Source organism: Alloprevotella tannerae ATCC 51259, assembly GCF_000159995.1.
GTDB lineage: Bacteria > Bacteroidota > Bacteroidia > Bacteroidales > Bacteroidaceae > Alloprevotella > Alloprevotella tannerae.
Genome location: NZ_GG700642.1, coordinates 1351413 through 1409083, shown reverse-complemented (window position 1 = coordinate 1409083; position 57671 = coordinate 1351413). Strand labels below are relative to the sequence as shown.

The 57671-nt window shown below is 50.5% G+C and carries 43 protein-coding genes (2 of these 43 cut by a window edge); 15 read left to right on the top strand and 28 right to left on the bottom strand.

The window, feature by feature from the left end:
* The 9 genes from GCWU000325_RS05960 to GCWU000325_RS05920 form a co-directional block, all read right to left on the bottom strand.
* On the bottom strand, nucleotides 1–181 hold the 5' portion of the coding sequence (locus GCWU000325_RS05960) for an acyl carrier protein (RefSeq protein ID WP_006255374.1). Its footprint begins 56 nt before the window's first position; only the first 181 of its 237 coding nucleotides appear in the window; it begins with the start codon at nucleotides 179–181; the stop codon falls past the left edge of the window.
* A 304-nt stretch (nucleotides 182–485) separates the two neighbouring features.
* Nucleotides 486–1739, bottom strand: a complete 1254-nt coding sequence (locus tag GCWU000325_RS05955) for a glycosyl hydrolase 53 family protein (RefSeq protein ID WP_006255373.1) — start codon at nucleotides 1737–1739, stop codon at nucleotides 486–488.
* A gap of 183 nt (nucleotides 1740–1922) precedes the next feature.
* A complete protein-coding gene (locus GCWU000325_RS05950) occupies nucleotides 1923–2240 on the bottom strand; it encodes a hypothetical protein (RefSeq protein WP_006255372.1) in 318 nt (105 codons plus the stop codon).
* 448 nt (nucleotides 2241–2688) lie between these two features.
* Nucleotides 2689–3720: a tRNA dihydrouridine synthase DusB gene (dusB, locus tag GCWU000325_RS05945; RefSeq protein ID WP_006255370.1), complete on the bottom strand. Its 1032-nt coding sequence runs from the start codon at nucleotides 3718–3720 to the stop codon at nucleotides 2689–2691.
* Nucleotides 3717–4529 (bottom strand): CPBP family intramembrane glutamic endopeptidase, encoded by an 813-nt coding sequence (locus GCWU000325_RS05940; RefSeq protein WP_006255369.1) that lies wholly within the window; start codon nucleotides 4527–4529, stop codon nucleotides 3717–3719. Before GCWU000325_RS05940 ends, dusB begins: the two co-directional genes overlap by 4 nt.
* Entirely contained in the window at nucleotides 4516–5478 is a 963-nt protein-coding gene (locus GCWU000325_RS05935) for a bifunctional riboflavin kinase/FAD synthetase (protein ID WP_006255368.1), read from the bottom strand. The genes GCWU000325_RS05940 and GCWU000325_RS05935 overlap by 14 nt, the downstream gene beginning before the upstream one ends.
* Complete coding sequence (locus GCWU000325_RS05930; RefSeq protein ID WP_006255367.1) at nucleotides 5465–6103, bottom strand: HAD-IA family hydrolase; 639 nt, start codon at nucleotides 6101–6103, stop codon at nucleotides 5465–5467. The genes GCWU000325_RS05935 and GCWU000325_RS05930 overlap by 14 nt, the downstream gene beginning before the upstream one ends.
* Before the next feature lie 6 nt (nucleotides 6104–6109).
* Nucleotides 6110–7366, bottom strand: coding sequence for a U32 family peptidase (locus tag GCWU000325_RS05925; protein WP_006255366.1), 1257 nt, complete (start codon nucleotides 7364–7366; stop codon nucleotides 6110–6112).
* A 30-nt stretch (nucleotides 7367–7396) separates the two neighbouring features.
* A complete protein-coding gene (locus GCWU000325_RS05920; RefSeq protein ID WP_040599392.1) occupies nucleotides 7397–7888 on the bottom strand; it encodes an S-ribosylhomocysteine lyase in 492 nt (163 codons plus the stop codon).
* Nucleotides 7889–8041: 153 nt separating this feature from the next.
* On the opposite strand from GCWU000325_RS05920, the gene GCWU000325_RS05915 reads away from it, so the two are divergent.
* The 9 genes from GCWU000325_RS05915 (at nucleotide 8042) to GCWU000325_RS05865 (ending at nucleotide 23726) form a co-directional block, all read left to right on the top strand.
* Complete coding sequence (locus tag GCWU000325_RS05915; RefSeq protein ID WP_040599003.1) at nucleotides 8042–8968, top strand: calcium/sodium antiporter; 927 nt, start codon at nucleotides 8042–8044, stop codon at nucleotides 8966–8968.
* Nucleotides 8969–9697: 729 nt separating this feature from the next.
* Entirely contained in the window at nucleotides 9698–10450 is a 753-nt protein-coding gene (gene dapB / locus GCWU000325_RS05905; RefSeq protein WP_006255361.1) for a 4-hydroxy-tetrahydrodipicolinate reductase, read from the top strand.
* A 21-nt stretch (nucleotides 10451–10471) separates the two neighbouring features.
* Nucleotides 10472–11923: a S26 family signal peptidase gene (locus tag GCWU000325_RS05900; protein WP_006255360.1), complete on the top strand. Its 1452-nt coding sequence runs from the start codon at nucleotides 10472–10474 to the stop codon at nucleotides 11921–11923.
* Nucleotides 11923–12639 (top strand): WbqC family protein, encoded by a 717-nt coding sequence (locus GCWU000325_RS05895; RefSeq protein ID WP_006255359.1) that lies wholly within the window; start codon nucleotides 11923–11925, stop codon nucleotides 12637–12639. Before GCWU000325_RS05900 ends, GCWU000325_RS05895 begins: the two co-directional genes overlap by 1 nt.
* Before the next feature lie 203 nt (nucleotides 12640–12842).
* Nucleotides 12843–14750 (top strand): leucine-rich repeat domain-containing protein, encoded by a 1908-nt coding sequence (locus GCWU000325_RS05890; protein ID WP_006255357.1) that lies wholly within the window; start codon nucleotides 12843–12845, stop codon nucleotides 14748–14750.
* A gap of 254 nt (nucleotides 14751–15004) precedes the next feature.
* Nucleotides 15005–15802 (top strand): tetratricopeptide repeat protein, encoded by a 798-nt coding sequence (locus GCWU000325_RS05880; RefSeq protein ID WP_006255355.1) that lies wholly within the window; start codon nucleotides 15005–15007, stop codon nucleotides 15800–15802.
* A 390-nt stretch (nucleotides 15803–16192) separates the two neighbouring features.
* Nucleotides 16193–19042 (top strand): M16 family metallopeptidase, encoded by a 2850-nt coding sequence (locus tag GCWU000325_RS05875; RefSeq protein WP_006255353.1) that lies wholly within the window; start codon nucleotides 16193–16195, stop codon nucleotides 19040–19042.
* A gap of 1291 nt (nucleotides 19043–20333) precedes the next feature.
* Nucleotides 20334–20744 carry an HU family DNA-binding protein gene (locus GCWU000325_RS05870; RefSeq protein WP_006255349.1) on the top strand — a complete coding sequence of 137 codons (411 nt, stop codon included), beginning with the start codon at nucleotides 20334–20336 and terminating at the stop codon, nucleotides 20742–20744.
* A 2112-nt stretch (nucleotides 20745–22856) separates the two neighbouring features.
* Nucleotides 22857–23726, top strand: a complete 870-nt coding sequence (locus GCWU000325_RS05865) for an IS982 family transposase (RefSeq protein WP_006255343.1) — start codon at nucleotides 22857–22859, stop codon at nucleotides 23724–23726.
* Between the two features lie 29 nt (nucleotides 23727–23755).
* Here GCWU000325_RS05865 and GCWU000325_RS05860 read toward each other — a convergent pair whose 3' ends face one another.
* From GCWU000325_RS05860 to GCWU000325_RS05825, 7 genes are all read right to left on the bottom strand, one after another.
* A complete protein-coding gene (locus tag GCWU000325_RS05860; protein ID WP_006255342.1) occupies nucleotides 23756–25216 on the bottom strand; it encodes a leucine-rich repeat domain-containing protein in 1461 nt (486 codons plus the stop codon).
* A gap of 55 nt (nucleotides 25217–25271) precedes the next feature.
* Complete coding sequence (locus tag GCWU000325_RS05855; RefSeq protein ID WP_006255341.1) at nucleotides 25272–25466, bottom strand: hypothetical protein; 195 nt, start codon at nucleotides 25464–25466, stop codon at nucleotides 25272–25274.
* A gap of 230 nt (nucleotides 25467–25696) precedes the next feature.
* Complete coding sequence (locus tag GCWU000325_RS05850) at nucleotides 25697–29455, bottom strand: AAA family ATPase (protein WP_006255340.1); 3759 nt, start codon at nucleotides 29453–29455, stop codon at nucleotides 25697–25699.
* A 36-nt stretch (nucleotides 29456–29491) separates the two neighbouring features.
* The gene (locus GCWU000325_RS05845) at nucleotides 29492–30733 is read right to left on the bottom strand and encodes an exonuclease SbcCD subunit D (RefSeq protein WP_006255339.1); all 1242 of its coding nucleotides are present in this window, start codon (nucleotides 30731–30733) and stop codon (nucleotides 29492–29494) included.
* Between the two features lie 272 nt (nucleotides 30734–31005).
* Nucleotides 31006–32409 carry a hypothetical protein gene (locus GCWU000325_RS05840; protein WP_006255338.1) on the bottom strand — a complete coding sequence of 468 codons (1404 nt, stop codon included), beginning with the start codon at nucleotides 32407–32409 and terminating at the stop codon, nucleotides 31006–31008.
* 148 nt (nucleotides 32410–32557) lie between these two features.
* Nucleotides 32558–32791 carry a hypothetical protein gene (locus tag GCWU000325_RS05835; protein WP_006255337.1) on the bottom strand — a complete coding sequence of 78 codons (234 nt, stop codon included), beginning with the start codon at nucleotides 32789–32791 and terminating at the stop codon, nucleotides 32558–32560.
* Between the two features lie 898 nt (nucleotides 32792–33689).
* Entirely contained in the window at nucleotides 33690–34100 is a 411-nt protein-coding gene (locus tag GCWU000325_RS05825; RefSeq protein WP_006255333.1) for an HU family DNA-binding protein, read from the bottom strand.
* Between the two features lie 1341 nt (nucleotides 34101–35441).
* Between GCWU000325_RS05825 and GCWU000325_RS05820 the strand changes: the two genes are divergently transcribed.
* The 4 genes from GCWU000325_RS05820 to GCWU000325_RS05805 all read left to right on the top strand — a co-directional run bounded on the left by GCWU000325_RS05820 (nucleotide 35442) and on the right by GCWU000325_RS05805 (nucleotide 41052).
* Nucleotides 35442–37010, top strand: coding sequence for a GH3 auxin-responsive promoter family protein (locus GCWU000325_RS05820; RefSeq protein WP_040598997.1), 1569 nt, complete (start codon nucleotides 35442–35444; stop codon nucleotides 37008–37010).
* Between the two features lie 13 nt (nucleotides 37011–37023).
* Complete coding sequence (locus GCWU000325_RS05815; RefSeq protein ID WP_006255326.1) at nucleotides 37024–38946, top strand: Ig-like domain-containing protein; 1923 nt, start codon at nucleotides 37024–37026, stop codon at nucleotides 38944–38946.
* Nucleotides 38943–39767 (top strand): DUF3108 domain-containing protein, encoded by an 825-nt coding sequence (locus GCWU000325_RS05810; RefSeq protein WP_006255324.1) that lies wholly within the window; start codon nucleotides 38943–38945, stop codon nucleotides 39765–39767. Before GCWU000325_RS05815 ends, GCWU000325_RS05810 begins: the two co-directional genes overlap by 4 nt.
* Nucleotides 39768–40041: 274 nt before the next feature.
* Nucleotides 40042–41052 carry a 4-phosphoerythronate dehydrogenase gene (locus GCWU000325_RS05805; protein WP_040599385.1) on the top strand — a complete coding sequence of 337 codons (1011 nt, stop codon included), beginning with the start codon at nucleotides 40042–40044 and terminating at the stop codon, nucleotides 41050–41052.
* Nucleotides 41053–41208: 156 nt separating this feature from the next.
* Here the strand turns inward: GCWU000325_RS05805 and GCWU000325_RS05800 are convergent, their stop codons facing one another.
* The 8 genes from GCWU000325_RS05800 to GCWU000325_RS05765 form a co-directional block, all read right to left on the bottom strand.
* Entirely contained in the window at nucleotides 41209–42297 is a 1089-nt protein-coding gene (locus GCWU000325_RS05800; protein ID WP_006255322.1) for an endonuclease/exonuclease/phosphatase family protein, read from the bottom strand.
* 81 nt (nucleotides 42298–42378) lie between these two features.
* Nucleotides 42379–43740, bottom strand: a complete 1362-nt coding sequence (locus GCWU000325_RS10995) for a DUF5689 domain-containing protein (RefSeq protein WP_006255321.1) — start codon at nucleotides 43738–43740, stop codon at nucleotides 42379–42381.
* Between the two features lie 24 nt (nucleotides 43741–43764).
* Nucleotides 43765–46308: a TonB-dependent receptor gene (locus tag GCWU000325_RS05790; protein WP_006255320.1), complete on the bottom strand. Its 2544-nt coding sequence runs from the start codon at nucleotides 46306–46308 to the stop codon at nucleotides 43765–43767.
* 75 nt (nucleotides 46309–46383) lie between these two features.
* Nucleotides 46384–47811, bottom strand: a complete 1428-nt coding sequence (locus GCWU000325_RS05785; protein WP_050756608.1) for a fimbrillin family protein — start codon at nucleotides 47809–47811, stop codon at nucleotides 46384–46386.
* Between the two features lie 26 nt (nucleotides 47812–47837).
* Nucleotides 47838–49418: a fimbrillin family protein gene (locus tag GCWU000325_RS10990; RefSeq protein ID WP_006255318.1), complete on the bottom strand. Its 1581-nt coding sequence runs from the start codon at nucleotides 49416–49418 to the stop codon at nucleotides 47838–47840.
* A 234-nt stretch (nucleotides 49419–49652) separates the two neighbouring features.
* On the bottom strand, nucleotides 49653–49997 hold the full coding sequence (locus GCWU000325_RS05775; protein ID WP_154646589.1) for a hypothetical protein: 345 nt from the start codon (nucleotides 49995–49997) through the stop codon (nucleotides 49653–49655).
* 124 nt (nucleotides 49998–50121) lie between these two features.
* Complete coding sequence (locus tag GCWU000325_RS05770) at nucleotides 50122–50712, bottom strand: DUF4840 domain-containing protein (RefSeq protein ID WP_006255316.1); 591 nt, start codon at nucleotides 50710–50712, stop codon at nucleotides 50122–50124.
* A gap of 281 nt (nucleotides 50713–50993) precedes the next feature.
* Nucleotides 50994–51950 carry an NAD-dependent epimerase/dehydratase family protein gene (locus GCWU000325_RS05765; RefSeq protein ID WP_006255314.1) on the bottom strand — a complete coding sequence of 319 codons (957 nt, stop codon included), beginning with the start codon at nucleotides 51948–51950 and terminating at the stop codon, nucleotides 50994–50996.
* 240 nt (nucleotides 51951–52190) lie between these two features.
* Between GCWU000325_RS05765 and kbl the strand changes: the two genes are divergently transcribed.
* Nucleotides 52191–53378, top strand: a complete 1188-nt coding sequence (kbl, locus tag GCWU000325_RS05760; protein WP_006255312.1) for a glycine C-acetyltransferase — start codon at nucleotides 52191–52193, stop codon at nucleotides 53376–53378.
* Nucleotides 53379–53740: 362 nt separating this feature from the next.
* Here the strand turns inward: kbl and GCWU000325_RS11980 are convergent, their stop codons facing one another.
* From GCWU000325_RS11980 to GCWU000325_RS05745, 4 genes are all read right to left on the bottom strand, one after another.
* On the bottom strand, nucleotides 53741–53923 hold the full coding sequence (locus GCWU000325_RS11980; protein ID WP_154646588.1) for a hypothetical protein: 183 nt from the start codon (nucleotides 53921–53923) through the stop codon (nucleotides 53741–53743).
* A gap of 17 nt (nucleotides 53924–53940) precedes the next feature.
* Entirely contained in the window at nucleotides 53941–55494 is a 1554-nt protein-coding gene (gene ahpF / locus GCWU000325_RS05755; RefSeq protein ID WP_006255309.1) for an alkyl hydroperoxide reductase subunit F, read from the bottom strand.
* A 102-nt stretch (nucleotides 55495–55596) separates the two neighbouring features.
* Entirely contained in the window at nucleotides 55597–56163 is a 567-nt protein-coding gene (ahpC, locus tag GCWU000325_RS05750; protein WP_006255308.1) for an alkyl hydroperoxide reductase subunit C, read from the bottom strand.
* Between the two features lie 55 nt (nucleotides 56164–56218).
* A complete protein-coding gene (locus GCWU000325_RS05745) occupies nucleotides 56219–56806 on the bottom strand; it encodes a superoxide dismutase (RefSeq protein ID WP_040598995.1) in 588 nt (195 codons plus the stop codon).
* 335 nt (nucleotides 56807–57141) lie between these two features.
* Between GCWU000325_RS05745 and GCWU000325_RS05740 the strand changes: the two genes are divergently transcribed.
* A protein-coding gene (locus tag GCWU000325_RS05740; protein ID WP_006255305.1) for a hydrogen peroxide-inducible genes activator crosses the window boundary here: on the top strand, nucleotides 57142–57671 show its 5' portion. Its footprint extends 400 nt past the window's final position; only the first 530 of its 930 coding nucleotides appear in the window; the start codon lies at nucleotides 57142–57144; the stop codon falls past the right edge of the window.

The following is a 57671-nucleotide window of genomic DNA, read 5'->3' as shown; positions in this document are numbered from 1 at the left end:
CTGCTTGATCATCGGGAATAGAGATCTTAAACTCTTTCTCGAATTCCATGATCAGTTCTACCGTATCCAAAGAGTCTGCACCGAGATCGTTAGCAAAGCTTGCTTCCGGTTTAACTTCAGCTTCGTCTACGCTGAGCTTATCTACGATGATTGCTTTCACTTTATCTGCTATTTCAGCCATAATCGTGTGTTATTTAGTTGTTAATAATAGATTTCGATTCATCTGAATCGGCTGCAAAAGTAGCCTTATCTCTCAAAACGGACAAATCTTTTAGAAGAAAACTACTAAAAAACTGCACATTTTACACTTCAAAGTGCAGATTCAGGCGCGACTTTGCAGTTTTTTCGGCTTTCTGTGCGTCCGCAAAAGAAAGTCCGCAAACAGTTTCGAGCTGTTTGCGGAGGCTGCCGGCTTTATGTCAGGTTCAAACGGTTTGGTTTTTCGCCTGCCCCTCTATATAATATGTCTCTGCTTGCCGCAGTTTTTAGCGGCGAATGTATTTTTGGCCTTGAGCAATGTAAAATCCCTTGTAGGGCATTGAAATGCGCCGCCCCGCAAGGTCATATGCCACATCTTCGTCCACCTTTGTCGGCGCAATGGTCGGTTTTTCGAGTCCCGTGCTCGCCTCGCTGAAAGCTTCCATTATAATGGTGGGCGAGCAAACCTTGTTGCGCTCCGTGAAGGCCCCCATATCGTAGCCGCCGTTATAGCCATTGGGCGCTTCGGGCTCCCAATAGAAGACGCCGCGGCAGTCTGCATTTTCCGCCGCACGCCGTAGGAGCAAACTCAATCCGGCTTTGCCTTCCGCCGCACGCGTCACGTTGAAGCCCGTCTCCACAATCATCGTCGGCACGCCAAAAGTGCGCCGCACGAAGGCTATGTTCTGCATACAATGCTCAATCGCCGCACTGACATTCTGCTCATTATTATATTTGACCGCCGCATCCGGATAGAGCGACATCCCGACCATATCGAAGCGCGCCCCGTATTGCTTCAGCAAGTTGAGGTTCCATTTATATAAGTCTTGGTTAAAGCCATTGTCGAGGTGCACCAAGACGAGCGCATCGGCAAAGACGCTTTTCACGGCCGCGTAGCCGGCGTCGATGATGCCGGCATATTGCGCCGCCTGCTTCGATGCGCGGCCCACTTCCCACAGTAAGCCGTCGCTGGTCTCGTTGCCCACTTGCACCCACTTCGGACTCACGCCCGCCGCTTTCAGCGCTTGCAATACGCCGGTCGTATGCTGCTTCACGTCTGCTAAGATTTGCGCATACGTGTGGCTCTTCCACGCGGCGGGGATGTATTGTTTGCTTGGGTCGGCCCAACTATCGCTGTAATGGAAGTCGATCAGCACGTCCATACCCAGTTTCTGTGCGCGCAGGGCTTTGTTGACCACGTCTTCCGTGCCGCAAAAACCATCTTGGGGGTTCACCCAGACGCGCAGACGAATGGCCTGTAAGCCGAGTTCTTTCATCAGTGCGGTGCACTCCCGCGCTTCGCCGCGCGCATTGGCAAAACTGTAGCCCTTGGCCTCCATTTCTGTTACCCAACTAATGTCTGCACCTTTGTAGAAGGCGGTTCCTTTCGCCCTTGCGTCGTCTTTGGTTTCCTGCCTGTGCGTTTGCGGCGTTGCAGCGTAGAGTGGCGCGGCAAGCAGGAGGGCAATGCTGCCGAGAACGATGCGGCGCAGCGTGCTTTGCGTGCGCTTCGTGTAGTCTTTGATGATAAGTGTTGTCATTTGTTCGTCTTTTTAGTTTAATTTTCTTGTATATATCATCTCCCTATTTCGGGGTTCGAGATCGCATTGTCGCCTGCGCGTCGTCTTTGGAGCGTTGCGGGTGGCGTAGGCTTGTGGCGTGTCGGCTGAGGGTTGGTTTGTGGAGGGCAAAAGTGGCGGTTTCATCGTGTTATATGCCGCTTTTTATCCCCTTCCTTCGGCCTGCTTCAGCTTAGAATGCTTGGGGCGGCGCGCTTGCGCTTTTTGTGAGGAAGTAGACTGCGAAGATACAAAATTACGGGCAAAGTAGTGCGTCGGCAGTTTAATCTCTGCACGCGCCGGTGCCACTTCTTTTCGCTTCCGGTGCAAGCTGTAAACCGAAATTTCAACTTTTTGCACGGATTCATCGCAAGATTTGTTGCTGTCGATTGGCTTTCGTTCGCTGACGTCGCCTTTTTCTTCTCCTACATTTTCCTTCGCGCTTCCCACCGGTGGAGGCGTGAAGGCGGAGGGTTGATTCATTAAACGGAAAATGGCTGTTATGGACGAAAAAGGGTGCATTTATCGTGCACCAAACTCCGTTCGCCCATCGCCAACGTTTGTTTTCGGCGTGTGTCATCACGAGCGCAAACCTTTTTTCTCACGAGCATAAGCCTTTTTTATCGTGAGCGCAAACCTTTTTTCTCGTGATGAAAAAAGGACGAAAGGCGAGGTTGTGCCGGTTTTGCTCCGATTTGAGGGTCGGCTGTTGGTCTTTTTGGGTTATGAAAGTTTGATGAAGTGAAATAGCGGGCCGACTTACGCTGTGGCAAATTGGCTGTGCGCTTGGTCAATGGCCTTTTGCGAAAGAAAAATGGCCCTACAGAGGGCCACAGATTACGTGCGCCTCGCGCAGCAAGGCGGAAGCATCGAAAAAATGAGCGGCGATGCCGGCCGCGTATGAAATAGGGAGGCCGCGAGGGTTGCTCAATCAAGCGTCGGCCGCAGCATATTGCCTGACAAGTGGGCGCACGGCTTCGATTTGCTCAAAGAGCGCGTCGACCGTTTCAGCCCGCAGCAATGAGATGCGCTTCTCGCGGAAGTCGGGAATGCCTTTGAAGAGTGGCGTTGCAGCGATATGGCGGCGCACGTGGAGGATGCCGCGATATTCGTCGATGCGGTTGACGCTCTGCACGACTTGCGCTTTGAGCACATCCAGTTTCCAATCGGCCGAAAGCGGCTCGTAGCTGCTCTCAATGGCGTTGACGGGCGTATGATGTTGGTCGTGGACAGCGTCATACATCTCCTTGAAGATCCAAGGCCGACCAAAGGTGGCGCGGCCGACCATGCAGGCATCCACACCATAGTGCTCGAAAGCGCGGCGCACGTCTTCGCCGGTCGTCAAGTCGCCATTGCCGATGATGGGTATGTGTATGCGCGGATTGCGTTTGACTTCGCCGATCAGGCGCCAATCGGCCTCGCCCTTATACATTTGTGCGCGGGTGCGGCCGTGGATCGTTAGTGCACTGATTCCGCAATCTTGCAACTGCTCCGCCAGTTCGGTTATGATTTCATGCTCACTATCCCAGCCCAATCTGGTCTTGACGGTGACGGGAATCTTGACCGCCTCGACCACGCGCCGGGTAATTTCGAGCATCAGTGGGACGTTTTGCAGCAAACCCGCGCCCGCGCCTTTTCCGGCCACACGCTTCACGGGGCAACCAAAGTTGAGGTCCAATATATCCGGATGCGACGTCTCCTCAACTATCTTCGCCGCCTCCGCCATCGCATCGGGGAAGCGTCCATATATTTGTATGGCGACCGGCCGTTCAGCGTCGCTAACCGCCAATTTGTCCAAAGAGCGGCGCACATTGCGCACGAGGGCGTCGGAAGCAACAAATTCGGAGTAAGCCATCGCAGCTCCCATCTGCCGACAAAGCCTGCGGAAGCCGATGTCGGTCACGTCCTCCATCGGTGCAAGCAGTAGCGGGCTTTCGCCCAGATCAACGTTGCCTATTTTCATACCGTTTGTATCGCAGGAGGCGTCTTTCGCAACCAATATTTAAGTAGTAGAACGCCGATAATCAGCAGTAGGGCACCCCAAACTTCGGGATAAGCGTCAAGAAGGACCTTCTCCGATTTGTTAGTCGGGTCGAGGATGCTTATTACCGTACTCAAACCGTTGTTTAGAATGTGTGCCGCCAGACAAATTCGAATGTCTCCGAAGCGATAATACAAGATAGCCAGCACGATGCCTGAACCGATGGCCGGAATCATTTGTGCAAAATTGAGGTGATATAAGCCAAAGACCACGCCGGATACGATGATGGCAACGAGCGGTGAAGTCATGGTCTGCAAACGGCGCTGAAATACTTCGCGGAAAGCAAGTTCTTCGCCAAGAGGACCAAAGACTACGATGGCTAAAATGCCGGCCGGATTGGTTTTCATCTCATTAAAGACAGCTTCTATCCCACCGTCGTTCAAATCAAAACGCATCAAGATGAAGGCTGCAGAAAAGCTGATACAGAGAAAACTCAATAAAGCCGTGGTCGTCAGCGCCGGCGATAATTTGCGCTTGGCGTCGGTGAGCGGATGGCGAGACAGCTGCGTAAGTCTGTAGAAGAAATACAGCGAAAGATTGGAGCAGATCAAGGCCAAACCTAACATCGTCGGCATGTGTTCAATCGCGTGCGGATCAAAGGGCTTCCCTTGCAGCAAATTGGGGAGTACGCCGATGAAAAGGAAGACGGCGCCGAAAAAAGCTTGAAAGGCGTAGGGCATAATCAGCGCTACGATCAGCAAGCCTATTTGCATGGTTTTACTGGTTTGCATAGTCATTTAATATATGTAGGGTGTTGTCAGCATCTTGTTGTAATTGGTGGCGCAAGGTTTCGAGGGAATCAAAGCGTTGCTCGTCGCGGAGGCGGTGGACAAAGCTTAAGGTGAGTGCTTCGCCGTATGCGTTGCCCTCAAAACCGAACAGATGGGTCTCAATCGTGACCTTATTGCCATCGTTAAGGGTAGGGCGGAAGCCGATATTAAGCATTGCGGGATAGGTTTTGCCTCTGATTTCTGCAAAAACGGCATAAACGCCGCGCCCGGGCAGACATTTCTGGGGGTCATCCGGCTCCAAGTTGGCCGTAGGAAAGCCCAAGTCGCGCCCGATATGATGCCCCTCGACGACGTGCCCTTTCAAATCGTAGCGCCGTCCGAGACTGGAATTGACGCAGGCGATGTTGCCGGCCTCTAAACAGCGACGAATCAGCGACGAACTAAGGGTTAAGTCGTCGTTTTTATAGGCTTCGGCTTTCAAAACTTCGATGCCGAGCGAGGCGCCCAAGGCTTTGTAGGGCGCAAGGCCGACAAGGCGGTCGGAACCAAAGTGATGGTCGTAGCCCATTAGGAGTACGCTGACGCCCAACTTGTCGCGCAAAAAATATTGCATAAAGTCCTTAGCCGGCAACTTGGCCAAGGCGGGTGTAAAGTCTAATATGGTGCAGCAATCCATCCCACTTTCTGCGATGAAACCGAGCTTTTCTTCAGTGGTTGTCAGCATTTGCGGGCGATAACTGACGTCTAAAACGCGGCGCGGGTGAACGGAGAATGTGATAGCCATAGCCCATCCGCCGCGGCGGCGGGCTTCGTCGCGCACTTGTTTGAGCAAGTAGCGGTGGCCCAAGTGCACGCCGTCGAAAAATCCGACTGTGGCGACGATCGGCGTGGCTGAATGAAGCGGCTGCCGAATCGGCTGAGTTTGATCAAAGTCTTTAATAACCAGCATTCGCTTCGTCTTTTAAGCGACCGGCATCGTCGAAAAGTTGCATCCAACTGCCGTCGGTCGGCGTATGGAAAGCGCGCAGTCCTTCTCGACGCGCGGCTTCGCAATTAGCGGCCGCATCATCAAAAAAGAGGACCTCCTCGGGCCGACAATGGAGCGCTTCGACGGCCTTTTGGAAAATCTCCGGCGCAGGCTTCTCCACGCCCATCTCAAACGAGAGAAAAGTTTCGTCGAAGAAGTCTGAGACGGTGTGGCCCTGTTGTTCGATAAATTCCGTCCGAGCTTTCCCCCAAGAAAGCGGGTTCGTGTTGCTCAAAAGGGCGATGCGGTAGTGGCGCCGCGCCTTCAAAATCAGCTCCAGCCGCTCCTGCGGCAAACGTACCAAGAGCCTGCACCACGCCGCGGCGATCTCGTCGTCGGTAAGATCCGACTTGGTTGATAAGGCGCGCATCTTGCTTAGCATCGTTTCCGTGTTGATCTTGCCGCTTTCGTAGTCGGAAAGAAATCCCGCTTGTCGCGCTGAATCCAAATAAGGACGCAAATCTATCCCGATTTGATCAAAGCCGGCGAGCGTAAGGTCCAAATCAAGGTCGACCAAGACCCCGCCCACATCAAAAAGGAGTACCATATTTATTTATGCGTTTTTAGCGTTTTCATCACAATGTTCGATGCGGTAGAGTTTATCTGAAGGGCGCACACGCTCAGATATAGGAATTGAAATATGCTGTCCCTTTTCCGCATGATCAACGGGCTGCAAATCGTATCTGATCTCTGTCGCCTCAAAATAAACAGCGCCCGTTGAAGGGCCGACGACAAGAAGTTTGTCGCCTTTGTTGATGGATCCGGCCTCGAGCTTAAACTCCGCCACGCCCAACTTTGAATAATATTTTACGCCCTTGCCGACATAAACTTTCCGCTCTGTGGCTTCCGAGCCGTACTTCTCGCTCCATTCGCCCAACTTCCGACCTAAATAATAGCCGTCCCAGAATCCGCGATTAAAAACTGTGGCGAGGCGTTCATCCCATTCGGCCGTTTTTTCAGAAGAGAAGGTTCCGTCGACAACAGCTTCGAGCGCCTCTTTATAACAGCTGACGACGGTCGATACGTATTCCGCACTGCGCGCACGCCCTTCGATTTTGAAAACACGAACGCCCGCTGCATACATTTTATCGATGAATCCGATCGTTTTTAAGTCTTTCGGACTCATAATATACTTGTTGTCCACGTCCAGTTCGACGCCGGTTTCGCGGTCGCGCACTGTATAGCCGCGGCGGCAGACTTGCATACATTCGCCCCGGTTCGCACTGCGGCCGAGGTTGTCCAACGACAGATAACATTTGCCGCTAATCGCCATACACAAAGCCCCGTGGCAGAACATTTCGATGCGAATCCGTTCGCCCGAGGGGCCGCAGAGGTTTTCTGCGACAATCCGGTCGTGGATTTCCTTCACCTGCTCTAAATTTAGTTCCCGCGCCAAGACCACAACGTCCGCATAATGCGCATAAAACTTCAAAGCATCGATGTTCGAAATGTTCAATTGCGTCGATAGATGCACCTCTTGCCCGATTTCCCGGCAGTAAGTCAAGACGGCCACGTCCGCCGCAATGACCGCCGAGATCGAAGCCGCCTTTGCCGCATCGCAAATCTCGTGCATCAGCGCCAAATCTTCGCCATATATAATCGTGTTAACCGTCAAGTAAGTCTTGACGCCGCGCGCCTCACACGTCGAAGCAATCTCTTTCAAGTCGTCTATCGTGAAGCGATTGGCCGAATGAGCGCGCATATTCAGCGCCTCTATGCCGAAGTAGATCGAATCTGCGCCGGCTTGCAAGGCGGCCGCCAGACTCTCGCGTGAGCCTACGGGCGCCATTATCTCATAATCTTTCTGCATCGTCTTTCTGCTTAATTTTTTGAGGGCCGATCAGCAGCCTTCACTTACGGGATAGACGAGGTTGCGTGCCGTTATTTCTTCGAGCGTTTCCTCTACATACTTACGTGCTTCAGCGCGAGCGCCGTCTAAGTCGTGCAATTGCCAATTGCCGCAATCTTTCGCGTTAGCCCCCGGTATTTCGTCGTCAAAATCTGCCACGAACGCAAAACCGCGGCGCAGCAAGTCGACCATATCCTTCGAACTCAAATCGCCGCGCACCAACAAATAAAAACCTGTCAGGCAACCCATCGGGCCCCAATAAATGATTCGATCGCGCCATTCCGCATCATTGCGCAAGAAAGTAGCCATCAAGTGTTCGATGGTGTGCGCTGCGGCCGGCGTCATCACCGGTTCAGCGTTGGGGCGCTTGAGGCGGACATCGAAAGTCGTAATTACTTCTACGCCCACACGATCTTTGCGCGAAACGTATATGCCGCGCTCCAAGCGCGTATGATCTATCGTAAAGCTGGGTATCTTCTGCATCTCTTTTTTACAATTTTCGGCAGCACCCGAAGGCGTTGCCGTGCTATTTTTGTGCAAAAATACAATTTGAAGTACAAACAAAAAAGCGCAATAGTCTGTTTTTCATCTCCGCTTGTCGTATCTTTGCAGCCGATACCCCATAATAAAAACCACGTGATTGTAGATATTATTTTCATCGTCCTTGGAATGGTTGCCGTCGTTTGGGGCGCCGACCGCTTTACTGACGGCGCGAGCTCCATCGCCACGCGTCTCAATGTGCCGCAAATCATTATTGGCCTCACGGTCGTAGCCTTTGGCACCTCGCTGCCCGAGTTTTGCGTCAGCTTTGTTTCAGCCCTCAAGGGGACGCCCGGATTAGCCGTTGGCAATGTCGTGGGTAGCAATATCTTCAATTCGCTTTTGATCGTCGGTGCTACGGCTGCCATCTCCCCAATGCTGATGCGGCCCTCATTAGTGAAGCGCGATATGCCCATGTTGTTTGGCATTTCACTCATCTTCCTCCTCCTCGTGTGGGACGGCTTCTTGTCGCGCATCGACAGCTTGCTGCTCTTACTCATCTTTGTGGCCTATATGGGGCAGGCTATTCGCCAAGCCAAAGTCGGAGAGGCCGAAGGCAACGCATCGCCGCGCTATGGCCGTTGGGGAAGTTGGCTTTTTGTCATCATCGGACTGGCTTGCTTGATCGTAGGTAGCAATATCTTCGTCAGTGGCGCTTCCGGCGTAGCCCACAGGTTGCACGTCTCCGAAGCCGTCATTGGTTTGACCGTCGTCGCTGGCGGCACGTCGCTCCCCGAGTTGGCCACCAGCATCATTGCCGCGCGAAAGGGACAAACGGACATTGCCCTTGGCAACGTCATTGGCAGCAATTTGTTTAACATCCTCTTTATTCTCGGTGCGACGGGCGCTGTTTCGCCCATGTACTTAGGCGGTGTGACGATGATCGACTTTGCTGTGCTGATCGGCAGTACGGTATTGTTGTGGTGCTTCTCGGCTACGAAGCTCCGCCTCGACCGTTGGGAGGGCGTTACGCTCTTAATCGTTTTCGTAGGTTACATGAGCTGGCTCATCTATTCGGCCTAAAGTCGCGCAGGCGGCCTTTGCAAGGCCTCGAAGGCTCGCTTCCTTTTTTGCAGCCTCGGCCGGTAAAGGCTTCCGCCTCATTTTTCGATCATAAAATACAGACAATCGGTCCTCTTTGCCGGACAATGCAAGGCAAACGGGCCGATTTTTTCGTCTCCATACACCACGCAAATCTCCCCGCGGCCCACTTGCGCCGTGTACGCTCACGAGCGTACATTCGTTTCATCACGAGCGTAGACCTTTTTCATCACGAGCGTAAACCTTTTTTATCACGAGCGTAAACGGCGTTTTCTTGCTTTTGTTGGTTATAGATTTGATTATGAGGCGTTTTTTGTGTAGATTTAGATGGCGGTAAACGAGACTTTCGGATGCTGAAGCGCCCACTTGTCGACTTGCTTAGCGTTTGTGCGCGGCGTGCGCCCTTTCTTCTCTTTGGCTTGGCTATCTGAAGGGGTGCATCGCGGGATATGTGGGGTGAAAAAGGGTGGGGCAGGGTTGGCAATCAGTCGTTACGCATGCTGATAAAGGGATAGAAAGTAAACTTTCTGCTTGTTTCTACTCGCTACTTGCACTATCTTTGCATAAAGTAGGCGGCGTCTCGGCAATTAAGCAAGCTTATTGCGCTCGACTTGCACTACTTTTGCATAAGATAGGCGGCAAAGCGCACGCGAGCAAGCTTTCCGGCGCTTGACCTGCACTATCCGAATAAAAAGAAATACAATCAGACTTATGAAGTTTGCACTAATAGGCTATGGTAAAATGGGGCGGATGATCGAACAGATCGCGCTCAGCAGAGGACACGAGATCGTTTGCACTATAGATGTAGATAATCGAGAAGATTTCAGTACGGAGGCTTTCCGCTCTGCGGACGTTGCCATCGAATTTACAACGCCGACGGCGGCTTACGACAACTATGTGCGCGCTTTCCAAGAAGGTGTGAAGGTTGTGAGTGGATCTACGGGTTGGCAACGGGAGCATCAGGAAGACGTAATGCGACTGATTGATCAAGGAAATACGCTCTTCTGGGCGTCAAACTTTTCTGTGGGGGTTGCGCTCTTTAGTGCGGTCAACCGCTATCTGGCCGCGCTGATGAATAAGTTTGAGGCCTACGACGTGCGTATGGAGGAAACCCACCACGTGCACAAGTTGGACGCGCCGAGTGGGACGGCCATCACGCTGGCCGAAGACTTGCTCCAACGCCTTGACCGCAAGCACCGTTGGGTGTTGAACGAATTTCATAAAGCTGACGGCAGCGTGGAGCGGCAGCAGCACTTGGCGCCCGATACGCTGGCCGTAGACGCTTACCGGCGCGATGAAGTGCCCGGCACGCATACGATTGTCTACGATTCGCCGGCCGACAGCATCCGCATTACGCACGAAGCCCACAGCCGCGAAGGCTTTGCGCTCGGCGCAGTGATGGCGGCTGAATATACGGCCCGACATACGGGTTTGCTAACGATGAAAGACCTCTTTGATTTTTAACACATATAGTACGAAAATACGATGAAACCGACAAAAAAAGACCTCATTAAGTGTGTCGTTTATACGCTGCTCTACCTGCTCTTCCTGTATTGGGTGGAGAGTTTTTGGGGCTTGCTCGTCCTGCCTTTGATCTTCGACGCTTACATTACGAAGCGCATCAAATGGGGCTGGTGGAAGGAACTGAAAAATACGACGGCGCGCAAAGCTATGGGCTGGGTCGACGCGATCGTCTTTGCCTTGGTGGCCGTTTACTTTCTCAATCAATTTTTCTTTCAAAACTTCGTCATCCCTTCTTCTTCTTTGGAGAAGACGATGCTCACGGGCGATTACCTTTTAGTAAGTAAGCTTTCTTACGGACCGCGCATTCCGCAGACGCCACTCTCGATGCCGCTGGTGCAACATACGCTGCCGGTGCTCAATTGTCAGAGTTACATCAATTATCCCCATTGGGATTATCGGCGCGTGAAGGGCTTCGGACGCCCCGAACTGAACGACATCGTCGTATTCAATTATCCCTCGGGCGATACCGTGGCGGCCAATGCGCAGGATCAGGACTTCTATCGCTTGGTTTACCAGATCGGCGACCAATTGCTGACGCAACAGGGCGCTATGTCGCAACCTTTTTCGGCCACAATCAACGGCGGGCAGACGTATGAGACGCAGCAGGCGGCCTTTCGTCGCATCTATGCGGCCGGACGCGCCTTTATGGAGATGAATCAAGGCGAGACGGGACGCATTTTGTCGAGACCCGTTGACCGCAGAGAGAATTACGTGAAGCGCTGCGTCGGACTTCCGGGGCAAATGTTGCAAATTCGCCAAGGCCGTATCTACCTTGATGGCAAGGAAAATCCGCTTCCCGAAGAAGTGCAATTCTGCTACGAGGTGCAATTTAAGATGTTGCCGGCCGAAGATGAACGCAAGGACTTGGGCATCACGAACGAAGACCTCTCACAACCCGTACCTGAGAAGCAGTTGGCTTATTATATGCCGCTGACAAAAAGAGTGGTCGACTATTTCCGTCAACACAAAGAACTCGTAGCTTCGATTCGCCCCTTCGAACCTAAGGTGGATTGGCTCTATCCGCAAAACATGGTGAAGCGCTGGACGCCCTCCAATTACGGGCCGCTGTGGATTCCGAAAAAAGGCGCAAGCCTCAAGCTCACGCTCTACAACCTGCCGATCTATGAACGCCCCATTCGCGTCTACGAAGGCAATGATTTGCAGGTGAAAAATGGGAAAATCTACATCAACGGTAAGCAGACGGATACCTATCGCTTTAAGATGGACTACTACTGGATGATGGGCGATAACCGCGACAACTCTGCCGATTCGCGCTTCTGGGGCTTCGTGCCCGAAGACCACATCGTCGGGAAGCCGCTCCTCGTTTGGCTCTCGCTCGATAAGGATTATGGGCTCTTCGATGGGAAGATTCGATGGAATAGAATATTGAAGAACGTCTCGAAAATCCATTGATGGAAAATCAAGAGCACGACTTACACCAAAATATAAAAGGGCGGCCGCTTACCCGTGAAGCCGCCCTTTTATCGTCGCTGTACTTGGGGCCGGTGCAGTACTATTCCAAACTCTATGCTTGCGATGCCGTCGTCGAAGATCGCGGCGAACACTTTGAAAAGCAGAGTTTCCGCAATCGTATGTGCATTGCCGCCGCCGACGGACCGCTCGAACTGACCATCCCGATTGTCAGAGACGGCCGTATGCGGCAGCCGATGCGCGAAGTGCGCATCAGCGATCACGGCCGCTGGCAACATCTGCACTGGACGGCCTTGGTATCGGCTTATGAAAACAGTCCTTATTTTGAATATTACGCAGATGATTTTCGCCCCTTCTATGAAAAAACTTTTCATTATTTGGTCGACTTCAACGCGGCTTTGCAGCAGACGGTCTGCGACTTGCTCCAAATCTCTCCGAAGCGCGAGGTGGCGGACCATTATATAGATATTGTCCCGCCCGATTGCGTTGACTATCGCGCCTTGATTCACCCGAAGCGCTCTTGGACTGAAGATCCGCATTTTCGTCCGGCACCTTATTATCAGGTATTCCAAGATAGGTCGGGCTTTCTGCCGAATCTGAGCATCGTAGACCTGCTGTTCACGATGGGGCCTGAGGCTCGTTTGATCTTGCGTGCTTCTTTTTGCGCCGACAAGGCTCTCAACGTACTTAAATCTTGACGCTGCACGGGCGGAATTCTTCTTCGCGGGGCCTTTTTCCTTTCTTTATGTAGCGGTTTTGCAAGCGAAAGATTGCTGATAAGCGGCGAAAACCTTTCGTTATGACGTTGTGAGTAGAAATATTTACAGCTTTCTTTGCACAGATAAGCGTATTTTTCATTTTTAATCTGTAAATTTACACCGTTTCTTTAATCATAACCATTATGAGAGCATACAAAACCTTACTTCTCCTCTCTTTTTGCCTGCCCTTTTTGGCGGCACTTTTTTCCACTGAGGCACTGGCCCAGTCCTCTAACAGCGTAACGCTCACCACACGGCGCGAAATCGGTCACGAAATTGGTCTGCGGCTCAAAGGCGACCGCGAGACGTTTAGCTTTGAAGGCTTAGACGACGTCTGGGAAGACGAAGGCGTGTTTATCGGAAAGATAAGTTCGCAAACCATTACCGTCAAAGGCGAATTTAAAAGTTTCAACTGCACCGAGTGCGATGTGGACAGCTTTGTAATCAACGAGGCGCCAACCTTAGAGACTTTGATTCTCGACAAAAACAACCTGCAAAAAATCGACTTGAAGAAGTGCGATAAATTGACGTGGTTAAGTCTTATTCAAAATTACTTTACAGAACTTGATCTGAGTGAAAACCCGACGCTCAAGCGACTCTATTGTTCGTTCAACCAATTGGAGAAGTTAGACATTTCTCAGAATGGCTTGCTTTACCTATTTGATTGCTCTAACAATAACCTCGATACGCTCGACATTCGTCCGCTGAAGAACCTGTGGTATCTCTATTGTATGCAAAACAACTTGCGCCAATTGTACCTCCCCAGCGACGGACAACTGAAGAGTCTGCATTGCTATAACAACAAAATCAAGTACAGCAATATGACGCAGATGATGAACGACCTGCCTAACCGCAAGGGCACAACTTATTCTTGCCGCGTAGCCGTGTTTGATGACAATGCCGATCAAGTTGAGAAAAACCGCTGCTTGGATAGCGATGTTGCAATTGCCACCGATAAGAATTGGAGCGTAATTACGGCTAAAGGTTCACCCTATGCCGGTATAACTCCGCCCGATCCTACTTTGATTGTGAATCTCACCACCGAGCGTGAAATTGGTGATACTTTGCGTCTGACTTTCGATGCTGACGATGAACCGATACTTGAAGGACTTTCTATGCTCGACTATGTCAACAACCAACAGATCGACTGCCGCGTAACGGCTAATGAGATTAAAGTGAGCGGCGTTATTCGCGACTTGCGTGCCGACAGTTGCAGCTTGAAGACGATCAACTTTGAGCGCGCTGACAAGTTGCAACAACTGCGTTGCAAGGGCAATAAGTTGCAGCAAATGGATCTGACGGCTTGTAAGCACCTCACTTATCTTAATTGTGAGGACAACGCATTAGAGACGCTGACGCTTTATTCCGGCGTGCAGCTCGATACATTGCGCTGTGCCGGCAATCGTTTGAGCGCGTTGAAGACCGAGGCCGATACTGCTTTGCGCTACCTCGATTGCAGCCGCAATCAGCTTGAAACGCTCCAATTGGGCTCGCATCCAAATCTCACTTACCTTAACTTCTCAGAGAATAAGCTCAATGGCTTCACACTGAAGGCTGATAGCTGCGCGGCCTTGACAGACATCATCGCTTATGGCAACCACTTCAGTGCCGAGGCAACGCACAAATTTATGAACAGTTTGCCCGAATATGAGAAGAAAGACGGCCATCAGTTGATTTGGGTCGATTCTGAAGCTTATACACCCGAAGAAATGAATGCTTATGCGCAAGAAGACCTCGATGCAGCACACGCAAAGGGTTGGGAAGTGTATGATAACAAGGGTGGAAAGCCTGAGATTTTAGTTGTTACCGGCTTGCACAATATTGCCGTAGGTACTGCAAGTGCTTGGCAATTGCAAGTTACCGGCGAAGGTATACAAATCAGTGGCGCTCCTGCGCGCGCTACTTACCGCTTGAGCGATGAAGCCGGACGCTTACTGCAAAGCGGCTACACGGATGCTAACGGAAAAGCAAATGTAGCGTTCAAAGCCAACAAAGCGCGCGTTTATATCTTGACTGTAGGCCGCGAAAGTCTTAAGTTTATGATGCCCTGAGTAGACGCTCAGTAACCCTTTATATATTTGTAGCACCACTCCTGTCGTTGAAGATAGGAGTGGCGCTCTTTATCTGTTTACGACCCACGGAGAAAGACGCCCGCGCAGCGCCCACAATCCGCAAGCTTCCGCTATCTTTGCAGTTGTCGGCTACGCTGCCTCGCGGGTTTTTAAGGCGGAGAGGCGCGCGGCGCAGACGTGTCGGCGGCTTCGCCGCACGATCTATACAATATATATAATACGTCCTCAGCAACATGAACGAACAGATCCCTCTAAATAAACTTTGTCAATCCTCTACATCCGACTTGCAAGCGGCGGCCGAAGCCGGTGATGCGCTTGCGCAACGCGTTTTGGGTGAACGCTACGCTACCTTCGACGAGATTATTCCGCCGCAAGACGGCGAAGATCAGTTTTTGCCCACACTGCGAGCGGCTGAGCGCTGGCTGACGCTTGCGGCAGAGCAAGGCGATACTATGGCTATGCGCGAACTGGGCGATTTGCATAGTGGACTCTTAGGCGAGCAGGGTAACATCCAGACGGCGTGGCAATGGTATGAGCGGGCAGCTGCTGCCGGCGATGCCGCCGCACAAAACAGACTCGGCATACTTTGCGAGAATGGAATGGGGCGGCCGCGCGATTATGCAGCCGCGGCTCATTGGTATGAGTTGGCGGCCGCGAGCGGAGAGACCTTGGCGCGCTTTAATCTCGCCTTGTTGCTCAGCACCGGCCGCGGCCTACAGCAAGACGGCGAACGCGCCTTGCAACTCTTGGCTGAAGTGGCCGCTACGGGCGATGGAATGGGTGATTATTATATGGCCGAGTTGTTAGAAAAGGGCCGCGGCGTAGCGCGCGATCTGCCCGCTGCCATTCGCCATTATGAAGCTGCTCGCGCGAAAGGAGTCGATGAAGCCGTCTATGCTTTGGGGCGATTGTATTTCGCCGAAGGACAATTTACGGTTGCGCGCCCCTATCTTGAAGCTGCTCTCGGCTTAGGCGGCAACCTCACGCGTCAGGCCGACCGCCTCTTACAGCAAATGCCGCCTGCCGACTGAGGCATATATATATGGTGTAGACCGCTTGGCCATCCGCACTATTCTATTCAAGCGACTGAGGAGTAAGGCTTCTTTTTCGTTGGTTTTTAGGACTAACATAGACAGCGAATGTTGTCGCCCGGCCTCTCCGCCGTCGGCGAAGCTCTTCGGCTAACGCCGGAAAGCAGATGTGCGACACGTCAGTGCCATTACGCATCATAAGTTTACCGTTTATTATTACTATGACGTGCGGCGCTCCCCATTTTTGCTTTTAAGATGATAAATAGTGCAAGTCTACTTGGTAAAAAGCACTTATAAGTGCGAAAAAATGCGCAGTTCTACTTGACCTATCCGTGAGAATTAGCTAATTTTGGCCGCGAAACTATATTCATTCATTATAATAACAACCAGATGAGACACTTAAAGTTTGCCTTGTGGGTCATCGTTGCCGCTTTCGCTTCGTCTTGGCAGGCATCGGCCCAGGCTACGCAGCCACTCCCCAAGGACGCTGCGGTTAAGATGGGTACATTACCCAATGGCTTGACGTACTATGTGCGCAAAAACAGCCTACCGGAAAAACAAGCCTTTTTCTATATCGTACAGAAAGTTGGCTCAGTGCAAGAGAACGAGTCGCAGCGCGGCTTGGCGCACTTCTTGGAGCATATGTGCTTCAATGGTACGACCAATTTCCCCGGCAATGGCGTGATCGAAGCCTGCGAGCGCTTTGGCGTAAAGTTTGGCGAGAACATCAACGCCTATACGTCGACTGACGAGACCGTTTACAACATCGACAACGTTCCCGCTACGTCCGAAAATATCGAGACGTGCTTGAAGATTTTGCACGACTGGTCTAACAGTCTGTTGCTCGAGCCGGACGAGATTCAGAAAGAACGCGGCGTGATTCACGAAGAGTGGCGTATGCGCAGTTCAGCTCAGCAACGTATTCTCAATAACAACTTAGAGAAGCTCTATCCGGGCAGTCGTTATGCACGTCGTATGCCGATCGGCTTGATGAGCATCGTAGACAATTTCACGCCCGACACGCTTCGCGCATACTACCACAAATGGTATCGCCCGGATCTGCAGGCAGTAGTTGTTGTGGGCGACATCGACGTAGATCAGATGGTTGCTAAGATCAAAGAAATCTTCAGCCCGATCCAAAACCCGAAGAACGAGGCTAAGTATGAGGACTATCCGGTGCCTTCTACGATGAAGCCTATCTATGTTGTCGACAAAGACAAGGAGCAAGGCCAAGCCGTTATTCAGGCTATGTTCAAGCACGACCCGATGCCGAAAGAATATCGCAACACGGCCGCTTACGTAATTACTGAAGGACTCACGGATATCATGACAAGCGCGCTCAACGCACGCCTCAATGAGTTGTCGCAAAGCCCCGATTGCCCCTTCGTAGGTGCTTATGTCGACGACGGCAATTACCTCATGAGTAAAACGATGAAAGCCTTCACGCTCATCGTTGTGCCGAAGCCGGGTAAGGACACAGAAGCCTTCCGCGTAGCTTTTGAAGAGTTGCAACGTGCACGCCAATTTGGCTTGACGGCAACGGAAATCGATCGTGCTTACAATGAGATGGTCAGCCAGTTTGAGCGCATTTACAACAATCGCGATAAGCAACGCAGCCCTTATTTCATTCAGCAGTATGTACACAACTTCCTCGATGGCACGCCGATGATGTCTATCGAAGATAGCTACAACTTTATGAAGATGGTTGGTCAGCAACTGAAACAGGCCGGTGCGCTTACTGAGGGTTGCAATAGCATCTTGAAAGAATATACGGCTTCTACTGACAGCAACTTCGTTGTGCTCGCTATGTGTCCGGATAAGGCCGGCATCGCTGTGCCTACTGAAGCGCAGTTGGCTGACGCAGTGAAAGCTGCACTTAGTGCAAAACTGACGGCTTACGTTGACAACGTTAAGAACGAACCGCTCATCGCGAAGCTTCCGAAGAAGGGAAAGATTGTTAAGACTGAAAAGTCCGACTTTGGCTATACTTGCTGGACGCTTTCCAACGGCGCAAAGGTTTACTATCGTCAAACGGACTTCAATGAAAGTCAAGTCTTGATGCAGGCACGCAGCTTCGGTGGCTTGTCTTATGCAAAGGTTAACTCTAAGGCTGACCTCTTCAATGTGCGCAATGCGTCTACATTCATTGAGCAATGTGGTCTCGGCAGCTTCTCTGCAACCGAGCTTGATAAGGCCTTGGCCGGCAAGCAGGCTTCCGTGTCAGCATATATCGACCGCGAATCAGAAGGACTCGATGGCAACGCTACGCCGAAAGACCTCCGCACGCTCTTCGAATTGACTTACCTCAAGTTTACCAACCCTGGTAGCGACCGCAAGGCGTTCAACAACTATGTTGAGTCTATGAAGACGCAGCTCGCTAACGTTGAGGCTGTGCCCGAAATGGCTTTCAGAGACTCTGTATCATCTACGATCTACAATCACGATCCCCGCGTGAAGATCTATAAGTCTGCCGACTATGATATGGCCAACTTCGACCAGATGCGCGCCTTCTATCGCGAGCGTTTCAAGTCGCCTTCTGACTTCAACTTCTATTTCACCGGCAACTTCAATGTAGATTCGCTCAAGCAATTTGCTGAAATCTATTTGGCTTCTATTCCTTCTGCAGGCAAGCGCGAAGTACTCAAAGATTACGGTCTCCACAAGGCTACCGGCATCGTAGACAATCGCTTCACGCGTGCAATGGAGACGCCGAAGGGCAACATCATTCAGGTTATCTGGGGTGAAAATCCTTACACGATGAAAGAATCGGCTACGGTTGACGCCCTCGGCGAAGTGCTTACGCAACGTTACCTGAAGAGCATCCGCGAAGAAGGCTCTATGGCTTACAGTGTAGGTGCACAAGGTGAAGCTTCTTACGGTTCGAAAGAAGAATATCTGATCTATGTATCCTGCCCCGTGAAGCCGGCTAAGGCTGATTCCGCTCTCTATCTTATCGACTTGGGATTGAAAGAAGTGGCTAAAGATGGTTGCACGAAAGAAGAATTGGATAAGATCAAGCAGTTTAATCTTAAGAACTATGCCGACAACCAGAAGGTCAACAGCTATTGGGCTAGCTTGATCCGCAGCAAAACGCTTTGGAATAAAGACCTCCATACGGGTTATGAAGCTGTCATCAATGGCTTGTCTTCTGATGATCTTAAGAACTTCGTGAACAATGTTGTTCTGAAAAAGCTCAATCGTCTTACGATTACGATGCTTCCGGCATCTCTTAAAGAATAAGCATTGCCGATCATTTCAGCTTCAGTCCTAACGATAAACGACTGATCCGCTGATTTCCTATAAAGCTACGGCCCGCCTGCAACCAAAGCAGGCGGGACGTAAGCGTATTAAGTCATTTCTCATCAAGCGCCTTTACAAGGCTGTGTGGGATGTTTTTTTCGTGCCGTAACCTCTTAGGGTTGGTCGTTTACGCTTTCTTCCGACAGACATTCGCTTGTTTTGAAAGACCAACCCTATGGGGTTGACAATTTTACTATGCTCCGAGGCAGTGTTGACGTTGCACGTCAACACTGCCCTACCAAAAGACTAACCCCGATGGGGTTATTTGTGGACGAAAGTGCGCGATAGTTGACGATTTTAGGCGTGCAAATGTTAGCCTCATATTTATATTATGTCAAAGGTAACACAAAATTAAACCGACAAAACTACACCCTCAAAAACAACCCCTTAGGGTTGGTCGTTTACACTTTCTTCCGGCGGAAATTCGTTTGTTTTGAAAGACCGACCCTATGGGGTTGTCAATTTTACTATGCTCCGAGGCAGTGTTGACGCACAGCGTCAACGCTGCCCTACCAAAAGACTAACCCTAAGGGGTTATTTGTGACAGAAGACGCGCGATAGTTGGCGATTTTAGGCGGCAATTTTTAGCCGCATATTTATATTATATCAAATGTAATACCAGACAAAACCGTCAATGCCCACACCCGCAACACAACCCCCTAGGGTTGGCCTTTTGGCAGGGCAGGGTTAAGGTGCGAAGCGGCTTAACCCTGCCACAATGCGCCGCAATGTGCAACCCCTTAGGGTTGGTCTTTCAAAACCATCCGCATATAGGCGTGTAAATACACAGATAAACCCAAACCACCAAAGCTCACATCCGCAATAGCAAGCCCTTAGGCTTGGTCTTTTGGCAGGGCAGGCATTGGAGCGAAGCGACAACCCTGCCACAATCCGCTGCAAAAATGCAACCCCTTAGGGTTGGTCTCTCAAAATATCCGCATATAGCCGTTTGAACATGCTGATAAATCAAACCACCAAAGCCCACCCCTGCGCCACAAGCCCTTAGGCTTGGTCTTTTGGCAGGGCAGGCGTTGGAGCGGAGCGACAACCCTGCCACAATCCGCCGCAATGTGCAACCCCTTAGGGTTGGTCTTTCAAAATATCCGCGGATTGGCTTATTATCAATGGATTGTATCGCATTTTGTCGACTCGTCGGAAATGCTTACCTTTGCATTCGCAAGAGCGAGGAGCGCTCTTGGTTCAATTATTCACCAATTAAATCTATACCACAATGATTAAATTCGTTATCAGAGCGAAGAAAAATCCGCTCAAGAGAGACCAAGTGAAATTTTATCCGCAGATGGCGCCGGGCGTGGCCGTGATGTTGCGCACGATTGTCGGGCGCATCGAGAAGCGTTCGGGCGTATCTTCTGCCTCCGTCAAGGCGGTATTGGATGCCCTGCAATATGAGATTCTCCAAACACTCTCCGATGGTAATTCGGTTCGCTTAGGAGATCTCGGTTCTTTTCGCCTGACGATGCACGGCGAGGGCGCGTCGACGGCGAAAGAGGCAAAGGAAAAAGGGGCGAATCTCATTAAGCGCGTAAGCGTGCGGTTTACGAAAAGTAGTACGATGCGCATGGTTCTTGACAAGCGCAACTTAATCTTCGGTGCGCAAGACGATATCCGGAATGTGAAGTAAGTGAAGAGGAGGCACAGTGTAGTGCCGGCAAAAAATTACATTAAGCAAAGGCCGCGTTTTCACCCGATGAAAGCGCGGTTTTTTCGTACTTTGACAAAAATGGGCCGTTTTTCGGTCGCGCAGGGATAGGGATTGGTTAAACTATCACCTATGATCGGAAAAAGTTTCTTAGGTGAAAGTTGAAACGATCTTATAGGAGAATTAAAATTGTCTTATAAGAAAGTTTCAACGATCATAGGTGATAGTTTGGCGAGGGTGCGGAGATGAGTGAATCGGAGTGCATAAGGCGGTGTTGTTTTGTAGCTGAATCTTCGATGAAACCGTGCTTTTTTGAACTTTTTCTCCGTTTTTAGATTACTTTTTTGCGCGTTCTCGTAAAAGTGTGAAGCGCCCTTTACTCGTAAAACGGCGTGTTTTTGAAAGACCAACCCTACGGGGTTGCCATTAAACCCTTGATTCGTGGCAGCGTTGACGCTGTGCGTCAACACTGCCCTACCAAAAGACTAACCCCGATGGGGTTAATGGCGAGTGAAAGTGCGCGAAAATGATCTGATTTTAAGCGGAAAGTTGGAGCGTTCACAGGTGCGACCGGTTGCAATGCGGTTATTCGTGAGTGAAAAAATGCGGTATTTTTGCCGATTTCATCGATGATATCGGGTATTTTGGTATGTATCTTGGATGGGGATGCAGTTGTTTTTGGACGAGGTTAGGTAGGTATTATATGATTTCAGGCGGACAATCAGCCGTTCCTCACAGTAAGTTTATAAGATCGGACGATAAGGTAAAACACATAAAGACAAGCCCTTAGGCTTGGTCATTTGGCAGGGCAGGTGTTGGAGCGGAGCGACAACCCTGCCATAGTGTGTCGCGAGAGGGCAACCCCTTAGGGTTGGTCTTTCAAGGTTTGCCGCGTATATAAATTGGGGCGTTTTTTAAAGACCAACCCTACGGGGTTGCCATTAAACCCTTGATTCGTGGCAGCGTTGACGCTATGCGTCAACGCTGCCCTGCCAAAAGACTAACCCCGATGGGGTTAGTGGCGAGTGAAGTTGTGCGGAAATGATGCGATTTTAGGCGGGAAATGGGTGCATGAATAGGTGCGAGGTGGCGGCGATGCGCTTATTTATGGAGGAGGTCGCGTAGGGAGTATGTGATTTTAGGCAGAAAAGTATCTCATTCATAATTGCCATTGGTTGCAATGGAGTATTGGCGGGCAAGGTTGTGTGGGCATTATATGATTTTAAGCGGGAAATCGGCCATATCCCGCAGCAAGTTTACTTGGTCATGTGAGATAAAAAGCACACAAAGCAAGCCCTTAGGCTTGGTCTTTTGGCAGAGCAGGGTTAAAGTGCATAGCGCTTTAACCCTGTTTAATGGATCACGCCGTTTTGCAACCCCTTAGGGTTGGTCTTTCAAGGTTTGCTGCGTGTATGAATCGGCGTGTTTTTGAAAGACCAACCCTACGGGGTTGTCATTGAACCCTTTATTCGTGGTAGCGTTGACGCCGAGCGTCAACACTGCCCTGCCAAAAGACTAACCCCAATGGGGTTATTGGCAAGTGAAAGTGCGCAGAAATGATATGATTTTAAGCGGAAAGTTGGCGCGTTCATAGGTGCGACCGGTTGCAATGCGGTTATTCGTGAGTGAAAAAATGCGGTATTTTTGCCGATTTCATCGATGATATCGGGTATTTTGGTATGTATCTTGGACGGGGATGCGGTTGTCTTTGGGCGAGGTTAGGTAGGTATTATATGATTTTAGGCGGACAATCGGTCGTTCCTCATAGCAAGTTTATAAGATCGGGCGGTAGGGTAAAACACATAAAGGCAAGCCCTTAGGCTTGGTCCTTTGGCAGGGCAGGTGTTGGAGCAAAGCGACAACCCTGCCATAGTGTGTCGCGAGAGGGCAACCCCTTAGGGTTGGTCTTTTAGCTCTCGCCGTAGTAAATATAACGTGAGTTCGATGAATTATAAGTGCCTATAAATTTGGTGATTAGCGAAATTTGTTGTAATTTTAAGGTGTTGATATACATAGAATTACAAACAAAAATCGCTATGATCACCGAAGTCAAAATTTTTCACTTCGTTCAAGGAAACTCCTGAGATATTTTGTATGGCAGACGACTTCTGCAAGTTTTTTGATGCTATGACGGCAAAATATGCGCTAAAACCTACCGGGAAAAGAAAATATCATCGAAGTTCCACGATGTCAAAGGCAGAAGTTATGCTGATAATGATTCTTTTCCACGACTCCGGTTATCGCTGCTTTAAACATTTCTATCTTGAAAAAGTATGTAAGCATCTTCGCCATCTCTTTCCCAATGTTGTTTCTTATAACCGTTTAGTAGAATTGGAAAGGGAGGTAGCCGTCCCCTTAACCTTGTTTATCAAGAAGGTCCTCTTGGACAAATGCACGGGCATAAGCTTTGTTGACAGTACACCATTGCGTGTCTGCAAAAACCAGAGAATACATATTCACAAAGTTTTTAAAGGCATAGCCCAAAGAGGAAAATGCTCTATGGGTTGGTTCTTCGGTTTCAAGTTGCATTTGATTTGCAATGAGAAAGGAGAACTTCTCAACTTTATGATAACGCCGGGAGATATTGATGACCGTAAGCCTTTGGAGTACAAAGCATTCATAGATTTTATATATGGTAGGCTGTTCGGTGACAAGGGGTACATCAGCAAGAACCTCTTTCAAAGGCTTTTCGTTGACGGAATACAACTTATTATCAAATTGAAAAGTAACATGAAAGGAGCTTTAATGAGTGTTTCAGACAGACTTTTACTCAGAAAAAGAGCCATTATAGAAACGGTGAATGATGAACTTAAGAACATTGCACAAGTGGAGCACTCCAGGCATAGATGCTTTGACAATTTCATCGTCAACTTATTAGGTGCCATTGCTGCCTATTGCTTGTTCCCAAAGAAGCCATGCATCAATGTACAAAGGACCATTGATACACAGCTTACTTTGTTCTGAATTCGTCGAACTCACGTTATAATAATGGCTTACAGAAATATTTTGTGTGCAGTATTGCCAACACGTACAATATAAATACCCTTTGATGGCATTTGCAGGGTGTGTGAGGCTGTAAGATAACCTTGCGCTAACGTTGCGCCTGCTATGCTGCAAACAGAGTAACGAACGGGAGAAGCGAGCCTTCCCGGCAGTTCGATGACCAATTTGCCGTCTTTTCCGTACACCTTGTATTGCTCGCTGTTGCCCATCTTAGGCACCACTATTCCTGTTGGGAACTTGTCCGTCTCAATGATGTTCGTGAAATAGTTCCAGCCGAAAGCCTGACGATATTTTTCTCCCGAGCCAATGGGAACGTAGAGAGGAGTTTCCTTTGGAGTATACCCATAAAATGGTCCCTCTCCCGGATTGGGTATATCTTCGGAGCAATAAGGAGGGTTGGGAGAGAGCGAATATATTTTCTTTACATATTTCCAACAAGCACAGCTCCCTCCACCCAAGTATTCCAACGAAGCAGGGAAAATAATAGAGTCAACTGCACAATAATAAAAAGCATCGTTTTCTATACGCTTCAAACCTTCAGGCAAGTCAATTGGTTTAAGCATTACGTTACTTCCGAAAGCATAGGCTTCTATTACTGTTACACCCCTTGGTATATTCACTTTTTCCAATAAAGGGCAATCATACGCAAAAGCATTGGGTATAGTGGTGACACTTTCTGGGATTTTAATCTCTTGCAATTTGAGACACAGTGAAAAGGTATATTCGGACAATTCTTTAAGGGTACTTGGTAATATTGCTTTTTTTAAGTCAGAACCCTCAAAAGCAAATCCTTTGATATACTCCAATCCCTCCGGGAAGTTTGCCTCTTCCACTCTCGTGTTATAGAAAGCTGCGCCTTCGATGGTTTTAAGTGTAGAGGGCAACACTAATTTCTTGAAGCATTGGCAATTTACAAAGCATTGTAGTGGAATAGACGTAACCCCTTCCGGAATAACCAATGGGTCGGTACTCAACCAATGACAATTCGAGAAAGAAGAGCGTCCGAATTTTCTTAGGCTTTTGGGAAGGTTTATTTGTTCCAATTTCATTCGCGAGAAAGCAAAGTCTCCTATTTCCTGAATTCCCTCAGGAAGAATGATGCGGCGGAGTGGGAGGTAAATCACCCCCTGATACGCCCTCGGGTCATCAACGAACTGCCTATCAACCTTATAAAGTGCACGCGTAGGTATCTTATTGTTTTCTATCTGCGCATGCTCCAAGTTCAGCACAGTAAGTTTCCCTTCAAAGCTACATTTCCACATGGTTGTAAAATCTGCTTCATTGATGGGACCGTACACAATCAAAGAGTCTATCGTGTTCCACTTGTCGCCCAGAACTTGTTCCAGTTGTCCATACTTGCTCACGTGTGCATCGAAGTAATTGTCTTGTCCATACACTTTGTGTGAACAGAACAATACAAAAGGTAGCAATAAAAGTATTATTCTTTTCATGATTGTAATGTTTTAGTGTACGTTGTCAAACAAAAGTGCACAACTGCAAATCTAGTTATTTACTCTGATATTTCATTGTTTTATTATCAAAAATTCTTTTGTTGATTGAATTTTGCTTTATTATTTCTCTTATCTTTTTGATTTTCTCCCCTTGCTCTAAATATACGTCTCTAGGTGTAAGATTATCCAACGATTCATGAAACCTCCTCTCATTATAGTATTTCACCCACCCATCGATAGCATTTTCCAAAGAAGCCGTGCATCAATCTCAATAGAACTTTGGACACACAACTTACGTTGTTCTAAATTCGTCGAACTCACGTTATGTTAGGCAGGGTTAAAGCGGTACTCGCTTTAACCCTGCCTAACTAAAAAATGAACCCGATGAGGTTATTTGCGGGTGTACTTGTGGAAAAGTTAGGCGGAAGAGTTGGAAAATTGGACGCTTGCCGTAACTAACTGCACAAGGCGGAGGCCCAGTCAGACTACTACAATTTCGCTACGGCCGCCGACGGGGAGTTTGCGCACTTGTATTTGCGGCGAAATCTGCCGGCGGATTTGATCTGTGTGACTAATGACGCCTACTTTTCGCCCTTCTATCGTCTCAAGATTGCTCAAAGCTTCCATCACTAAGTTGAGCGAAGCCTGATCAAGATTGCCGAAGCCCTCATCTATAAACAAGCTGCCGATAGATAAATTGTGCGCCGACAGCGAAGCCAAGCCCAAGGCCAAAGCCAAACAGACGACAAAGGTTTCGCCGCCCGAAAGTGAGGAAACGTAACGACGTTCGTCAAACATATCGCGATCTTCGATCTCCAGCGTGAGTGTGCCCGGAATGTTGACCAAGCGGTAGCGCGCTGATAGGTGAGATAGGTGATGGTTGGCCTGCGCTACGAGCAAGCGGAAGGTATAACTTTGCGCCAATTCGCGGAATTTCTTACCCGTACTGCTTCCTAAGAGATCGTCTAAGCGACCCCATTCGGTCGCATCTTCTTCCAGTTGGCGCAAGGCCTCGTGGCGCTTTGCGGCGGCCGCTTCACTATCATAATGAGCCTTGAGGCGCGACTGCAATTGTAGGAGTTCGGCAGACAAGGTTTCGTCGCGCTGCTGCAAATCTTGCAAGTGCGCTTGCAAGGCCTCGGGACTTTCTTCTCCCTCTCCTGAAGGGTGTCCGGGAAGCGCTTTGAGTCGTATAAAATCCTCACGCGCCTTGTCGGCATTATGGGCCGCCAAGAGGCAGGCTTCATCGCGACGGGCTATTTCGGCGCGGATCGCATTCCAATCGGTGGTGTCCGTGAAGAGTATTTCCATCTCGCTAAATTGCGTCGGCGTATGCGTGCCGTTGAACTTCAGAATCCACAAGTCCATCTCCGAACTCTTGCGGTTGTATTCTTGGCGGCCGGCCTCAAGCGCCTGTTCTACGTTTTCGTGTCGCCCATCCAAGCGGTTCAAACGGTCGTTGGCTTCGGCCAATCGTGCAATGCAAGTTTGCGTTTCTTGCTGCGTCTTGCGAATAAATGCGTTGAGGCGGGCCTCCAATTCGGCCGGCGTGTCCTTGCCCACAAGCCTACGCATCTCCTCCTGCATATCCGACAATTCGTTGCGCTGCATAGAGAGTTCGTTGACCGTATCTTCCAATTGGCGGTTGGCTTCTGCCTCGGCTTCTTCCACGCTTTTCAACTCCTCGCCCAACTGGAAAGTGCGCTGCGCCTTTTCTTCGAGCTTGTTCGTCGTATAGAGCCATTCGTCATAGAGACTCACGATGCGGCGACGGAAATTTTCGGCATTGTGTTTCCACTCCGAGAACCAGCCCGACAGCGTGATTATTTCATCAAGATCGACATAGAGCGCCTCCGTTGTACGCTCGGATTTACGCAAACGCGCCTGCACATCTTCTAAAGAGCCCATACGCACCTGCCGCTCCGTTTTGAGTGCGCCAAGTCGGCTTGCCGTTTCGCGCACTTGATTCTCTAAGCGCTCCACTTCTATCGTCAGGCGGTCGATAAAGCCTTGGTGGAAGTTGAAAGTCTTGAGCGTGACGTCATCTTCTTCAGCCGCTCGCTGCGTATTCTCCAAGAGCAGTTCTATCATCATTGTGCGTGCCTGCCGATTGACCGTTGGCGAGCAATCTTTAAAAGAATTGTCGAGCGCAGCAAAAGTCTGCCATTCCTCCTCATCAGCCTTTTGCTTGGCTTCTAAGGAAGCAAAGTAATTGCGCTCCAAAGTCAGTTCGCTCTCCGCCCGCGCCATTTGCAGGCGCAAGTCATCTAATTGGCGGAGTTTGGCGTCGGCCAAATCGCAGGCCTCATTATAATCGGTTCCCAAATTGGATATCAATTCACCCAATTCGCGCTCCGTCTCCGTATGATAAGGGTGATGCGTCGCGCCGCAAACGGGACAAGGCGCCCCTTCGCGCAAGTCGTGGCGCAAGATTTCGATGTTCTCACTATTGCTCAAGATATAAGCTTGTCGGCGGCGCTCTCGCAAATCGTGTGCTGTGGCGGCCTCGGTCTCCAATCGCTCCAAAGACTTCTTAAGCTGGTCGAGGTTTGTCGCATCACGGGCAATCTTAGCTCGCCGCTCATCTAACTCCTCATAGCCATTAGCGATACGCGTCCATAAACGCGCCGCGTGGCGCAAACCATTGGCCCGATTGCTTTCTTCTGCCAATTTTTGCTGGAGTTGTGCGCCGTTCAAACCCTTATTCGCCTGACGGTGCATTAGCAATTCGCTCTTTTGCACACTGAGCGCGGACTCTTTTTCGTTCTGTTCCTTTTCTGTCTCTTCAAGTTTGCCGGAAATATCCCTCAAAATGCGCTGCAACTTCTCTGTCGCATTGAGGTTCTCCGCGTGCTGCGCAGTCTCGCTGTCGAAAGAATTGAGTTTGTCCTTGATCAACTCAATCTTATCAAACATCACGCGGTGCGTAGAGAGCGCCTGATACCTCACTTGCAGTTCCTGTTCCTCCTTATGCTCCATCTCAATGGTCGCCAGTTTGGCGGCGTGAGCTTCACATTGCCGATGCAGCTGCACTTCGGCCTGCGTCTTACGATGCTCCAAGCGCTTGATGGTCTCCTCTTTACCGGTAATCTCTCCACTGAGTTGGCGTCCGCGATTGATGCCGGGCAATTGTTGCTGCAGTTGCGCTAAAGCGGCTGCCTCCTGTTCGCGGGCCGTATCGAGAGCCGCCGAAGCGGCTTGTACCGTCTTCTTTGCTTCTGTGCGTTCGCCATACAGCGCCTCACCTTGCCGCTGCAATTGGTCCACGTCAGAACGACGCAGAACGATGTCGCGATAGAGTTGCTGCACGGGTTGCAATTCATCAAAACGACGCAGACGCAACTGGTCTGTGCGCATCGCCTCTCTGGCTCGCCGCGCTTGGAGATCAGCCTCTTCGAGTTGCTTGACCTTAGCCTCTGCCGCAGCAAAGTCGACCAACCAATTGATTTGCGACTTTACCATCTCCTGCTCACTGCACAATTGTTTTTCAGACAAGGTCAGGCGGTTCACGTCGGTCTCCAGATCTTCCAATTCTTCAGGCGTGAGCCGATTATGCAGAATGCCTTCGATGTGGCTTTCTTCTGTTTTGACGCGGGCAGTAGCTGCGGCCGCTTTCTCGTGGATACGCATCGAGATACGGCCGTAGATTTCCGTGCCCGTCAGCTTCTCGAGTAAAGCCGACTTTTCTTCTTTGCACGCTTTGAGGAAGGAGGCGAAACTATTTTGAGCCAGCATAACGGTGCGTGAGAACTGCATATAATCTAAACCGACTACGCGGTTGATTTCTTCTTGGATCTCTGCGTTGCGCCCATCGAAGCTTTTCTTTTTCGGGGCAATTTGGCGAAAGGAACGCGCCACGGTATCATAATTGCCCGTCCGCTTTTTGCGGCAAGACCACTCGGCTTCGTAGCGAGCGCCGTCGGGGGTAGAAAATTCGACAAGAGCGGAAGCCTCCTTTTGTCCGCGGCGCATAATGTTGCGAACGTCGTCAGTCTGAATGCCTTTGACGGTAGAATCCGTCGCAAGGGCTTCGCTGTTCATCTTTTCCACGCCGTCCAAACGAGGCGCTCGCCCGTAGAGGGCCAAGCAAATGGCGTCGAGCAGTGTAGACTTACCCGCTCCCGTATCGCCTGTGATGGCAAAGAGTCCGGCTGAGCGCAAAGGCTCTGTGGTAAAGTCTATCGTCTGAAGGCCTTCAAAGGAAGTCAGATTGTTGAGCGTTACTTTATCTATTTTCATCGTAGTCTGCAAGTAGTGATATTGTCGGCAATAATCTTATTGATCAGCGTGGCGATCGGTAATGACGTCTTCGGCAGCCTCTGCGAAGCGCGTTTGTAAAGCTTCGGGAAGGGGCTTACCGTATTTATCTTGAAAAACTTGTTGGGCCAATTCGAGCGGCGTCGTGGTGGTTACGTTGACAACGTCGGGCATCGAGCGCTCAGTACCGGTCACTTCGGGCTGCTCGCGCAGAATGCGGCAGAAGCGTACGGCTTTGGTCTGCAAGGCCGTCGTGACATCGTGTAAAAACTGCGGTTCTGGCTGCTCTTCTTTTACGCGAAGTTCGAGATAAGGCCAGCCGAGCCCTTCATCATCTTTTTCTCGACGCGGCAAGCGACTGATGAGTTCCAAAACCTCGCCGGCCGATGCTGCGCCCTTTTCAGGGATTGACTTCAATTGGCGTAAGGGCGTGTAAGTGAGTCGAGATACGCCGGCCCGTCCTTCCTCATCAAGCTCTATGAGTTGGGCGCCGTGGTCATAATATTTTTCCGAAAAGGACATAGGCAGTATACTGCCGGCATAAAAGGTGCGTTTGCGCACCTCCTGCGCCCGATGAATGTGGCCTAAAGCGATATATGCCGCATCGCGACCGGCTACGTCGCCTTCGACGCGGTCTTGCCCGCCAACGACAAGGCGCTCGCTGTGCTCCGTCTCGCTCAAGCGGGCATCGGCCGCATAATAATGGGCTAAGGGAATAACGGGTAGGCCTCGGAAGTCGCTCTTGCGCAGGTGCTTCCATAGCTGCTCAAAATAATAGTGCAGGCCTTCTTCCTGTGTCATTCCGGCCGGATAATCGCCGGAACGCAGATAAGGTACAGCAAAGCAAACGATTTCCGCCTCATTATTGTCGCGCCGACTCAAAGGGAGAATCAGGCGGTCGAAATCGGGCGTGCCGTCGGGCAGGCGTTCGATCGTGCCGCGCACATATATATTATGAAGATACAACAAGCCGGCCGGTGCTTCGAGGCGTGCGCCGGAATCGTGGTTGCCGGCAATCACAACGATTTGCAGTCCGCTCACCTCCTCGGCTGCCGTGCAGAGAAAGCGGAAAAACATCTTTTCGGCCTCGGCCGAAGGATTGGGATGATCGAAGACGTCGCCGGCAATGAGCAAGACGTCGGGCTGCTGCTCCGCAAGCGTCTGCCGCAACCAAGCAAGGTAGTGCTTAAATTCGGCTTCGCGATCATAACCGTAGAAGGCATTGCCCAAATGCCAATCGGCCGTATGTAGCAACTTCATAGTTGTCGTTCTTTTTATTTTGCGCAAAATTACTTAAAGGGGCGTAATAACGGACAGAAAAAGAACACTTTTCTTTGCCCGACCGCATAGGTGGTGCGAAGAAAAGTGTGAGAGAATTGTCGGAGCGCCACGATGCTGTGCCGCACGAACAAGTGCAAGGAAAGAAAGACGCGTGGGGTTGGCGATGCTTAGTTGACGTATTACCTCAACCGTTGTCAACACACATCGCCAACCATCACGCTACTCACTCATTATTACTAACCATTAAATCATTACTTTACTACTTTTTTGCCGTTGATAATATATATACCCTTCGGCAGGTCTTCTACTTTACCGTCAAGCTTCGCGCCGCTGAGTGTATAGATGCCCTGCTTGGTAGCAGTGTCGATCGTCGGCGTGTCGATGCCGGCCGGGTCTCTTGTGATTACAATCTTGCTCTTTACTTTTTCTCCATTGAGCACTACAGCGTGCGCTGATTCGTCGAATCTTGCCCCCGAGGGTTGCGTGATGTTGCTATATTCCAGTGTGAGTGAAGCGAAGTCGCAGATAGAACCATCTTTTCCTTCTGCTGTTACCGTAGCATTCCTGATAAGTAACTTTTCGTTTGAACCATCCCGTCCTGCAATGCCGTATGCTCCGCTCTCAGCGTTCACGGTGCAGTTGTTGATGGTGAGGTTGGTTTCATTTGCAAAGACAGCACAGTCTGTCTGGCTCTTCACATTGAGTGTGCCGCCGCCGGTAAGGGTCAACGGATGAGTGAAGCTGAGCGTTGAGTTTTCTTTAGTAGTCAGGCTGTTTGTGCCAATGAGCTCTATCGTTAAGCCATCGATGTGCGAAACGATGGCATTTGTGGCTGTTGAACTGATGATGGCATCCTTCAGCGTAAGAACTTTATTGGTTGGGTCATACTTCACCGTTCCGCTTACTCCGTCAAAAATGGTGAGGTCGCCGCAGTTGTCGAAAGTTACATCATTGCCGACAATCTGAAGATCGTAGATATTTGGCGCAATAACCAGCTTACCTTTTACGCGCTCACCATTGACTACTACGGTCTTCCTTGATTCATCAAATACTGCCCCCTCAGGTTGGATGATGCCGCAACCTTTCATCGTAAGGTGGGTGAAATCTTCGATAGTACCCTGCTTTCCATCGATGGTTACTTTTGCCTCCTTAATGATGAGGCTTTCCGGTTTATCATCATTTCTCGCTAAGAATCCATACTCCCCTTTGAGGTTCACGTTACAATTCTCTATGGTTATGTCAGCCGTATTAGAATAGACAGCACAAATAGTCTCGCTCACCACATTCAGTGTGGCTCCTTCGCCGGTGATAGTCAGCGCCTCGGTAATGCCCATGGTCGCTCCCGATGAACTGAGATTGTTAGTGCCGATAAGTTTGATGGTCAAGCCATCTGTACGCGATACAAGCGCTTGTTCTTTGCCTGCATTAATGGTCGCATTTTCTAGCGTAAGAATTTTCTGCGAAGGATCGTATCTTACCGTTCCGCTCACGCCAGGAATCACAGAAAGGTTGTTGCAGTTGTCTGAGGTTACCTGCTTGCCGGCAATCTCGAGATTGTACTTGGTCTGCGCCTGTGCCGGCTTCGGCAGGGCAAACATCGCGATGAACAGCGCGACGATTGCCGCATAGCTGTGTTTAAGTAAATGTTGTTTCATAATATATATGCCTCCCTGTTGAAACTCCTTTCGAAGTAACGCCGTATCGGAGGCTCGGGCGTTTGTGGTTGTTAAAAATGAATTGCTTATTTACTTTTTAGAATTTTAGAATGACACTTCTTACACGCATATATGTTGCCTTAGCGCCTCACTCCCATAATTCGTCCAACCATTGGCAAAACTTGCATCGCTTCGCCGGCAATCTTTTTGTTGTTTCTTCAGCGTGCGAGGTATATTCATCTTTTCGGCGATCCAATTCTGCGTTGACAATATCTCTGATTGTTTCCAAAAAATCCAATCGATCCGCCAAGAAACGCTGAGTGGCTGCTCGCTGTTCTTGTAATTTCTTTCTCGATTGTTTTCTTTTTTCGTTCTCAGTCATAGATTTTTATCTTTCACACTGCAAAGTTCGGACGTTTTACCCCTAACCGACTTGCTCTAATCGGACAAAAATATGCTCTAATCGGACATTTTTCATTTTCCCCGACTTGCTCTAATCGGACATGGGGTATACCTTAAATCGCTGATAATGAACAAAAGTAGTCTCAAAAACGCATCACATGTGAATAAATGTGAAAGAGTAAATTCGGCCCTTGCCTTATTTTTCTCGAACTTTTTTTTGCTTCAAATGTCCACCATTTTATGATCTTGAAAACAGGAGACAATTTCCCAACAAAAATGAGCAATCATAAGCCCGCCCGCGCCCCCGTTCGCTCATCTTCACTTCGCGAACGCTTGAAAGCGGATAAGGTGTTTAATATGCATATATTCAACTATTTACATTTCTTTGAGCGCACACAAAAGCCCCCAAATAAGTTTGAAAAACAGACTCATACAACAACTCATTCGCCTCAAAATCGGATCGAAAAACCTGAAAAATTCCTCCTCCATTGATAATATCCTCTGCTTTCACCCCAAAAATTACACGCAGAAAACGACAAAAAAGCGCAAAAAACGGCGGTTTCATCGCAGATTTATGGATAAAACACCGTCCAAACCTCCCCGCCGCAACACACTCCGCACCGCCGCCAAACTTTCCCCTATGATCCGAAAAATTCTCCTATAAGACAATTTTAATTCTCCTATAAGACTCTTCAAACTTTCACCTAAGACAATTTTTACGATCATAGGAGAAAGTTGGAATGATCCTTAGCCTTGTGTGAAAGATCAACCGCCCATTTTCGACAAAACACGAAAAAAACCGCGCTTTCATCGGTTGAAAACGCGGCCTTTATTAAATGTAATTTTTTGCCGGCACTAAGTTGTGCCGCCATCTTTACCTACTTCGCATTCCGGATATCGTCTTGCGCACCGAAGATTAAGTTGCGCTTGTCGAGAGCCATACGCATCGTACTGCTTTTCGTGAACCGCACGCTCACGCGCTTAATGAGATTCGCGCCTTTTTCCTTTGCCTCTTTCGCCGTCGACGCGCCTTCGCCGTGCATCGTCAGGCGAAAAGAGCCGAGATCACCTAAGCGAACCGAATTACCATCGGAGAGTGTTTGAAGAATCTCATATTGCAGGGCATCCAACACCGCCTTGACGGAGGCAGAAGATACGCCCGAACGCTTCTCGATGCGCCCGACAATCGTAGGTAGCATTACGGGCACGCCCGGCGCCATCTGGGGATAAAATTTCACTTGATCTCTCTTGAGCGGATTTTTCTTCGCTCTGATAACGAATTTAATCATTGTTGGTATAGATTTAATTGGTGAATAATTAAGCCAAGAGCGCTCCTCGCCCTTGCGTATGCAAAGGTAAGCATTTCCGTCGAGTCGACAAAACGCGCTATAAACCGTTGATAATAAGCTAATCTGCGGACGATTTTGAAAGACCAACCCTAAGGGGTTGCATTTTTGCGACGAACTATGGCAGGGTTGTCGCTTCGCTCCAACGCCTGCCCTGCCAAAAGACCAAGCCTTAGGGCTTGCTGTTGCGGGAGTGAGCTTTGCCGGTTTGGGCTTATCTGTGTATTTACACGCCTATATGCGGACGGTTTTGAGAGACCGACCCTAAGGGGTTGCACATTGCGGCGGATTGTGGCAGGGTTGTCGCTTCGCTCCAACGCCTGCCCTGCCAAAAGACCAAGCCTAAGGGCTTGTGGTGCAGGGGTGGGCTTTGGTGGTTTGGGTTTATCTGTGTATTTACACGCCTATATGTGGACGGTTTTGAGAGACCAACCCTAAGGGGTTGCATTTTTGCGGCGAACTATGGCAGGGTTGGCGCTTCGCCCCAACGCCTGCCCTGCCAAAAGACCAAGCCTAAGGGCTTGTATCGCAGGGATGGGCTTTGGTGGTTTGATTTATCAGCATATACAAACGGCTATATGCGGATATTTTGAAAGACCAACCCTAAGGGGTTGCACATTGCGGCGAACTATGGCAGGGTTGTCGCTTCGTTCCAACGCCTGCCCTACCAAAAGACCAAGCCTAAGGGCTTGTTGGGGATGTTTTGCGCGTTTACATTCGAGTTTATAATTGTCTTGGGATCAATAACACGTATGCGTGTCAGATGTTCCGCTTGAAATTATATTGTTTTCGCATAGTTTCGTCCACCAATAACCCCATCGGGGTTAGTCTTTTGGTAGGGCAGTGTTGACGTGCAACGTCAACGCTGTCTCGGATCATAGGTAAATTGACAACCCCATAGGGTTGGTCTTTCAAAAATAAGCGAATGCCCGTCGGCGGAAAGCGTAAAAGACCAAGCCTTGGGGCTTATGAGCTAAGAAATCGTTTAGTTCCTTTAGTTTACTAATCAAAGTGCAGTTGTAGGTACGTATGTGCTTGGCCATTAGACTTATGTGTCTGCGCATAGAATATTTTATTTCTGTTGGTAGGCCACTGATTTCTCATTGCTCTCGCTACACTTTTATATTTTCTCCGCCAACGCTTGCTGCCTCTGTCGCTTGTTTTTTCCGTTTTCAGCCTTGACAAACGTGGTGGAAAGTGTGGCTTCTCGCTAAAAAAGCGCAAATTCTTTGGCTTATCCCCCCTCTTGTGGTAATTTTGCCACAAATCAGAACAATCAAACGAATGGGCTTGACCCGCTATATACGTCCTTTTTTCGCGCAGCGCAAGGCTGCCATAGATCGCTATGCAGAGGCGGCTGAGGAAATCCAACGCCGCGTCCTATCCAAATTGATTCGGACGGCAGAAGATACGGCTTTCGGCCATAGAAATGCTTTTGAAGACATCGACTCCTACGATGATTTCGCCCGACAAGTTAGGGTTAGTACTTACGAAGACTTGAAAGACGACATCGATAAGATGCGCCACGGTGAGCGAGACCTGCTCTGGCCGGGCAAGGTTAAATGGTATGCCAAATCTTCGGGGACAACGAACGACAAGAGTAAGTTTATCCCCGTGACGAAAGCGGGTTTGCACGATACGCACTATGCCGGCGGTCGCGATGCGGTGGTTTTGTATCTCCATAATCATCCCTCGAGCAACTTTTTCTCGGGTCGGGGTTTGATTCTCGGCGGTAGTCACGCGCCCAACTATAATACGCCACACTCCATCGTAGGTGATCTCAGTGCCATCTTGATTGAAAACATCAATCCCTTGGTTAATCTGCTTCGCGTGCCCAATAAGCATACCGCGCTGCTGGCCGATTTTGAAGAGAAGCGCGATCGCATAGCCCGCGAGTCGCTCCATAAAAACATAACAAGCATCAGTGGCGTTCCGTCGTGGATGTTGAGCGTCTTGCAACGCGTCATCGAGTTGTCAGGTAAAGACAATCTTGCCGAAGTGTGGCCCAATCTGGAAGTTTTCTTTCACGGCGGTATCGCTTTCACGCCTTATCGCGAGCTTTACCGGCAATTGCTGCCCACGCCGTCAATGCATTATATGGAGACCTACAATGCCAGTGAAGGCTTCTTTGGATTACAAGATGATCCGAACGATGCTGCGATGCTCTTGATGCTGGATTACGGTGTGTTCTACGAATTTATTCCGCTTGAGGAGGTAGATTCGACCGACCCGACTATACTTCCTTTGTGGGCCATCGAGACCGGGCGCAACTATGCCTTGCTCATTACGACTTCCGGCGGGCTTTGGCGCTATATGATTGGAGATACCGTCAAGTTTACTTCGCGCAATCCTTATAAATTCGTGATTACGGGGCGCACAAAGAGCTTTATCAATGCCTTTGGTGAGGAATTGATCGTAGATAATGCTGAGCGCGGCTTGGCTGAAGCTTGTCGGCAGACCGGCGCCGTCGTAAAAGATTATACCGCCGCGCCGGTTTATATGGACGAGCGTGCGAAATGCCGGCACCAATGGGTGATTGACTTTGCCCGCGAGCCGGATAATCGCGACTATTTCGCGCGCATTCTCGACGAAACTTTGCAACACCTCAATTCCGATTACGAAGCCAAGCGCGACAAGAGTATTACGCTCCAGCCGCTCGAAGTAATCGTAGCCGAACGCGGGCTTTTCGATGAATGGCTACGCAGAAAAGGCAAACTTGGAGGGCAGCATAAAGTGCCGCGTTTAAGCAATAATCGCACCATCATCGACGAAATTCTTCAGCTCAACGCAGAAGTGCTCGCCGAGCGCGCAGCGCGAGGCGGCGGCGATGTAGCAGAATCCTCGCGCAGTTAATTTTCCCATCCTTATGAAGCCCTTTTCGCTCCTCTACTATATAATAATGTGTGCGCTGGTTGCCGCTTGCGCCAATCCCGGTCAAGGGCCTGACGGCGGACCTTATGATGAGACGCCGCCGACTGTCACTTTGCTCTCGCCGCAGATGGGTGAGCGCGACGTCAAGAAGGTAAAAAAGGTCACTTTGGGCTTTAGCGAGGCCATCAAAGTAGAGAATCCGAGCGAAAAGATCGTCGTTTCGCCGCCGCAACACGAGCAGCCGGAGATTAAGATTTCAGGGAAGCGCATCACCGTCGAACTGGTCGATTCGCTGCTTCCAAATACCACTTACACCATCGACTTTTCCGATGCGATCAAGGATGCTACGGAGGGCAACCCTTTGGGCAATTTCACTTATTATTTCTCTACGGGCGAGCTGGTCGATACGATGGAAGTGGCGGGCAATGTGCTCAATGCGGCCGACTTAAATCCGGTCAAAGGCATCTTAGTTGGCTTGCACCACGACTTGTCCGATAGCGCTTTCAGCAAACTACCCTTCGACCGCGTAGCTCGTACAGATGAGCGCGGCCACTTTTCGATTAAGGGCGTGGCGCCCGGCACTTATCGCATCTACGCTTTGAGCGACCGCGACGGAGATTTCAAATACAGTCGTGGCGAAGAAATAGCTTTCAGCGCGCAAGAGATCAAGCCGAGTTCGTTTGCCGATACGCGCAACGATACTTTGTGGGCCGACACCGTGCGCTATGATTCTATTCGTACAATTTCTTATACCCATTATCTGCCCGACGACGTTGTTCTGCTGGCTTTTCGCGGAGCAGATCAGCCCCGCGCACTGCTTAAGACCGTGCGGGCGCGGCCGGAGTCTTTTACTGTCTATTTTACCGCTCCCTCCAAGGAAATTCCGACCGTGCGCGGGCTCAACTTCGATGCAAAAGATGCTTTTATAGAGCAGCGTTCGGCCGGCAACGACACAATTACATATTGGATAAGTCGGCGCGAAGTTGCTGCGATCGACTCGCTGCGTATGCTGTATTCATATATGGCGACTAACGACTCTACCGGCGTCAACGAACTTCGTAGCGACACGCTCGAAATCGTACCCCGCTTGACCAATGCCCGTCTGGCCCAACAGCAGGCGGCGGAAAAGGCGCGCTGGGAAAAAGAATTGGAGCGCCGCCACAAGAAAGGCGATTATTCGCGTGAGCAGCCACCCGTGGCCCATTTGAATTTCAACGAGAAGTTTGAAAGTCCGCTTCCGCCCAATAAGAATATCGATTTTCTGCCCGCAGAGCCGCTCGTCCAAGTCGACACAACGAAGTTTCACCTCTTTCTCCGCGAAGATAGCAACTTGCACGCCGTCCCCTTCATCTTGGAGCGCCGCCAACTGCTGCGCTATACGCTGCTCGGATCGTGGAGACCGGGGCAGCAGTATCGCATCGTCGTCGATTCCGCAGCCGTCGTCGGTCTGAGCGGGTTGGTTAATAAGCCGCTGGAGCGCGATTTCTCCATCGCCAAGGCCGATGAAATGGGCAGTCTGTTTGTTACGCTGACCAACGCCGACTCGACTACCATCGTCCAACTCCTGCAATCGGAAAAGGAAATCGTTCGCCAAGTGCGCGTCGACGCGGGACGGGCCGACTTCTATTATCTGAAGCCCGGCAAATACTTTTTGCGCTGCTTCTTTGACGCAAACGGCAACAACCAATGGGACACCGGCGATTACGAGCAGCGGCGACAGCCCGAGGCTGTCTATTATTATCCGCAGGCCATCGAAGTGCGGGCCAACTGGGATACGGATCAAGCTTGGGACCTCAAGCAATGGGCGCTCACGGCTCAGAAACCCGCCGGCTTGCGTCAAGCTACAAATAAGAACGAACAGCCTTCGGCGCACATGAAGAATCTAAAGCGCAAGGGCGATAAAACTCCAAAGCAATGAGAACATACTTTTTGCGCGCGTTGGCCCTCCTCTGCCTCGCCTGCTCTATCGGCGACCGAGCAGCGGCCCAGTGTTCGAGTGAAAACTCTGCATTCAAGAGTGGCGAGACTTTGGTCTACGACCTCCATTTCAATTGGAAATTCGTGTGGTTCAAGGTGGGCACAGCCACGTTCAATATTACGCAGTCCGTCTATGGCAAGCAAGCCGCCTATCGCACGACGCTGACTACCCGCACCTCGGGCACGGCCGACAAATACTTTACGATGCGCGACCGACTGACGAGTTACACCTCGCTCGACCTTATTCCGCTTTACTATGAAAAGGATGCCTTCGAGGGCAAGACGAAACGCGTAGAGAAAGTATGGTACACTTATCCCGACAACCAAGTGGCGCTCAAGATGTTCTATCAGCGCGACAAGCAGCCCGCGGAGTGGCACAATCACAAAGGGAAATATTGCGCCTATGATATGCTCAGTATGCTCTTGCGCGCACGCTCTTTCGATGGGAGCAAGATGAAAGTGGGCGAGCGCATAAATTTTGTGATGGCCGAAGGGAAACACGCCGAGTGGCGCAGTCTGATCTATCGCGGCAAGAAGAATTTTAAGTTGGACAACCGCACTCTGACTTACCGCTGCTTGGTCTTCTCCTACCTCGAAAAGGAAGGCGGCAAGGAGAAGGAGATTGTCACTTTCTACGTCACGGATGATAAGAACCACCTCCCCGTTCGCATCGATATGAATCTCAATTTCGGTACGGCTAAGGCCTACCTTACGGGCAGTACGGGCGTGCGCAATCCGCAAACCTCTATCATTAAGAAATAAAACTTACCGACTATCGGTCGCCAAGGTGTAACGCCGGCGGCCGATGTTTTGTTTTAGTCGGCCGCGCGTCGACTTTTATAAGGCCAAACACGGCCGACTCATTGTTTGGTGGGAGCAAACGATCGTTTGCCGGCACCAAACGATAGTATGCTCGGGCCAAACGATGGTTTGCTGCCGCCAAACGATAATGGCTCCAGCAGACGACAAGGTCAAAAGCGCTTTTTATATGCAAAAAACAATGGAACGTATGCCGGACAACCAAACATCGAGGCCGCTGCGCTTAGTCATCGACGATAAGATTCCCTACATTTGCGGCGAAGCTGAAAAGATAGGCCGCTGCACGTACTTGCCGGGCGGCAAAATATCGGCTGAGGATGTGCGCGAGGCCGACATCCTGATCGTAAGGACGCGCACGCGCTGCGACAAGCAGTTGCTTGGCGGCTCGTCGGTGCGCTTTATTGCTACGGCAACCATCGGTTATGACCATTTAGATACGACTTATTTGGCCGAGGCCGGCATCAGTTGGGCGAATTGTCCGGGCTGCAACGCCAATAGTGTGGCCCAATACGTGGCTGCCTGCTTGTTGCGCCTCGAAATGGCGGGCCGGTTGACGCTGCGCGAGGCGCGGGTGGGCATCGTCGGGGTGGGCCACGTCGGGCGTGCGGTGGAGCGCGCCGTCAGCGCCTTGGGCTGCACCGTATTGCGCAACGACCCGCCGCGCGCCGAGCACGAGTCGGGTTTTATGACCTTGGCCGAACTTTGGGATGAGGCTGACGTCTTGACTTTCCATACGCCGCTTACTTATGATGGGCCTTACGCTACGTATCATTTGGTCAACGAGGCCTTGCTCTCGCGCTTGCCGGCGCGGCGGCCCGTCCTGATCAATTCGGGGCGCGGCGAGGTGGTGGACAACGCGGCTTTGCTGCGCCACGCTGACAACTTCCGCGCGCTGATTTTGGATACGTGGGAGGGTGAACCGGAGATCAACCGCCAACTTTTGGCGCGCATGTTCATCGGGACGCCTCACATAGCCGGCTATTCGGCCGACGGCAAAGCCAACGGGACGCGTATGGCGCTCGAAGCCGTAGCGCAGCATTTCCGGTTGCCCCTGCAGTTTTGCGTTGCGCCTCCTGAGTTGCCGGAGACTTATGCTTACAACCCGGCAGTGCCACCTCCGTGTGAAGCCTTGCGACGCTATGATCCGCTACGCGACAGCGAGGCGCTCAAAAATAATCCGGAAGCTTTCGAGCGCTTGCGCGGCGCTTATCCGCTTCGGCGCGAATAGGTGCATCGAGGCATAATAGAAGTTGCTAAGGTGAAGTAGGGAAATCTTGCTCAACTATCGGCAAGGTAAAAAAGAAAAGTTCGGCAGCCTTTCCTTATGAAAAAAACGCGGAAGTAAGCGCTTTTTGCTTGCTTCCGCGATGTTGTATAAATTCGTTTAGTCTTCAGTCAACGCGGGGTCGGGGATGGTTTTGACGTAGTAAGTGACCGTAGGAAAGTGGTCAGCATAACCGTTCTGCCAAGTGGAATTGTCGAAGCTGCGCAGCGGATAGCCTTTGCGTTTTCCCTCTTTGATCATCAGATAATCGCGATTGAAGACTTCCGCTTTCCAGAAGCGGAGTGTGTTTTCTGCGTTGTGGATAAAATTATCTGTGATGATTTGCTGATCAAATAAGTTCCAAGCATCTTGGTAACAAAGCGTGCCGATTCCCCTGTCGTAGAGTGGCCACGTCGCATTGAAGAGTCCGCCCACGGGCGTGGACTTCATAGTGCGTGCAGCGCCTAAGACTTTGGCCACGGAGGCATCTTTGGGGTCGTCGTTTAAGTCGCCCATAATAATAACCTTGTTGGCAGGATCAGCTTGCCGTATGCTGTCGGTGATCGTCTTGGCCAATAGCGCAGCGTGAGCACGCATCGGGTCAGATTTGCTGCCGCCGTAGCGTGAGGGCCAGTGGTTGACGATGACGCTTACAGGTTCGCCGCCCAAAATGCCGCTCACCACGAGTTCGTCGCGCGTCTTAAAGTTGGGCTGATCCGGCTTAACATAAGCATAAGGCACAGCCCGCACAATCTTAAACAAGCGCGGATTGTAGAGTAAACCGACATCGATGCCGCGATGGTCGGGCGAATCGAAGTGAATATACTTCAGGCCCATAGATCTTACGGGCTCCGTATTGCAAAGATCTTGCAGAACGCGCGCATTCTCAATCTCGGAAACGCCGATAAAAGCCGGTCCGGAAGGGCAATGGTCGCGCGCCAAATCGCCGATGACTCTGGCGATGTTGTGGAGCTTTTGTTGATATTTTTCCGGCGTCCATAGGTAGGGGCCGTTGGGCAGGAAGTCGTCGTCGCCCTTGTTGTTGGGGTCGTCTTCTGTATCGAAGAGGTTCTCCAGATTGTAGAAGGCGACGGCATATACGGCTGACCGCTGCACCTGCTTGAGTTGCGCTCGAAGCGGTGCTTGCAAGATGAAGGCCAAGAGGCAGAAGAGGACTGCTCGGCGGGAGATAATTTTCATCTTTTCCATTGGAATTGGTTGTTATTGCTTTCGCCTCGCGTGCTTATCAGCACGGCGAGGCGGAAAGTCAGTAGGCCGAAGCCCATCGTTTTATTTCTTACCCGTGAGTTTGATTTCAGCCAGACGCAAGCCCAGTTTGTTCGCCTCGCCAGCCAAGAAATGAAGCTCAGAATTTGCAGCGCCTGAAGCTACCGGCAAGTCGATGGTGACGAGCGTAAACTCGTTTTTGTCAGCCGGACCGACTACGATTTTAGAAGGCGTGGCAAAGGCAACACCGTTAAACGTTCCGGTCATTGCTATCAAGTCCATCTGGTCGCCATCATTGTACAAGTTGGCGTTGAGCTTGTAAGTCAGCGTCAGTTTTTGGTAGCCCGACGTGTCGAAGCCGGCGATCTTGAAGTCGTTGGACTTGCCGGAGGGGAACCAGATGCAGTTGAGGTCGCTCCAGTTGCGGACAGAGAGGGTGGAATTGACGTCGGTGAACGACAGATTCGGATTGCTCCAAGCCGTAAACTTTGAGACGAGCGGCCAGTAGTTGCCTTCCTTAGTCACTTTCGAGTTGCCCATCTTTTCGAAAAAGATAATCGTCTCGTCAGGTGAGGGCGGCGTGACGGGAGGTTCAGTCGGTGCTATGCCGTCAAAGCCAAATACATCTTCGATATTGCGAATCGTGAGTTGCCAAGCGCCGCGGAAGCGACCCAGAACAGCAATGACGTTGCCCGTACCAACGGGGAGTTGCGTGGCAGCGAAGGCCGCGTAGTTGCTGGTGCGGACGGAGATGGTGTTACCATATTCATCGACCAAATCGTGTGCGCCGACGCCTTTCTTTTCTGCGAAGTTGGCCTTGCCGCCTTCCTTGAAATGTATGCCGTTAAGGCGAATAAGCGTGAACTTATTGGCCGCTACATCGTCGCTAAGTTTGGAAATGTCGGTGAACTCTTTGATCTTAAGTGCCGCAGGGTCAGCATAGCCGTTGCGGTGTACGTGCTTCTTGAAATTAACATAAGGCGTGCGGTAGAGCGTACCGGTCGGATAACCCAATTGCTGCTCATCTCCGTAGACGGAAACGCAAAGTCCTTTGAGGCTGATGTAGACTTCTTGGCCCGTAGGGTAGTCGTTGTAGACGTTGCTTTGATCAATGAGGAACGAAATGCCGCCGGTCTCATCTTGAAGTATGATTTGCTTGAAGATGTTGCCGGAGCGATCGTCGCCGCTTACGCGCGCCTTGAGCCAGAGGCTGTCGGCAATCGTCATCGGATTTTCCTGCGTGGCATTAGCATAGCGTGTGCGCAAGTCTTTGATGGTGATCGTTTGTGCGCCGCTGGGCAGCGTAAACGTAGGCTCGTTGAGCGGCGGGAGTTCGTAGGTCTTGTCGCAGGACGCAATGCCCAAGGCGAGGCAGAACGTCAAGAGACCGGCGAAAATCTTATTCAAATGTTGGAACTTAATCATAACTGTATGTTTTTGATGAAAGGCTTAGAACTTGTAGCTCAGGTTGAGGAAGCAGTTGAAGCCTTGCATGTAGAAGTATTTATTGGCGTAAAGGGTGGGGCGATTAAGATCTATGCGCCCTTGCTCGAAGCCGCCCGTGCGGACGTCTTTCTTGTTGAGAATATTGTTGAGTGAGAGGTTGATGTTGAGCGAACGCTTGCGCCCCATATAGATGATTTTGCTGATGGAGAGGTCGAGCGTGCAGCCCGCAGCGAAACGCTCTTGGTGCGTAAACTGCTTGTAGGCTTCGTAATATTGATTGTTCGGCGTCACGGCGGGAATACCTAAGTCGGGGTTGCCGTTATAGCGCGAGGAAACGCGGCGCGAGGGACTCACGTCGATGAAGTTGCGCCCGAAGACGTTAAGGTTAGCGCCGATAAACCAGTATTTGATGAAATAGCGTGCGCCCAAGGTGCCGGCCGCTTGCGGTACGCCGCCTACCATGATGTTGCGCATATATACGCGCTCTTGATCAGCGACGTTGTAGTCGGCTAAGCTGCGACCATTGTCGGCCGAAAACTCTCCGATGGGGTTGTTGGCATAATAATATTGCGCCAAGGTGCCGGCTAAGTCGATCGTCAGGTGCTGGTCGTGCTTGTAGGACATACCAAACTCAATGCCGCGGTGTACTTTGTTGACGCCGGTCATTACTTGGTTGACGAGCGTCACACCATCATAATAATAGGTGCTGCGTTCAGCCAGATCGTAGAAGTTGGTGTTGAAGAGTGAGAAGCGACCTTGCAGCTTGCCGGCAGAGAAAATATAACTCAAATCGGCATGGAACACGCGGCTGCTTTCCAAACCTTTAGGCGTCTGATCGCTATAACGCGAGGAGATGTAGGCATTGTTGGCCAAAGGTGCCATAGAGCCATAGACAAAGTTAGCCTGAAGCAGATGGCGGCCGCTAAACTTATACGTCAAGCCGCCTTTGAGCATCATATCAATAAATGTATGGTGGCGCCCCTTCCCGAAAGAGTTGTTGGGGTGGTGGCCGTTGCGCATTTTGCCGTCGCGGAAGAAGTCGGTATAAGTGAGCTTAACGCCGTAGTAGCCTTCCCAACGACCTTTGTTATACAGATTGTTTAACCAACCCATTACGGAGTTGATGTTGAGTTTGTAATCGTAGTCGAAAATGCCGCCTTTGAACACGCGTCGGTTGGGGCGGTTGAGGTCTTTTTGCGACTGATCTGCGTCGCCGGGGTAATCTGTGTCGGCATACTTGTCGATGTCGAGTACATAGTCGGCGCCAAGTAGGTCGTCTACTTTCTTGTATTGATGAGAGATGGTGTTGCGGGCCGTCAAGCCGCCCGTCAAGGTATATATTCTGCTCAGCTGTGCAGAGATCGTAGTGTTGAAAGTCGTTTCAAACAAATCGCTGCGGCGCTCTTCTACCATATAAATTGCAGCCCCGTTGCCGTTGCGTTTGTTGTTGTAGTTGGCATTCACCATATTGTCCCAATTGACCTGCGTGAAAGCCGGATTTCCTGAGCGCCAAAGCGCTGCGTACTCTTCTGCTGTGGCCTTGTTTCCATTGGCCAAGTAGAAGGAAGGCAGATAGCGATAATAGTCGGGGCGAGGATCAGCGCCGTCAAACCAGTTGAGCGCCGTGTTACCATACTTTCCGAAATGGAAAGACAGACCAGACTTGAGCGTAACTTTGTCGGAGAGTTTGCCGTCGTAAGCTAAAATCGCCGTTGGGTCAATGGCGCGAACCACGCGGGAGTTGCGCTTTTTTCCGTTCTGGTAACCCCAGTTGGCGTTGTAAAGGTTATTGCCCGTCAGGTCGTACACTTCTTGAATGGAGCCGCTTTGCTGACCGCGGACGACGGGAGAACCGAAGGTCGTGAAGGTAAGGCGGTGGCGATCACCGCGGAAGCGCTTCTCGAGGAGCAAGGCATACGCAACGTTTCGATAGAATGTACCTTGAATATTTCCTTCGTCAGAGTAACGTCCGCCTAAGAGCGCCGTCATAGCCCAGCCTTTGGGAGAAAGTCCTGTAGAGTAAGCATACATTCCGCGCAGATAATACGTGCGGTTGGTATAGCTTAGCGTCGCCTGACTTCCTTTCCTGAAGTCGCCGGCACGCATTAATATATTATTAGCCCCCCCAATGTTTCCGAAACCAAAAGATCCCGGTTGCGTATAATTGATTTGGTCGCCGTTACGAGTGAGGATATTCAGCGCCCCGATGGCAGAGAAGTTGAACACGCCCCGAAGTTGATCATTAAAAGGCAAGCCATTGATATACGTATCTTGATACAGGTTCTTATAGCCACGTACCAAGAAGCGCATTGACGAGAGTTGGTAGGCCGCCTTGTTGAGATAGACGTCGTGCGATGTAAGTACCGTCGTTGTAATGTTCTGTGATGCGCCATCGACGCCATCTTCGCCGATGTCGTCTAGCGTTGAAGCGTCGACGACTCCTACCAGGGAAAGGTCCTGCACAAAAGACGAATCGGGCGTAACCGATTGCGCAAGAATGGCAGGAGGAAAGAGCACCATTCCCATTAAGATTTTCCGCTTTTTCATACTTTAAGTTGGAGAAAAAGCGTCTGTCCTCCGGCTTCTTCGCCGTAAGAGGACAGACGCAGAAGAGATTGTTTTTTATTTAATGCCTACGAGCTTAATATCAGCCAAGCGTATGCCGAATGATCCTTTAGGAATATTCGTCTGGAAGTGCAGATCGCCGAGTGCTTCTGTATCATTTGCAGGCAGCTCTACTGTAAACTCGAAATAGGTTTCCTTATCTCCCGGAGCCTTGACTACCTTATCCGGCGTTGAGAATGTAGTGTCGTTAAACTTACCCTTTAGCACGTTGAGATTCATCGTTTCGCCCTCTTTGTAGACGCCGCCGTTCACCTTATAAATAAGCTTAAATTTCTTATAACCATTGGATGGAATCTGGCCAATGTGGAAATCACAGTTGTTCTTTGTTGAAAACCAAATGCAATTCTTGTTGGCGTGGTGGCGTACAGACAAATTCTTGTTGACGTCCTCAAAAGTCAGCGTCGGGTTACTCCAGCCTGTGAAGTCTTTAAGGTTTGGCCAATATTTACCAACCTTTTTAATGGGTGTCGTGCCCAAAGTTTCCTCGAAGATTACTACTTCCTGCTCGCCCGGTTGCGGTTGTTCGCCTTGCTTGAAGTCTACATTTACTTCGCCACCTGCTACTTCCGTCCAGTCAGCAATCGTTGCTGCGCCAAAGCTTACGTCCATCGTGCTCGGTGAGCCGCCTTTCGTGAGTTTTACGGGGATAACCACCTTCGTTCCGGCTCCAAGAGTGCTCACAGAGAGCGCCTTTTCTACGCTCACACCGTTAAGCGTGAAGACCAACTTTCCGCTCGTCGTTGCCGCAGGCAGAACGATAGCCGCTGCCGTCGTACCTGTAGCGTTTACGTTCATAGCGATGTTTGCCGTAGCAGCATCTGCCGTAAGCTCGCCCTTATTGAGGTCAAATTTACCCGTAGCCGGCGTGCCTTTTAACGTAACGCTCAAGCCTGCCGTCGAAGGAATTGTTGCGTCTGCCGTAATATTGAGCACGATTTGCGTGAGCTTGTGCGTGAAGCCCAAGTTTACATCGCCGCTTGCGGACGTTTTGTTTTTCGCATTGTCAGCATAGAGCAAGTCGATAGCCGGCAAGTTGCTTTGGTTGCTCACGTTTATGTCATACGTTCCGCTTGCTGCCGAAGCCGCATAAGGATAGTAAGCCACAAAGTCTACTGCAGAGTTGTCCGAAGGATAAGCCAAAGCCTCCGAAGCCGTAGCTGCAGTCAAGTTGCCGCGATCATCAGCCACATACTTCACGTTAGCCTTCTTCATCGTCGCACCCTGCTTCATAAAGATGCCGACTTGATCGCCGTTAGCCCAAGCCGTGCCGCTTGCGCGTACTGCCTTTTGGCCGGCGATGTAAGAAGAAAATTTCACTTTAGAGCCATTGCCCCATTCACTGTTCTCGTTCAGGTTGGTGCAAGACGTCAAAGCCGCAAGGCCGAGTCCGATTACTGCCAACCGATTCAAAATTAAGCTTTTCATATCAGGTAACATTATTGTTTTAAAGACTAATTCCATTTGCTTTTGTCATACGCCTGCTTATCCTGCTCCCTAATCATGGGGAAGAAGACAAAGCCCGTCATCCGTTCGAGTTCAGCTACGGAAAGCGTGTGATTCATATACGATTCCCCGTTTGGATAAGCCCTGTTGTCGAGCTTAAATGCGATCGTTTGAGCTTCTCCCGTAGCGCGGTTGATGCGGCAGAGCGCCTTGAAGTAGTATTTGGGTACGGCAATCTGCTTGCCGTCGTTGTCTTGTGTGTAACTAATTGTCGTGTTCTCCGGCGTTGTCGGCATAGCACCCGTCACGACATAAAGCGTATCAATATTTGAAGACCATCCGCGCACAGCTGTTTCCAACTTCTGCCAGATATGCTGATTCATACCCCTACCGATCTGCGGCGTCATGTTGGTATAGTAGAACGTTTGTTCGTTAGCTTCTCTCGTCACTAAGCGGTCTGCACTCGGTATCTGGTGTCCGCGATCAAAGCCGACAAGTCCGCGCTTCATCGTAGCCTGTTCTTCGCTGCTCAGAGACGGATCATAAGCCCAAGCATTCGTGCGTTTAACGTTCTTTGCTGTATAATAATTACACAAGGGGTAAGCTACCCAATAGGCCATCTTTAGCTGCGTATCATACAACATACTGTAGCTCCTTACCTGCTTGCCGTTGTCCGAGAAATAATGAGAAATATATTTGTAATCCTTTAATTGCTGCGCAGTGATCGTAGGCGTCTCCGTCCAGTGCGTATACGTAGGTGTCGGCGTCTCCGTCGAACCTAAGTTTTTCACGCTGATTTTCTTCGTATACTTATCGCCTTGCTTTAAGTTCTTGTTTGCATCGAGCGTTATCTGCTTAGTTGTTCCGTCGGTCGCCGTGATTGTCACCGTTATGTCGCGTTGGCCCGGCAAGATGAAAGCCGTGGCCGTCAAGAGCGTGCCGGCGCTCGTTGCGTTCATTGCGATCGTTCCCCGATCCGCAGCTATTTGTGAGAATGTGCCAGTATTCAGATCAAAAGTTGCGCGTAGCGGTTGGTCGTTCAAGGCTACCTTCACTCCCGTCAGTTGCTTGTTGTCTGCCGACTTGATAGTCAACTCTACGCGCACCAATTGGTGGCGGAAATTCAAGCGCACGATGTTTGATGACTGGCTAAAGCCCTTTGCATCGTTTGCATAAAGCAAATCAATCGTGGAGGGACGCCTCTGATCAGTCAGATCTACGGCATAAGTGTAATTGTCCAAACTACCGGTGTAGGGATAATAGGCAATGAAATCTACCGCTGAACCATCAGCGGGAAATTTCAGTCCGCCGGCAGTCGGTGTAAACGTGCCGTTGCCCGTCGTCGTGGTGTAGACCACGTTATCTCCGCCGCCCACGATGCCGGAAGCATCAAGCCCGGTCCCGTTTTTCACCATAAAGACGCCTATTTTATCTCCGGCATCCCAAGTCGTATTCATCACTCTTTGCGCTACGCCCGTTTCAAACGTAATATCGGTGCGCTCAGTGGCAAGTGTTTCATCGGAAGAACAGCTACCCAACGTGATCAATAGGGTCAGCAGTCCGTAAGCTGTGAATAATCGCTTATACATCGTCTCCTTAATCTTATTATTACACTCATGCAGCCACCCACTCTCTAAAAAAGTGGCTGACGTCTTATTTAGTCTTGCAAATGTACAGATATGTTTTCGATTTTCCTATTTTTTTACAGAATAAAAGACTAAAATTTTTTATTATTGACGTAGTGCAAAATGCTAACACTTATAAAATTCGCCGAAAAAGCGCTGCAAACAGGTGCTTTTTCGGGCTTATTTTGTTAATTCTGCTCAGCAATCGGAGCGAATGCTCTTGTCTCGCGCCGATAAGCCCTTCTGCTCGAAAGCGGCCGGCCGCAGTGGGCGGTGCGCGTCTTTGAAAATGACGGCTTGTAAGTCTTCATCTGCCCACGTTTGACGCGATTGGTCGAGGTTTGCTCCCACCAAACGATGGTTTGTTCCCATCAAACGATAGTTTGCTCCCACCAAATAGTGGTTTGCTCTCGCCAAACGAAAAGGTCGCCTATCATTGAGCGTGGCGGGGCGGCATATTTTGTCGTCGAAAGCCGCCGTCGTTGGTGGCGCTTCAATCAAAAGCGCCGCGCCGAGGCTCATAGGTGGGCGGTAGTTTAGCACAGCGTTTTTCAAGCAGACTGGCGGTCAGCCCCAAGCCGGCGCGCCGCCGCCATCATACAAAAAGCGCCGAGCAGGGCCTTGATGTGCCTTGCTCGACGCAAAGGGGTCGACTCGTCGGAGTCGATTATTTTTTTAAGATTGTGGGGAAGCGGAAACTGAACTTGCGCTTTGGGTTGATCTTGTTGCCTAACATTTGGATGTCATCTTCATCTACGATGATACGAGCTGTGCGTGCTTCCAATACGAGCTGACCTTTCCCGGGGAAATAAAAGACCATGTTGTCGAAAGTAGGCCTTTCGAAGACGACAAGCACCTTGTGTGTCAATTTTCCCTGGGTCACGGTGAAGTTTAATTCGGCCATTTGAAATTGCATCGGGTAGTAAGCTTGATTAGCCGCGTACATCGTGTACTTAATCTTCATTGGTAGCGTATTGATACCGCTCGCCGCTGCCGTGCCGCCGCCGAAAATAGTGTCGACCATCGGACCTACGGGCACACGGTCAATGTTGATTTCTTTATCTGTCACAGTGGCTAAAGCCGCGGTGCGGATGGTGTCGCGCTTATTCCCGATAGAGACCATACCCACTTGGCCGCTGTAGTTGCCTTTTATGCTTTGGCGTACGCTATCCGGAACTTTCGGTTCATTGGTTTCGCAAGCCGTCAGTAAGAAACCGAAGAGCATAAGTAAAGGTAGGAAGATTGTTGCTTTTTTCATATATCTGATTTTTTAATTACGCAATATTCGCTATAAAAATCGAAACAGCCAAACAGATGCGTCGTTTTTTTGCGTGTAAGATTCGTCTGCTGATTCATAATTTTCCACCCCGCAGCGAGCAAATTTCCATCCTGCGGCGCGCCTATAAACTTCTACGCCTACAACATTCGATTGTAATCATACACATTATATATATCGTGCGCGCGAGATACAAACTGCCGAGCGGAGACCGCAAAGCAGCCTCCGCTCGGACAAATTAAAATATTGCTTTGTCGGATATTTTACTTCAGCAAGCGCGCTTCCAGTTTCTCCAACATATCTTTCGTCATCGAATCGAGGTCATATTGCGGATTCCAATCCCACTCTTGGCGAGCGCAAGAGTCATCTAAACTGTTGGGCCAGCTATCTGCGATGCTTTGCTTCAAAGGATCTACCTCGTAAACCATTTCAAATTGCGGGCGATACTTCTTGATCGTCGTGTAAATCGCTTCCGGATCGAAACTCATGCTGGCAATGTTGAAGCCATTGTAGTGTACGAGGCGAGCAGGATCAGCTTCCATCAGCTGCACGCAAGCATTGAGCGCATCAGGCATATACATCATATCCATCATGGTGCCTTTGCCGATCGGGCAAACAAACTTCTCGCCGCGCACAGCACTGTAATAAATGTCGACAGCGTAGTCTGTCGTGCCGCCACCCGGAGGCGTTACGTTGGAGATCAAACCCGGGAAGCGTACGCTGCGCGTGTCTGTGCCGTACTTGCGATGATAATAATCGCTAAGCAACTCTGTCGTCACCTTGCTCACACCGTAAATCGTGCGGGGTCGTTGTATGGTATCCTGCGGCGTACTGTCGGCCGGTGTTTCCGGACCAAACGAACCGATAGAGCTGGGCGTGAAGACCGCGCAATTGTTTTCGCGCGCCACTTCTAAGACTTTCAGCAGCCCATCGATGCCGATTTTCCACGCCAGCAGCGGTTTGCGCTCCGCTACGACGGAAAGCAGCGCCGCCAAGTTGTAAATCGCGTCGATATTGTATTGCTTCACAACGGCAGCAATAGCTTCGCCGTCCGTTACGTCGCACAATGCCGACGGTCCGCTTTCTAAAAGAATGCCCGTAGGTTCTTGTCCTGTAATGTAACCTGCGACTACGTGATCATTACCGTAAATGCTGCGCAGTTTCATTGTCAGCTCTGAGCCGATTTGGCCCGTAGAGCCAATGACAAGGATATTTTTCATATCAAGGAAATTAAGAGTTAAATTAAAGTTGTTGCAAAGTAACGTTTTTTTTTCAAGATTTCATAGCACCAACTTGATAAATTCGATAAAAAGAACTTACTTTGTGCTGTGGTTAGCGCGATTTTCGGCTGAGATGGTAGCAGTTTCTGCTCTTTTCAGGCTGATTGAAGGCTTTGCCGTATAAGATTGCGTAGACTGAAATCTGTTGTCATGACTATATTCATTTAATACTATACACAAATGTACGGAGAATTTCAAAAGCACCTGCAAGCTCAGTTGCAGGAGATCAAAGATGCAGGTCTCTACAAGAGTGAACGTATCATCGAAAGCCCGCAAGCAGCGGCGATCAACGTAGCCGGCAAGGAGGTGATCAACTTCTGCGCCAACAACTACCTCGGACTCTCCAACCATCCTCGACTTATTCAAGCTGCCAAGGACATGATGGACAAGCGCGGCTATGGTATGTCGTCCGTGCGCTTCATCTGCGGCACGATGGACGGACATAAAACGCTCGAAGACGCTATTTCCGACTACTTCAAGACGGAAGATACCATCCTCTACGCAGCTTGCTTCGACGCGAACGGCGGCGTGTTTGAACCGCTTTTGACGAAAGATGATGCCATCATATCCGACGCCCTCAACCACGCATCCATCATCGACGGCGTTCGTCTCTGCAAGGCGCAGCGCTATCGTTATGCCAACGCTGATATGGAAGATCTTGAGCGCTGCTTGAAAGAGGCGCAAGCGCAACGCTTCCGCATCATCTGTACTGACGGTGTTTTCTCTATGGATGGCAATGTAGCACCATTAGATAAGATCTGCGATTTAGCAGAGAAATATAACGCGCTCGTAATGGTCGACGAGAGCCACTCAGCCGGCGTTGTCGGCGCAACGGGTCACGGCGTCAGCGAATTTTTCAAGACTTACGGCCGCGTAGACATCTACACCGGCACGCTCGGTAAGGCTTTTGGCGGTGCAATGGGCGGTTTCACGACAGGCCGCAAGGAGATTATCGACATCTTGCGCCAACGCAGTCGTCCGTATCTCTTCTCCAACAGCGTTGCGCCCGCAATTGTCGGCGCTGCTATCGAAACGTTCAAGATGTTGGGCGAGAGCAACGAAATCCACGACCGTTTGGTAGAAAACGTAGAATACTTCCGCGACAAGATGATGGCTGCCGGCTTCGACATCAAGCCGACACAGAGCGCCATCTGCGCCGTGATGCTCTACGATGCTCCGCTTTCGCAGAAATATGCTGCCAAACTCCAAGAGGAGGGTATATACGTGACGGGCTTCTACTATCCTGTCGTTCCGAAGGGCGAGGCTCGCATCCGCGTGCAATTGAGTGCCGGCCATACGCGTGAGCAACTCGACAAGTGCATCGCAGCCTTCATCAAGGTGGGCAAGGAATTGGGTGTTTTGAAATAAACCTCAAATTGATAAAGTAGGAGCGGGCTGACCCCTTGGTGGGCGGCCCGCTTTTTTCGGCCCTTTTGCCGATGCTTCGCTCGCACACTTGGTCGGCGAGGTGGCTTGGGGTTGAGGGCGATGATGGGCTACGAATGACGAATCGTTGGCCATAAGTGCATCGAGCATCGACTTTTGGCGGCCGTTGCATTGGGTGCGGAGGTTTGCGCTCGTGAGGTGAAACCTTTTTTATCGTGAGATGACACCTTTTTTCTCACGAGCGCAAACCTTTTTTATCGTGAGCGAAAAGGTGCGACGTCGGATGTCGGCCTTGTATTCATAGGCTGTGGGCAGAGCAAATGCAAGGTGTTTGCAGGCGTATCTTAACCTAAATAAGTAGAAGAATGGGCTGACGGCAAACGCTGCGAGCCGGAGGCGACGCCCTGCGCACGGATGAGGCCGCGAAGGTCGATCGGCCGCTTGCCGGAGAAGAAGAGAAAAGTCCCGCCCTCAACAAGAGAGGACGAGACTTTCACAAATAGAGAATAGATAATGAAATGTGTCAAACCGATAATATGTATCTCTACGTTCTCATTCTGTCTTCAAAGGCCGAGAGGGCAGCTTTCGCGCCTTCGCCCATTGCGATGACGATTTGTTTGTAGGGCACGCTCGAAACGTCGCCGGCTGCATAGACGCCGGGGAGGGAGGTGCGGCAGTATTCGTCGATCTTTATCTCACGGCGCGGCGTTGTTTCCAGGCTGTCGGCAAAGGGACCGCTGTTGGGCATCAGACCTATTTGTACGAAAATGCCGTCCAGATCGATGGTTTTCTCCTCGCCGTTGGTGCGGTCTGCGATGCGGATCGCCGTGACCTTGTCGCCGTCGCCGATGACCTGCTTCGTCTCGGTAGAGAGATAGACATCGACGTTGGGCAGCTGTTTGAGCTTTTCCTGCAACACGGTGTCGGCCTTCAGCGTGTCGAGAAACTCGAGCACGGTGACGTGTCGGCAGATGCCGGCCAAGTCGATGGCAGCCTCGATGCCGGAGTTGCCGCCACCCACTACGGCCACGTCTTTTCCTTTATAGAACGGGCCATCGCAATGTGGGCAGAAATGCACCCCGTGGCCGATGTATTTGGCTTCGTCGTCGACGTTAAGTCTTCGCCAATTGGCGCCCGTTGCGATAATAACGGCCGGAGCGAAGAATTTTTCTTGTCCTCCTACTTCGACACTCTTCTCCTTGCCTTCCAGCGAAAGGCTTTGATAAGTTCTGTTTTCGAAGATGTCGATGCCGTAAGCGTCCATATGTTTGCGCAAATCGGATGCCAGCGTTTCGCCGGTGGTGCGTGTCACGGAAATGAGGTTCTCGATAGCCGTCGTCTCCTTTACTTGTCCGCCGATGCGTTGCGCTACGACTGCCACTTTCAGCCCCTTTCGAGCCGAATAGATGGCGGCTGAAGCGCCGGCCGGACCTCCGCCTAAGACGAGGAGATCATAATGGTGCTCGATGGGTTGCGCGTCGGCATCTTCCGCCTCACCAACCGTCTCACTCAGTTTTTCGAGTAGTTCGCCCAGATTGCCGCGCCCGCTGTGGAGGAGTTTGCCGTCCAAATATACGGCCGGCACGCCTTGAATGGCGAGCTTGTCGACCTCTTCTTGATACAGGGCGCCGTCGACCATTTCGTGCTCGATGGCCGGATTGAGCAAAGCCATCACGTTGAGGGCCTGCACAACGTCGGGGCAGTTGGTACACGTGAGCGATACGTAAGTCGTCAGGCGAACGGGGCCTTGCAAAGCCTTGATGCGGCGCGCGGTGCTCTCATCGGGGAGATTCTTGCCCTGTCCGTCGGCATTGAGCACGGCGAGGAGGAGCGACGTAAATTCGTGCCCGTTGGGGATGCCGCGAAAGCGGATGCCCGTCTCTTGCCCGTCGAGCAAAATCGAAAAAAGACTTTGCTGCGTCTGCGCCTCTTCAAAGGTGCAGTCGATGTGATCAGAAACGGCAGCTACGTCTTCCAAGAAAGCGCGCAAATCTGCATTCTCCGGTCGGCCCGTAGCCAACGTCGCGCGAAACGTAATATGATGAGCGAGCGTAGAAAAAATACCTCGCAATTGTTGTATGATACCTGCTTCCAGCATAATGAAAAGTCTTTTTTTGAGAATCAAAAAGCCTCTCTCCTAAAAAGGATTGCTTTTGCAAGAGAGAGGCTTAAAGGGAATATATTATGGTTGTTGTGCTCCTTATAACTTGCCAACCAAGTCGATACTGGGCTTGAGGGTCTCTTGACCTTCGTTCCACTTAGCGGGACATACCTCGCCGGGGTGCGCAGCTACGAATTGAGCGGCCTTAACCTTTCTTACGAGTTCGTCTGCATTGCGGCCGATGCTGTTGTCTTGGATCTCGGCGAGCTTAATCTTGCCCTCGGGATCTACGAGGAACGTGCCGCGATAAGCCATTCCTTCCTCTTCAATGTAAACTCCGAAGCCGCGGCTCAAATCGCCCTTCGTGTCGGCCAACATCGGGTAGTTGATCTTGCGAATACGCTCTGAAGCGTCGTGCCAAGCTTTGTGTACGAAGTGGCTGTCGGTGCTTACGGAGAATACTTCGACACCCATTTTCTTCAACTCTTCATATTTGCTGGCGAGATCCTCAAGTTCCGTCGGGCAGATGAAGGTGAAATCGGCAGGATAGAAGAAGAAAACGGCCCATTTGCCTTTCAAGTCGTCGCTGGATACGGTTACGAACTCGTTGTTGTGGTATGCCTGAACTTTGAATTCGGGCATTTGTGCATTGATTATTGATTCCATTGTGATGTTGTTTTAATGTAATTGTATGTTGTGATTGTTGTGTTCCGAAAATTTCTTACTTGAGGCGTGCTTCAACGGCCTTCCAGTCGATGATATCCCAAAGTGATGCGATGTGATCCACACGGCGGTTTTGGAAATCAAGATAGTAAGCGTGCTCCCATACGTCGATGCCGACGAGCGGATTGAGTCCGGCGCGCAAAGGGTTGTCGCCGTTGGGTTCTTTCGTGATTACGAGTTTGCCTGCTTCGTCTTGCGAAAGCCAAGCCCAGCCGGAGCCGAAGAGTGTAGCGGCTGCCTGCGCGAATTGCTGCTTGAAGTCGTCGAAACTTCCGAAAGCCTCTTCGATAAGTTGAGCCAAGCGGCCTTCAGGACGATTGTCGGCCGATGCGGGCTTGAACTGCGTGAAGTAAAGCGTGTGGTTGAGCACCTGGCCTGCGTTGTTGTAGATCGGGCCCAAGGGCGCTTGCTTCACAATCTCTTCTACGGATTTTCCTTCCAAGTCAGAATCTTTCACAAGATTGGCCAAGGTGTTCACGTAGTTTTGCAAATGTTTTCCGTAATGGAAGTTCATCGTCTGCTCACTGATTACCGGCGCAAGCGCGTTGAATTCGTAGGGCAGTTTTGGCATTTCAATTTTCATAATCTTTCTCTTTTTAATTGTTATGTTTGCGGTTTTGAAATCGTAGAGTCGACTTTCGTTGCCGCTTTCTTTCTGTTTGATGATGCAAAGGTAGAGTAGTATGTTTTCTTTCGCAACAGAGAATTTCTATATCCCTATTGAAGAAATCTATAATTGGATATAAACATCCGAATATCAGTATGTTGAGCGAGAAAAACAAAAACGCTGCGGCTTGAAAATAAATGCGTGGCGCTTCAGATTTTAAGTTGATCTTTGCAGAAGCCGATCCGTAGAAAGCCGTCAAGACTACGCGCCGTTAAACTCAAACTTTGTATATTTGCAAACCATAATTTCTTACTATGACCCTGCAACAATTGGAGTATATTATCGCCCTTGCGCGTCACCGTCAGTTTGCCAAGGCCGCCGATGCGTGTGGCGTGACGCAGCCGACGCTCAGCGCGATGATACAAAAGCTCGAAGAAGAATTGGGCGCAAAGATTTTCGAGCGCCGCAAGCAACCCGTGACGCCCACACCTGTCGGTTTGATCATCTTAGAGCGGGCTGAGGAAATTCTGCAGCGTGCTCAGCGCCTCAAAGAAGCCGTCAACGAGGCGCAACATTCGCTCAAAGGCACTTTTAGCATTGGCATTCTGCCCACGATAGCGCCCTATTTGTTGCCAAGATTCTTGCCGCAGTTGATGCAAACCTACCCCGACACCGACGTGCGCTTTATTGAGATGAAGACGGCCGAGATTAAGCGCGCCTTGGATCAGAACGAGATCGACGCAGGTATTGTGGCCGAGCTCGAAGATATGGATCGCTTCAACGCACACACGCTTTTTTACGAACAATTCTTGGCCTACATCGCCGAAAGCGACCCTCTCGCCGC

What these genes read in the sequence shown, in the direction of transcription:
- GCWU000325_RS05955 (WP_006255373.1), bottom strand. Translation starts at nt 1,739, where the DNA reads ATGACAACACTTATCATCAAAGACTACACGAAGCGCACGCAAAGCACG.
- GCWU000325_RS05950 (WP_006255372.1), bottom strand. Translation starts at nt 2,240, where the DNA reads ATGAATCAACCCTCCGCCTTCACGCCTCCACCGGTGGGAAGCGCGAAG.
- dusB (WP_006255370.1), bottom strand. Translation starts at nt 3,720, where the DNA reads ATGAAAATAGGCAACGTTGATCTGGGCGAAAGCCCGCTACTGCTTGCA.
- GCWU000325_RS05940 (WP_006255369.1), bottom strand. Translation starts at nt 4,529, where the DNA reads ATGCAAACCAGTAAAACCATGCAAATAGGCTTGCTGATCGTAGCGCTG.
- GCWU000325_RS05935 (WP_006255368.1), bottom strand. Translation starts at nt 5,478, where the DNA reads ATGCTGGTTATTAAAGACTTTGATCAAACTCAGCCGATTCGGCAGCCG.
- GCWU000325_RS05930 (WP_006255367.1), bottom strand. Translation starts at nt 6,103, where the DNA reads ATGGTACTCCTTTTTGATGTGGGCGGGGTCTTGGTCGACCTTGATTTG.
- GCWU000325_RS05925 (WP_006255366.1), bottom strand. Translation starts at nt 7,366, where the DNA reads ATGCAGAAAGATTATGAGATAATGGCGCCCGTAGGCTCACGCGAGAGT.
- GCWU000325_RS05920 (WP_040599392.1), bottom strand. Translation starts at nt 7,888, where the DNA reads ATGCAGAAGATACCCAGCTTTACGATAGATCATACGCGCTTGGAGCGC.
- dapB (WP_006255361.1), top strand. Translation starts at nt 9,698, where the DNA reads ATGAAGTTTGCACTAATAGGCTATGGTAAAATGGGGCGGATGATCGAA.
- GCWU000325_RS05900 (WP_006255360.1), top strand. Translation starts at nt 10,472, where the DNA reads ATGAAACCGACAAAAAAAGACCTCATTAAGTGTGTCGTTTATACGCTG.
- GCWU000325_RS05895 (WP_006255359.1), top strand. Translation starts at nt 11,923, where the DNA reads ATGGAAAATCAAGAGCACGACTTACACCAAAATATAAAAGGGCGGCCG.
- GCWU000325_RS05890 (WP_006255357.1), top strand. Translation starts at nt 12,843, where the DNA reads ATGAGAGCATACAAAACCTTACTTCTCCTCTCTTTTTGCCTGCCCTTT.
- GCWU000325_RS05880 (WP_006255355.1), top strand. Translation starts at nt 15,005, where the DNA reads ATGAACGAACAGATCCCTCTAAATAAACTTTGTCAATCCTCTACATCC.
- GCWU000325_RS05875 (WP_006255353.1), top strand. Translation starts at nt 16,193, where the DNA reads ATGAGACACTTAAAGTTTGCCTTGTGGGTCATCGTTGCCGCTTTCGCT.
- GCWU000325_RS05870 (WP_006255349.1), top strand. Translation starts at nt 20,334, where the DNA reads ATGATTAAATTCGTTATCAGAGCGAAGAAAAATCCGCTCAAGAGAGAC.
- GCWU000325_RS05865 (WP_006255343.1), top strand. Translation starts at nt 22,857, where the DNA reads ATGGCAGACGACTTCTGCAAGTTTTTTGATGCTATGACGGCAAAATAT.
- GCWU000325_RS05860 (WP_006255342.1), bottom strand. Translation starts at nt 25,216, where the DNA reads ATGAAAAGAATAATACTTTTATTGCTACCTTTTGTATTGTTCTGTTCA.
- GCWU000325_RS05850 (WP_006255340.1), bottom strand. Translation starts at nt 29,455, where the DNA reads ATGAAAATAGATAAAGTAACGCTCAACAATCTGACTTCCTTTGAAGGC.
- GCWU000325_RS05845 (WP_006255339.1), bottom strand. Translation starts at nt 30,733, where the DNA reads ATGAAGTTGCTACATACGGCCGATTGGCATTTGGGCAATGCCTTCTAC.
- GCWU000325_RS05840 (WP_006255338.1), bottom strand. Translation starts at nt 32,409, where the DNA reads ATGAAACAACATTTACTTAAACACAGCTATGCGGCAATCGTCGCGCTG.
- GCWU000325_RS05835 (WP_006255337.1), bottom strand. Translation starts at nt 32,791, where the DNA reads ATGACTGAGAACGAAAAAAGAAAACAATCGAGAAAGAAATTACAAGAA.
- GCWU000325_RS05825 (WP_006255333.1), bottom strand. Translation starts at nt 34,100, where the DNA reads ATGATTAAATTCGTTATCAGAGCGAAGAAAAATCCGCTCAAGAGAGAT.
- GCWU000325_RS05820 (WP_040598997.1), top strand. Translation starts at nt 35,442, where the DNA reads ATGGGCTTGACCCGCTATATACGTCCTTTTTTCGCGCAGCGCAAGGCT.
- GCWU000325_RS05815 (WP_006255326.1), top strand. Translation starts at nt 37,024, where the DNA reads ATGAAGCCCTTTTCGCTCCTCTACTATATAATAATGTGTGCGCTGGTT.
- GCWU000325_RS05810 (WP_006255324.1), top strand. Translation starts at nt 38,943, where the DNA reads ATGAGAACATACTTTTTGCGCGCGTTGGCCCTCCTCTGCCTCGCCTGC.
- GCWU000325_RS05800 (WP_006255322.1), bottom strand. Translation starts at nt 42,297, where the DNA reads ATGGAAAAGATGAAAATTATCTCCCGCCGAGCAGTCCTCTTCTGCCTC.
- GCWU000325_RS10995 (WP_006255321.1), bottom strand. Translation starts at nt 43,740, where the DNA reads ATGATTAAGTTCCAACATTTGAATAAGATTTTCGCCGGTCTCTTGACG.
- GCWU000325_RS05790 (WP_006255320.1), bottom strand. Translation starts at nt 46,308, where the DNA reads ATGAAAAAGCGGAAAATCTTAATGGGAATGGTGCTCTTTCCTCCTGCC.
- GCWU000325_RS05785 (WP_050756608.1), bottom strand. Translation starts at nt 47,811, where the DNA reads ATGAAAAGCTTAATTTTGAATCGGTTGGCAGTAATCGGACTCGGCCTT.
- GCWU000325_RS10990 (WP_006255318.1), bottom strand. Translation starts at nt 49,418, where the DNA reads ATGTATAAGCGATTATTCACAGCTTACGGACTGCTGACCCTATTGATC.
- GCWU000325_RS05770 (WP_006255316.1), bottom strand. Translation starts at nt 50,712, where the DNA reads ATGAAAAAAGCAACAATCTTCCTACCTTTACTTATGCTCTTCGGTTTC.
- GCWU000325_RS05765 (WP_006255314.1), bottom strand. Translation starts at nt 51,950, where the DNA reads ATGAAAAATATCCTTGTCATTGGCTCTACGGGCCAAATCGGCTCAGAG.
- kbl (WP_006255312.1), top strand. Translation starts at nt 52,191, where the DNA reads ATGTACGGAGAATTTCAAAAGCACCTGCAAGCTCAGTTGCAGGAGATC.
- ahpF (WP_006255309.1), bottom strand. Translation starts at nt 55,494, where the DNA reads ATGCTGGAAGCAGGTATCATACAACAATTGCGAGGTATTTTTTCTACG.
- ahpC (WP_006255308.1), bottom strand. Translation starts at nt 56,163, where the DNA reads ATGGAATCAATAATCAATGCACAAATGCCCGAATTCAAAGTTCAGGCA.